This is a genomic window from Streptomyces sp. R-07, assembly GCF_049913175.1.
In the GTDB taxonomy this organism is placed as follows: Bacteria; Actinomycetota; Actinomycetes; order Streptomycetales; family Streptomycetaceae; genus Streptomyces.
The window spans coordinates 7,232,358-7,289,030 of record NZ_CP183978.1 but is presented as its reverse complement, the minus strand read 5'-3'; the positions used below and the strand labels follow the sequence as shown (position 1 = coordinate 7,289,030).

Genomic DNA, 56,673 nt, shown 5'->3' with positions numbered 1-56,673 from the left:
CGACGTCCCGGCCCTCCAGGGAGAGCAGCAGGCCGTAGCAGGTGGCGGAGGGCAGGAGGTAGCCGGTCGGCCGGAGCGGCAGTTCGCCGGGGGCCTCTCCGGTGGCGAGGCCGTCGAGCGCGTCGGGGGCGAACCGGCCTGCGGAGACGCCGAGATGGGGGAAGTTGCGGAAGAAGTCGAGGCGCGCGAGGCCCTCCACGGAGAGCAGCGGCGGGCCCACCACCTCGGGGGCGGAGAGCTGTGCGGCCAGACCGGTGAGCAGTTCGTCCAGGCCGTGGAGCAGCGCGGTGCGGACCGGGTCCAGCGTGATCAGGCCCGCGCCGGGGCTCTTCAGGCCGCCGTCCGGCAGGGCCGTGGTGATGGGTGTGCTCATGGAAACCGCTCCCTCTGGGCGTGGGCGAACAGTCAGGGCGTGGGGTCCTCGTCGACCACGGCACGGCGAAGAAGCCGCCTGATGCTCCATCAGGGACCGGACTGCGCATGGGGACCCTAAGCCAGCTCGTCGACGGTTGTCTAGACCAAAGCCGCCAGGCGGGCCGCGCGTCGCCGCACGAGCAGTCACGTCTCACCGGATTCGCAACTCCGGATATCGAGATGCCACTTGACAAGCATCCTGGTCTAAACCAATTCTTCTTCAGCGGCGTGGCCGTCCGACCACCGGCCACCGCCTCCGTCCATCCGTGCCGTCCGCCACCGGCCCTCCGCCGAGGGTCGCCGCGTGCTGCCCACCGGCCCCCGCCTCTGGAGCGACCACATGACGACACCCGCCCCGCACCGCCCCGCCCGCCGGCCGTATCTGCACCGGGCGGCGTCGGACCTGCCGTACTTCAGCGCGGACGGCGAGTCCTACCTCGCCCAGACCACCCTGCGGGAGCTGAAGAAGTCACGGCCGCTGCGGGTGCTGTCCGAGGAGGACTTCGCCCACTGGCAGACGTACGGCTACGTCATCGTCCGCGAGGCGATCCCGGCGGAGGCCGCACGGCGCCTGCTCGACTTCACCTGGGACTTCCAGGGCCTCGACCCCGAACGGCCGGACAGCTGGTACGAGGACCGGCCGTTCCGCTCCGAGCTGGACCAGCAGCTCCACGTGTACGGCTTCGTGGAGGCGTACCACCACCAGCTGCTCTGGGACAGCCGCCAGGCCCAGCGGGTCTACGACGCCTTCGTGGACGTGTGGGACTGCGAGGAGCTGTGGGTCACCCAGGACCGGCTCAACCTCAACCCGCCCAACGTGCGGAACCGCGACCGCGCCCTCATCGAACCCACCGACCGGGGCTTCGACATCGAGCTGCACTGGGACATCGACACCACCCTCGGCGTGCCCCCGCAGCGGGTGCAGGGGATCATCGCGCTCAACGACACACGGCCGGAGTCCGGCGGCTTCCAGTGCTGCCCCGAGCTCTTCCGGCGGTTCGAGGAGTGGAAGCTCGGCCGGCCCGAAGACCGGGACCCCGTCCGCCCCTCCGTGGACCGGGCGGAGTTCCCCGTCGTCCGCCCCGATCTGCACCCCGGCGACCTGCTGATCTGGAACGGTCTCCTCGCCCACGGCGTGGCCCGCAACACCTCGGCGGACCAGGTGCGGGCGGTCCAGTACCTGTCGATGATGCCGGCCCTGGAGGAGCACGCGAAGCTCCGGAAGTCCCGCGTCGAGTCCTGGCGGCACCTGCGCACCCCGCGCTGGAACCGCACCCTGGTCGGCGACCCCGTCCTGCACGAGTCGAAGCGGTACCCCACGGCCGCCCTGAACGAGCTCGGCAGCCGCCTCCTCGGCCTCACCTCCTGGAAGGACAGGGACGGCGCCGCGCCCGCAGACTCGGACGGCGCCACGAGCGAGGAGTCGGCGTGCGCCGCATCTGCCTGACCCTGCCCACCCACCGCGCCTGCGCCGGGACGATCCGGGCGGTCGCCGAGGAAGCCGCCTACGGCGCACGGCACTTCGACGCCGAGGTGCACCTGCTGATCCTGGACTCGTCCGGGGCCCCGGACCTCGCCGAGCACCGCCGCACGGTGGCCGCGCTGCCCCGCGTACCCGGCGTGGTCGTCCACCACCTCGACGAGACCGGGCAGCGGAACTTCCTGCGCGAGGTGATCGCCCGCTCCGGCGCCGCCGAGCCGGACCGGCTGCTGGGCCTGATGCTGCCCTCCCGCGTGTCCTACGGCGCCTGCACCAACCGCGCCTTCCTCTTCGCGTCGGCCCTCGGCTGCGCGTCGGTGCACCGCAGGGACTCCGACAGCCGCTACCAACACCTGGGCGAGGAGCCCGTCTTCCCCCTCCACCACGAGCTCACGGCCCTGGGCCGGCGGGCCGCCGACGTGGCGGGGCTCGTGTCCCGGAGCAGGCTCGACCCCGCGTACGCGCACCGGCCGGTGGCCCTGGTCGGCGGCTCCTTCGTCGGAGAGATGTCCGTGGACGTCGAGGAGATCCGCCGGCTGGACCCCCTCGTGTACGAGGACGTCATCGGCCTGTCGGTCCCGGACGGCATTCCGGAGCTCTGGCGCAGGAACCTGATCGCCGAGTCGTTCCGGGGCGCCGGGACCGCCGCGTTCACCCGCGACCTGACCACGCTCACCACCGTCAGTCCCACCCGCGTCGACATGTGCAACATCGCTCTCGCGCGCGAGGTGTACGAGCGGGTGCCGCTGCCGCCCGCGACCGACACCATCGGCAGCGACTACTTCCTCCTCCATCTGGTCCACGACGCCCGGCTGCCCGGCGTGCTGCACAACCGGCACATCGTCAACTTCCATACGGGTGAACGTCGTTCCGACAGCGGATTCCTCGCCTACCAGCTGCGGTTCGCGAAGTTCCTGGTCTCGGCCCCGCACTTCCACTCCGTGTACGCCGGGACGGCGGCGGCCGGCGAGTCCCTGCTCGGCACCGGGGGCGAGCTCCGCGCCTCCGCCGTCGCCGGTCTCGTCCGGGAGAGCATCCGGCTCGACCGGGTGGAGAACACCGAGCGCCTCGACGTCGTCGACCGCTCCTACCGCAAGCTCGGCGGCCGCTACGCCGAGGCGGCGGACTTCCTCGCCACCCGCCGCGACCGGATCGTCGACGAAGTCCGCGACGAGATGGCGGAGTTCGCCCTCCTCATCGACGCCTGGGGATCCCTCGTGCGCGCGGGCGGGAACCACGAGCTGTCCTCGAAGGGCGCCGCATGACCAAGACGTACACGGTCACCGTCCGCTACGCGGGCGGTGAGGAGCGCCGGGGTCCCGTCACGATGGGCCAGGCCAACATGATCCGCTGCATGCTGAGGGACGAGCCCGAGCACATCAACATCCACGACGTGTGGCCGGTGCCCGAAGGAACCCCGACGGAGTCGGCGATCGACGCGCTGCGCGCCCTGGTGGAGCGGCACGAGGCGCTGCGCACGACGTTCCCCCACGCGCCCGGCGAGGCGCCCCGCGAGCAGGTCGTGGCGTCCGGGGGCGAGTTCACGGTCACGGTCCTCGATCACGAGGAGCCGCTCCAGGAGGCCGCCCGGTACGCGGAGTCCGTGGCCCGCCGGGACCGCGTCGGCCGCTTCCACCTGGACCGGGACTTCGGACTCCGGGTCTCCCTCGTCGCCGTGGACGGCGCACCGCTGTTCGTCGCCCTGGCCGCGAGCCACGCCGTGACGGACATCAGCGCCCTCTCCGTCCTGGAGGAGGACTGGCTCGCCCTCGTCGCCGGCCGGACGCTGCCCGCCGTCACGGCGTTCACCCCGCTCGGCCTCGCCGCCGAGGAGGCGACCCCGGGCGGGCTGCGGAAGGCCGAGGCGTCCCTGCGGCACTGGGAGCGGATCATCCGCACCGGCCCCCAGGCGATGTTCGCGGAGCCGGGTGCGCAGGGCACCGAGGTGGCGGCGGAGCAGCTGACGCTCCGCTCGCTGCGGGGCGCCCGGGCGCTCGCCCTCGTGGCGGAACGCACCGGAGGCCTGCCGTCCACGGTGCTCCTGACGGCCTGGTGCGCGCTCGTGGCCCACCGTACGGGCCAGTCCTCCTGCGTCGCCGCCGTCCCGACCTCCAACCGGTTCCTGCCCCGGCTCGCCCGCTCGGTGAACACCGTGTCCCAGGACGCGCTGCTCTCCCTCGACGTGCGGGTGCCGTCCTTCGACGCGCTCCTGCGCAAGGCGTGGGGAGCGGCGCTCAACGCCTATCGGCACAGCCAGTTCGACGCGGTCCGCCTCTGGGACATGATCGACGCCGTCACCCACGAGCGCGGCAGCCGCTTCGCCCGCGACGTCGTCTTCAACGACGTCAGCACCCTCCCGGCCGACCGGCCCGCGGGGGACGCCGACGGGCCCGCGCTCGAGGTGGTCCGGGGGCCGGTCCAGGTGCTGCCGACCCGCGTCCTGACCTTCGTCCACGAGACGGCGCCCCTGCTGCGGCTCGGCATGTGGGTCGACCCCGCGCTGTTCACGCCGGAGGAGGCGGAGGGCTTCCTCACGGGTCTCGTACGGCTCCTGGAGGCGGCCGCGACGCAGGACGTGCCGCTGTCTGCGCTCACCGAGGTGACGGGTGTCCGTCCGGTCGAGCGCGGTGCCGGGTGGCGCCGGGTGGACGGCTCGTGGGTGTCACCGGCGGAGGTGGCGGACGTCCTGAGCGGGGCGCTGGGAGGCGTACCCGTACACGTCGCCGACCCGACCTCGGACGAGGACGGGACCCCGGACGAGGAGGGGGAGGAGGAAGGCCTCACGGCGTTCCTCGCCTCGGGCGGTTCCCCGCTCACCCCGGCGGAGGCGCACGCGGCGCTGATGGACGCCCTTCCGGGCCGTCCGGGAGTGCTGGCCCCGCGCCGGTACGTGATCGTGCGGGACGCGCCGGCGGAGACCGACCGGACCAGTGCCTGGCTCGGGCAGCGGATTCTCATGGAAGGGGCCGGCCGGGACCGGCGCATGTGACATGACGACGAATGACGTGACCGTACAAGGGGAGCTGGACTCCCCTCCCAGCCCGTGGCGTTCGAGCCGCTTCCGGCTGTTCTTCGCCGCCCGCAGCACCTCGCTCCTCGCCGACGGCATGCTCATGGTCTCGCTCACGACCGCCGTGCTCGGCGCCGGGTACGGGGCGGCGGGGGTGGGCTACGCGCTGGCCGCGTGGATGGTGCCGATCGTCCTGCTGGTGCTGTTCGGCGGCGTGCTCGCCGACCGGTTCACCCCGCAGGTGATGATGGTCGGCGCCGACGTGGTGCGCATGGTGGCCATGCTGGCGCTCGCGTGGCTCCTCGCCGTCGGCGACATGCGGCTGTGGCACATGATGGCGCTGCTCGCGCTCAGCGGCGCGGCGACCGCCATGTTCCAGCCCGGTCTGGCGAGCCTGGTGCCCCGGGTCGCCGAGGACATCCAGCGGGCCAACGCGCTGCTCCGCATCTCCGAATCGATCTGCACCCTGCTCGGCCCCGGCCTCTCCGGCCTGCTCGTGGCGTACTGGGACGTCGCCGGATCCTTCGTGGTCATCGCGGCGTTCTACGCGTGCAGCGCGCTCGGCCTGGCGCCGCTGCGGAAGCTCGGCACGGCCCGGGACGAGAGCGACGACCCGATCTGGCAGCGCCTCGCCACCGGATGGCACGAGTTCCGGTCCCGTTCCTGGCTGTGGGGGGTCATCGCCGTGTGGGCCGTCTACGGCCTGTTCGTCTTCGGCCCGGCCCTCCCGCTCGGCGCGGCGCTGCTGACCGAGCAGCACGGCGCGAGCGGGTACGGGTGGATCGCCTCCGCCGACGGCGCCGGCACGATCGTCGGCGGACTGCTCGGCATGCGGGTCCGGCCGAGCCGCCCGCTCGTCGCGGGCGCGTGCGCCATGTTCTTCTTCTCGCTCAACCCCCTGGCGCCCGCGCTCGGATGGTCGTTCACGGTCACGGCGCTCACCGGAGTCGTGGCCGGTTGCGGGTTCGCCTTCTGGGGCGTCATGTGGGCGACGAGCGTGCAGTCGCACATTCCCCTCGCCGTCCTGAGCCGCGTCTCCGCCTACGACGTCGCCGGTTCGATCATGGTCATCCCGCTGGGCCGCGCGCTGTCCGGCCCGGCCGCAGACGCCGTGGGCGCCGACCGGGTCCTGCTCTTCTCCTCGGTCATGGGGCTCGTGCTGATCGCCGTCATGCTGTCGGTACCGGCGGTGCGCGCCCTGCGCCGGGCGCAGGGCGGGACGGACGACGGCCTCAGGGAGTCGTGAGCGCCATCGCGAGGGCCACCACGGCGAGCAGCCCGAGGTACGCGCACGCGTGGACGCGGTCCGGGATCCGGGGCGGGCGGCGGCGGAGGAGGGCGATGACCGGCAGGGCTCCGAGGAGCAGCGCCCCCGCCGCGTACGGGTCGACCAGGCCCACCAGGCCGGTGCCGGCCACCGTGCCGGCCACCGTGGCGGCCGGGGGCGGGGACCCGGCGAGGGAGACCGCGACGGCCGGGAGCGCGACGGCCAGGGTGAGCGGATTGGCCAGGGCCGTCGCCACCCGCATGGGGTGACCGGCCCGGCGCATCGCGGGGACGGTCATCACGCTGCCGCCGACCCCCAGGAAGGCGGCGACCGCACCGATCGGAGCACCGGCCGTGGCCGGCAGCGGCCGGGGCTCCCGCACCGGCCCCGCACCCGACCCGGTCGCGGTGCGGAGGAAGCCGGGGCGGAGCAGCAGGTCGAGGGCGGTCAGGGCGATGTAGACGACGAACGCCCAGCGGGCCAGGGCCGGCGGGGCGAAGCGTGACACGTACGCCCCGGCGGCGGCGCCCGCCGCGAGGAGGGTCAGCAGCGCGCCGCTGCCGCGCAGGGCGAGGAGCACATGCCGTGGGGTGACGGCCGTGGCGAAGGCGGCGGACACGAGCATCACCAGGGCCGAGGTGGCGGTGGCCACGGGGACGGCCGACGCGCCGAGGGCGGCGTCCGCCCACACCACGACCGGGACGGCCACGAACCCTCCGCCGAACCCGAACAAGACCGTCGTCGCTCCGGTGAGGAGCCCGATCGCCATCAGCATCACCACGTCCATGGGTCAAGATCACCAGGTCGGCGGTGGTTCCCGCATGCGAAGGTCGGCGCGATTCCTTCGCGTCTCGGCCAGTACGGTGGTGCGGTGAAGAACATCCCGCTGGACGACGTCGACCACCTCGACCGGGCCGTCCTGCCGATCGGCACCGACTACGCGGCCGGGCAGGTCCTCGACTGGCACGAGCACCGGCGGGCGCAGTTCCTCTACGGGGCGACCGGCGTCATGGTCGTCGACACCGCCGACGGCACGTGGACGGTCCCGCCCGAGCGGGCCGTCCTGATCCCGGCCGCCACCCCGCACCGGGTCCGGATGCTGGGCGTGAGCACGCGCAGCCTGTACGTGGAGCCGGGCGCCGTTCCGTGGTGGCCGGCCCGCTGCACGGTCGTCGACGTACCCCCGCTGCTGCGCGAACTGCTGCTCGTGTCCGTCGAGTTCGCGGCCGACTACAGTCTGTCGGGGCGGGAGGGCGCCATCGCGACCCTGCTGCTGCACGAGATCGCCGCGCGCTCCCCGCTCCCCTTCCACGTCGACATCCCCGCCTCCGCCGATCTCGCGGCGCTGTGCCGGGAGTACCTGGCCGCGCCGGACGCCGGTGTCACCAACACCGACTGGGCGGCCAGGACCGCCCAGAGCGAGCGGGCCTTCACCCGGCGCTTCCGCGCGGAGACGGGCGAGAGCCCCGCGGTCTGGCGGGCCCGGGCCCGGCTCCTCGCGGCCGTACCCCTGCTGCGTACCGCGACGGTCAGCGAGGTCTCCGGCCGGCTCGGGTACGCCTCCCCCGCCGCGTTCACGGCCGCCTTCACCCGGGCCTTCGGCCGGCCGCCGTCCCGCTTCGCGGCGGGGCGGGGCTGACGCACCTCCTGGGCTTCACCCGGTCAACGGGTCACCGTCCACTTCTGGTTGGCGCCGCCGGAGCAGGTCCAGATCTGCAGCCGGGTGCCGTTGGCGGAGCTGTTGCCGGTGGCGTCCAGGCACTTGCCGGACCGTGGGTTGACGATGTCCCGGGCGGTGTTGGCGGTCCAGCGCTGGGCCTCCGTACCGTTGCAGTCGTAGAGCTGGACCGGGGTGCCGTCGGCCGTGCCGGCGGCGGTGACGTCGAGGCACTTGCCGAGCGCGCGGACGGTTCCGTCCGCCGCCAGGGTCCACTGCTGGGCGGCGGTCCCGTTGCAGTCGTAGAGCTGGACGGGGGTGCCGTTCGCGGTGTTCGCGCCGGCCACGTCGACGCACTTGCCGCCGATCCCCGTGATCGGTCCGGAGGTGACGGGGCCGTCGGCGGTGGTGACGCGGACGTGGTCGACGACGAGCTGCTGCGGGAAGGCGGTCGAGCCGTCCGGGTCGCCGGGCCAGTAGCCGCCGACGGCGAGGTTGAGGATCAGGAAGAAGGGCTTGTCGAAGACCCAGGTCCGGCCGCCGAGGTCGGCGGGCGTACGGGTCTGGTAGACCGTGCCGTCCACGGACCAGCTGATCACGTCGGGCGACCAGTCCACGGCGAAGGTGTGGAAGGCGTCGGCGAAAACCTGTCCGCCGGGCAGGGTGTACGGGGCGCCGATGCCGCCGGAGCCGGAGTAGCCGGGGCCGTGCAGGGTGCCGTGCACGGTGGACGGTTCGAAGCCGACGTTCTCCATGACGTCGATCTCGCCCGAGTTCGGCCAGCCGACCTGGCCGATGTCGTCGCCGAGCATCCAGAACGCGGGCCACATGCCCTGGCCGCGCGGCACCTTCATGCGGGCTTCGACGTGCCCGTACCGCGTGGTGAACTTCCCGGCGGTGTTGAGCCGGGCCGAGGTGTACTCGCACCGGCCGTACCAGCACGCGTAGTTGCCCGGGTTCTCCTTGCGGGCGGTGATGACCAGGTGGCCCTGTCCGTCGAGTGCGGCGTTGCGGTTGCCGGCCGTGTAGTACTGCCGCTCGTGGTTGCTGACGTTGTCGCCGGTCTCGGTCTGCCACCGCGTGCCGTCCGCGGCGGAGCCTGCGGGGCCGTCGAAGTCGTCGGAGAAGGTGACGGCGGCCGATGCCGCCACGGGCCGGGGTGCTTCGGGGTGCCCGGCGGCCGGGCCGAGGGCCGCGACGGCCGCCGCGAGGGCGAGGGCCGTGAGGGCGGAGGACAGGGGTCGCAGGCGTGGGCGCAGGCCTGGGCGCAGTCGTGAGCGGGAGGAGGTCATGGGGGTCTCTTCCGTCGGCTGTGGGGGTGCGGCGGGACGGTCCACTTCGCCGCCCTCATGATTTAAGGAGTGAAGGAAGGGGGCGTCAAGATGTCTGCCGCCCCCTTCCGACTCCGTTGGTCTCAGCGGGGGTTGCCCGCGTGGGTGAGGGTCTCCCAGGCGACGAAGAGGTTGTTCGTGCCCGCCGGCCGGCCGGTCTCGGTGAGCTTCTGCGTGTTCGTCATCGCGTACCCCATGCGGCCGTGCAGCGCGTTGAAGCCCACCTCGGTGACGGGCCCGAGGTGGTCCTTGAGGGTGCCGCCGCAGAGCCAGGACGGGACGGGCTCACCGAGCTCGTACTTCGCCTGGAGCCCGAGCGCGTGGCGCAGCCGGTCGGCGACCTCGGGGTAGAGGTCCTGGCCCTGGATGCGGCTGGTCTCGGCGATGTGCGAGATCGCGGAGAGGCCGTAACCGGTGTGGGTGAGGTCGCGGCAGGTCTCCTGGGTGAGCCCGTCGACGAAGGTGGTCTGCCCCTGCCAGTACCGGACGAGCTCGTCGCGGGTGTCGAGCCCGCTGCCCGGCGCGGCCTTCGGCAGGGCCCCGTCACTCGTGAGGTAGATGTACGCGGGGACGCGGCCGCGGAACTTGGCGACGGCCTTGTCGTAGGCGGCGCGGTCCTCCAGGAAGACGGCGATGCCGATGGCGGCCTCGGTCATGCTGAGCTCCCAGTTGCCGTTGGACTGGGAGCCGTTGGCGACCTCGGGGAGGTAGACGGTGCGGAGCATGGTCGCGAAGCGGTCGACGCGGGCCTGCGGCCAGCCGGTGTAGGTGTACCGGATGATCTCGGCGGCACGCGGCCAGGAGGAGCCGGCCCAGCCCGTCTGGAGGGGAGCGTTGGAGTTGGTGTGGTCGGTGATCACGCCGGACCAGGCGTCCATGATCTCGATCGCCTTCTCGGCGTACCGGCTGTCGCGCGTGACGTACCAGGCGAGGGAGAGCGTGTACGCGGCGAGGGCGTCCTCGCGTTCGTCGGTGCAGCCGTAGTTCGGGTTCGAGTACGAGCCGCACTCGACGACCGAACGGGGCTTCGGGACCCGGGCGAGCGAGGCGTACCTGCTCGCCAGCATCTGGTCGAAGGCGCCCTTCCAGGGCTGCGCCCCGGCGGCGACCTGCTCCCGGGTGAAGTCGAGCTGGCCCCGGGAGACGAGGACGCCGGGGTGGACGAACGTGGTGGGGGCGGCCTCGGCGCGGCCGCCTCCGGGGGCGGCGACCAATGCGGCCAGGAGACCGGCGAGGAGCAGGGGGGCGGTGAACCATCGAGTCACGGAGTTACCCCTTCTTCACATACATGAACGAGTGAGGGCTGTCGAGGGTGGAACCTAAAGGTCTGCACCAGGGGCGTCAAGAAGGTTCGTTCGCGTGATACCCCGCCCCATGGATCGTCCGCGGCATCCACACACGGCGATCTTGCGTTCATGTTCGTGAATCGCCAGAGGAGGGGCAGGGTGGCCCGTGTCGTCGGGGCGGGTCTGCCTTCCGTACGATTCCCCACGTTGCCACTCATACGTCTGAAGGAGATCCCCATGGCCCAGGTCACGCTGAAGGGCAGCCCCGTGCAGGTCAACGGCGCTCTGCCGCTCCCCGGCAGCCAGGCCCCCGACTTCACGCTCGTCGCCGAGGGGCTGGCGGACAAGTCGCTCAAGGACTTCGCCGGTCAGCGCAAGGTCCTCAACATCTTTCCGAGCGTCGACACCCCGACGTGCGCCTCCTCCGTCCGCGCGTTCAACGAGAAGGCCGCGCAGCTGGACAACACGGTCGTGCTCTGCATCTCCGCCGACCTGCCCTTCGCCCAGGCCCGCTTCTGCGGCGCCGAGGGCCTCGAGAACGTCAAGAACCTCTCGACCCTCCGCGGCCGTGAGTTCCACACCAACTACGGCGTGGAGATCGCGGACGGCCCGCTGGCCGGCCTGACCGCCCGCGCGGTCGTCGTCCTCGACGAGAACGACACCGTGCTGCACGCGCAGCTCGTGGGCGAGATCGCCGAGGAGCCGAGCTACGACGCGGCGCTCGCCGCCCTGAAGTAGTCCCCGCGGAAGCAGGACACACGGAGGAGCCCTCCACCGAAGACGGTGGAGGGCTCCTCTCGTACGCGGTGACGGCCGGCCCGCCCGTACGCCGCGGCCAGGCCCAGCCCGCCCCGGACGCCATGGTCAGACGCAGCCCGTCCCGTACGCCGCGGCCAGGCCCAGCCCGTCCCGCACCCATCGGTCAGGCGCAGCCCGTCCCGTACGCCGCGGCCAGGCCCAGCCCGTCCCGCACCCCTCGGTCAGGCTCCCAGCCCGTCCCGTACGCCGCGGTCAGGCGCAGCCCGGGCAGAGGCCCCGGTACGTCACGTCCGCCTTCGACACCGTGAAGCCGAACCGCTCCGCGGGCGGCAGCACGGCGAGCGGGTCGCCCGCCGGGTGGACGTCGCGGATGATCCCGCAGTTCGAGCAGACCAGGTGCTGGTGCGGGTGGTGCGCGTTCGGGTCGTAGCGCTTGGCCCGCCCGTCCGTGGAGAGCTCCACGACCTCCCCCAGGGCGACCAGTTCACCGAGGGTGTTGTAGACCGTCGCCCGCGCGATCTCCGGCAGCCGCGCCACCGCACGCGCGTGGACCTCGTCCGCCGTGAGGTGAACGTGGTCCCCGGCCAGGACCTCCGCGACGACCCGTCGCTGGGAGGTCATCCGCCAGCCACGCGCGCGCAGTCGCTCCAGCAGGTCACTCATGTCTCACCTCATCGGCATAGGCAAACTTGGCGTGGTTCTTGACTTGGACAACGTCCATCGTAGGATCGGTTTCGTAAATGGCCAAGGGACAGGAAGATTCCAGCACGGCGGGAGCGGCAGACGTGAGACCCACGCCAGGCCCGTCCGCCGACCGCACTTCCTGAGCACTCCGATCCGCCAGGTCCGGAAGGATTCGCATGTCTGAGAACCACGACGCAATCGTCACCGACGCGAAGGCGGAGGGCGGAGGCGGTTGTCCGGTCGCGCACGGGCGCGCCGCCCATCCCACGCAGGGCGGCGGCAACAGCCAGTGGTGGCCGAACCGGCTGAACCTGAAGATCCTCGCGAAGAACCCCGCCGTGGCGAACCCGCTCGGTGAGGACTTCGACTACGCGCAGGCCTTCGAGGGCCTCGACCTGGCGGCCGTGAAGCAGGACATCGCCGAGGTCCTCACCACCTCGCAGGACTGGTGGCCCGCCGACTTCGGCCACTACGGCCCGTTCATGGTCCGGATGGCCTGGCACAGCGCCGGCACCTACCGCATCAGCGACGGCCGGGGTGGCGCCGGCGCCGGCCAGCAGCGCTTCGCGCCGCTGAACAGCTGGCCGGACAACGGCAACCTGGACAAGGCGCGCCGTCTGCTGTGGCCGGTGAAGAAGAAGTACGGCCAGAACATCTCCTGGGCCGACCTCATGATCCTCGCGGGCAACGTCGCCCTGGAGTCGATGGGCTTCGAGACCTTCGGCTTCGCCGGCGGTCGCGCGGACGTCTGGGAGCCCGACGAGGACGTCTACTGGGGCCCGGAGACCACCTGGCTCGGCGACGAGCGCTACACCGGCGACCGCGAGCTGGAGAACCCGCTCGGCGCGGTGCAGATGGGCCTCATCTACGTCAACCCCGAGGGCCCCAACGCCAACCCGGACCCGATCGCCGCGGCCCGCGACATCCGTGAGACCTTCCGCCGCATGGCGATGAACGACGAGGAGACCGTCGCCCTCATCGCGGGCGGCCACACCTTCGGCAAGACCCACGGCGCCGGCCCGGCGGACAACGTGGGCGCGGACCCGGAGGCCGCCTCCCTGGAGGAGCAGGGCCTCGGCTGGAAGAGCACCTTCCGCAGCGGCAAGGGCCCCGACGCCATCACCAGTGGCCTTGAGGTCACCTGGACCACCACGCCGACCCAGTGGGGCAACGGCTTCTTCAAGAACCTCTTCGAGTACGAGTACGAGCTGACCAAGAGCCCGGCGGGCGCCCACCAGTGGGTCGCCAAGAACGCCGAGGCGATCATCCCGGACGCGTACGACCCGGCGAAGAAGCACCTCCCGACGATGCTCACCACCGACCTGTCGCTGCGCTTCGACCCGGTCTACGAGCAGATCTCGCGCCGCTTCTACGAGAACCCGGCGGAGTTCGCGGACGCCTTCGCCCGCGCCTGGTACAAGCTCACCCACCGTGACATGGGCCCGGTCGTGCGCTACCTCGGCTCCGAGGTCCCGGCCGAGGAGCTCCTCTGGCAGGACCCGCTGCCGGCCCGCTCGGGCGAGCTCGTCGACGCCGCGGACATCGCCTCCCTCAAGGAGAAGATCCTCGGCTCGGACCTCACGGTCACCCAGCTGGTCTCGGCCGCCTGGGCCGCCGCCTCCTCCTTCCGCGGCAGCGACAAGCGCGGTGGCGCCAACGGCGGCCGCATCCGCCTGGAGCCGCAGCGCACCTGGGAGGCCAACAACCCGGACGAGCTGGCACAGGTGCTGCGCGTCCTGGAGGGCGTCCAGGAGTCCTTCAACTCCGCCCAGAGCGGCGGCAAGCAGGTCTCCCTCGCCGACCTCGTCGTCCTCGCGGGCGTCGCGGCGGTCGAGAAGGCGGCCGGGGACGCCGGCCACGCCGTCGAGGTGCCGTTCACCCCGGGCCGCGTGGACGCCGCCCAGGAGCAGACGGACGTCGAGTCCTTCGCCGCCCTGGAGCCGGCCGCGGACGGCTTCCGCAACTACCTGGGCAAGGGCAACCGCCTCCCGGCCGAGTACCTGCTCATCGACAAGGCCAACCTGCTCACCCTGAGCGCGCCCGAGCTCACGGTCCTCGTCGGCGGCCTGCGCGCGCTGGGCGTCACCCAGCCGCAGTCCTCGCTGGGTGTCCTCACCGAGACGCCCGGCCGGCTGACGAACGACTTCTTCGCCAACCTGCTGGACCTGGGCACGGAGTGGAAGTCCACCTCCGCGGACCAGACCACGTTCGAGGGCCGTGACACGGCCACCGGCGCGGTCAAGTGGACGGGCTCCCGCGCCGACCTGGTCTTCGGCTCCAACAGCGAGCTGCGCGCGCTGGCCGAGGTCTACGCGAGCGACGACGCGAAGGCGAAGTTCGTGAAGGACTTCGTGTCGGCGTGGGACAAGGTGATGAACCTGGACCGGTTCGACATCGCCTGATCCTCACCAGGACGCCGGGGCCGGCCCGGGTGGCTTCCACGCCACCCGGGCCGGTCCCTTTCGCGCCAAGGGACATCCCGAATCGGCTTCTTGACGCCGTATGAGACAACCGACGCGTCTCCGCCACCGTCCTCACGACACGAGAGGGGCACCGGGAAGGCCGGGAATCCGGCCGCCGCCCGGGTGCCCCGACAAGACCGATCGTGAGGAAGACCGTTTTGATACGTGTCACACGCGGCGCGACCACCGCCGTGGCGTTACTGGCGCTGACGGCGGCGTCGCCCTGGCCGGCGTCCGCGCAGCCGGCACCCGGATCACCCCCGGCCGGATCGCCGTCGGCGGCGTCCCCGGAAAACCGGTCCGGTGAGCTCACCCTCCCGGAAGGCTGGCAGATCACCGCGGGCGGTACGGGCAGGCAGCTGGTCTGGACCTCGCCCGAGCCCGTACCCGCGGGCGACGCCCGGGTCGAGTTCCACGCCGGCGACCGGCTCCTCGGCCGTCCGCTGTCCCGGCCCGATGGGCGCTCCTTCGCCCTCCCGCTCGGCGACGTACGGCTCGAAGAGGGCACCCCCCTGCGGGTGACGGCCGGCGGGCGGCGGCTCGACGTGCCCGGACGCGCCGACTCCGCGCGCGAGCGCCCCCTCGCCCCCGCCGCCGTGCCCGAGGCCCCGCTGCCCGCGAACCCGGTCGACCCGGGAGTGCCAGGCCGCTACCGGACCGTCAGCGGCGAGTACGCCCTGAAGTCCGTGCGGCTGCCCGGCCTCCCGCAGCCCGTCGAGATGCGCGCCACGGTCGTCGGCCCGGCCGACGCCCCGGGCAGGCGGCCGGTGGCCCTCTTCCTGCACGGCCGCCACGCCACCTGCTACACCCCCGGCACCGAGGAGCTGCGGATGGTGTGGCCGTGCCCGGCGGGCACGCAGCCGATACCCAGCGAGCAGGGCTATCTGCGCGCCCAGCGGCTCCTCGCCTCGCAGGGGTACGTGACGCTGTCCATCGCCGCGAACGGCGTCAACGGACAGGACGAGAACGCCGAGGACGGCGGCGCCCAGGCCCGCTCCTCCCTGGTCCGGCAGCACCTGGCCCGCTGGGCGGACTGGACCGCGAACCGGGCCTCCGCCCCGGCGGCCGTACGCCGGACCGCAGCCGCCGACCTGTCGCGGGTGCTGCTCGTCGGGCACTCCCGGGGCGGCGAGGGCGTCAACCGGGCCGCGCTCGACAGCCTGAACCCGCCGCCCGCCGCCCAGGACGGCTACCGGGGCCCCGTGCGGTGGAAGATCCGCGGCAACGTCCTGATCGGGCCCACGGTGTTCGGCCAGAACCCGGCCCCCGACGTGCCCTCCACGACCATCCTGCCGGGCTGCGACGGCGACGTGTCCGACCTCCAGGGCCAGATCTACGTCGACGGCACCCGCGGCGTCAGCCGGGGCACCGCCCTGCACAGCGCGGCGTACGTGATCGGCGCCAACCACAACTTCTTCAACAGCGAGTGGACCCCGGGGCAGGCGAAGGCGCCCGCCATGGACGACTTCTCCTCCGAGGACGGGACCGACCCGGTCTGCTCCCCGGGCACGGCGACCCGTCTGACGGCCACGCAGCAGCAGGCCGCCGGCGCCACCTACATCGCGGCGTCCGCCCGGCTGTTCGTCGGGGGCGACGACGCGGTCCGGCCGCTGCTCGACGGCACCGGCCGCCGCGCGCCCTCGGCCGGCCTGGCGCGGGTCCTCACCCACGCCGTCGGCGCGCACCGCGCACCGGCGTTCCTGCCGGGCTCCTCGGTCACCGTCTCCGGCGGCGGCCGGCTGTGCGCCCAGGTCGACCCCGACGCCGGCCGCGCCTGTCTGTCGCCCGAACAGGGCTTGTCCCCGCACTTCGCGTTCTGGGAGACGTCTCCCGAGCCGGGCCGCGACGCCGTCGCGATGAAGTGGACGGGCCCGGGAAGCCGGGTCACGGTCCGATCGGCGCGGCCGGTCTCCCTCGCGGGCGCACAGTCCCTGGCCCTGCGCGTGATCGTTCCGCCCAACAGCAGCGGCACCGAACTGGACGTCGCCGTCACGGACACCTCGGGCCGCCGCGCGGACCTGGGCCGCACCCGCGTCGACGGACTGCCGGGCAGCCCGCGGACCGCCTCCCACTGGAGCCGCGAGGTCCGCGTACCCCTGTCCGCGGCGGCACGCGCGGGCGTGGACCTGAAGCGGATCGGTGCGCTCGAACTGAAGCCGCGCGGCGGCGCGGGCAGCGCCTGGCTCATGGACGCGTGGGGCTGGCGCCCCGGCACGCCGGCGGCGAGCCCCGCGGCGCTGGCGCGGGTCGACCTCGGCCGTCTGACGGTCGCGGAGGGCGACTCCGGGGTCCGGACGTACCGGGTGCCGGTGACGGTCTCCGGGAAGGGCAGCGGACAGGTCCGTCTGTTCGTGCCCGTGCCGGGCACCGACCGGGTCACCTCCCGCACGGTGACGGTGCGTCCGGGACGCCATGACATCGACATCCCGGTCGAGGTACGGGGCAACACGCGCTACGGCTACGACGAGACGCACGACGCGTTCGTCAAGGCGGTGCACGGCACCGTGGTCGGGGCGCACCGCGGCGGCGTGACCGCGAAGAACGACGACGCCATGCCCACGGTCCGCGTGACGCCCGTCGCGGACGACGTGACCGAGGGCTCGGCCCTGACCTGGCGGGTGACGCTCTCCGAGCCCGCCGACACCGAGATCGCGGGCGGGGTCCTCTTCCGGCCGGTGACCGACGGCCCTGAACTGTCCACGACGGACGTCGACCCGGCCTGGCTGGAGGCGCAGTTCGGCGTGGCGCCGGAACCGGCGCGGCCGCTGTCCGGGGCGGTGGACGGGGGCACGGGCCTCTGGTTCTCCGTCCCCGCCGGGCAGACGAGCACGGAGGTGAGCGTTCCCACCGTCAAGGACGGGACCGCCGAGCCGGCGGAGTCCCTCCGGGCCGCGCTGTCCACGTACGACGACTCCTGGGAACCGGTCCCGGGCCCGGAGTTCACGGGCAGGGTGCGGGACGCGGCATGAGCTGACGTGACCTGACCGACGAAGTCGGGGGCGGCCGGTGAGACCTTCGGGGACGCCGGTCGCCCCTTGTCGTGGCATCACGTGACACCACGTGGCGCCACTTGGCACCACTTGGCGCCATCTGGCACCACCCGGCGCCATTCCGTGCCACCAGAAGCGGCCACGTACGCATGACACCACGACCAGCCAAGCAGACGCCATCATATCTTCGCAGGTCAGAGGAGGTTTCGGCAGGAAGCATCAAAGTGGCCCCACTGCCCTGCTTGCACATGGCGCCAGAGTGGTGCCATGATGGCGTCATGGACCTCACCCCGTATGTCGACACCCTCCGCCGCGAACTCGCGGTGGCCGCCGAGGCCGGCGGCGACGAGGCGCGCGAGCTGGCCGATCGGCTCACCGCTCCCCTGGAGTCGGCAGCCCGGCTGACCATGCTCAACGTGCTCTCCGCCGCGACGGACGAGATCACCCGCGAACTCGCACCCGGCTCGGTCGACGTACGGCTCCGGGGGCTCGACCCCGACTTCGTGGTCACGCTGCCGCCCACCGGCGACAGCGCCCCCGCGGAGCCGGCCACGACCACCGAACCGCTCCCGGCGCCGGCTCCCGGCGAGGGCGACGAGGGCGGCACCGCCCGCGTCAACCTGCGCCTGCCGGCCCACCTCAAGACCCGCGCCGAGGAGGCCGCGGCCCGCGAGGGCCTGTCGGTCAACGCCTGGCTGGTGCGGGCCGTTTCGGCCGCGGTCGGCGGCGGCACCCGGCCGGTCACGCCGGAGAAGCCGCGGACCGTCGGACAGAGCATCACGGGCTGGGTGCGCTAGCCGGCACCCCGCCCGCACCACTTCACCCACACCACGCCCCACCAGCGGGGACGCTCCGAAGACCCAAGAGGACGGGACAGCCATGCCTTCTTTCGACACTCCGGAACCGATCACGGTCACCGCCTACGTGTACGCCGGCTCCATCCAGTTCACCGCGAGCGACCGCCCCGACACCGTCGTCGAGGTGCGGCCCCGCACCCCGAAGAAGGACCTGGACGTGCGCACGGCCGACCAGACCGAGGTCGCCTACGCGAGCGGCGTCCTGACCGTCACCACGCCCAAGGCCAATCTGCTCGGGCGCGGTGGCACCGTCGACGTGACGGTGGAACTGCCCAGGGGCTCACGCATCGACGTCACCGGCGCCGGAACCAACGTGCTCGGCGAGGGGACGCTCGGCGAGGTCCGCGCGAAGACCTCGGCCGGCGACGTCCGACTCGACACCACCGGCCCGCTGCACCTGACCGCGTCGCACGGCTCGGTCATCGTGGACCGGGTCGAGGGCGCCGCCGAGATCACCAGCAGCAGCGGCAACGTGCGCGTCGGCACCATCGACGGCCCCGCCGTCCTGAAGAACTCGCACGGCGCCACGATCGTCGGCACCGTGACCGGCGAGCTGCGGGTGAACGGCGCCAACGGCGGCATCGACATCGCCCGGGCCGAGGCGTCGGTCACCGGCACCACGACCAACGGCCACCTCCGCGTCGCCGAAGTCGCCCGCGGGGAGATCCAGCTGGAGACCTCCAACGGCTCCGTCGAGGTGGGCATCCGCCAGGGCACCGCCGCCTGGCTCGACGTCAACTCCCACCGCGGGCAGGTGCGCAACGCGCTGAACGCGTCGGAGGCCCCGGAGCAAACCGAGGACACCGTCAAGGTCCGCGTACGGACGAACTGGGGGAACATCCACATCCTCCGCGCCAAGGCCTGAGCACCGCCTCGTCACGCAGCGCCCACCCCGCACCCATCACCCCTTCACCTCACCCTTCACCCTTGACCCTTCACCCTTCGAACGGAGGGCACCATGCCTTCTTCTGTCATGCCCATGATCAGTCAGGCGGACCGTCACGCGACGCCGGTCGCCGTCTCCGCGATCGGCCTGCGCAAGTCCTACGGCGACAAGACCGTCCTCGACAGCATCGATCTCCGCATCCCGGCCGGGTCGGTGTTCGCCCTGCTGGGTCCGAACGGCGCGGGCAAGACGACCGCCGTGAAGATCCTGTCCACGCTGATCACCGCCGACGGCGGCCAGGCCCGGGTCGCGGGCCACGACCTGGCCGCCGCCCCCCAGGCGGTGCGCGCCGCGATCGGTGTGACGGGCCAGTTCTCGGCCGTCGACGGCCTGATCACGGGCGAGGAGAACATGCTCCTGATGGCGGACCTGAACCACCTGTCGAAGAGGGAGGGGCGGCGGGTCACGGCCGAACTCCTGGAGCGTTTCGACCTCACGGAGGCGGCGAAGAAGCCGGCGTCCACCTACTCCGGCGGCATGAAGCGCCGCCTGGACATCGCGATGACGCTGGTCGGCAGCCCGCGGATCATCTTCCTCGACGAGCCGACCACCGGCCTGGACCCCCGCTCCCGTCACAACATGTGGCAGATCATCCGCGAACTCGTCACCGGCGGCGCCACCGTCTTCCTCACCACCCAGTACCTGGAGGAGGCCGACCAGCTCGCCGACCGCATCGCCGTCCTCCACGACGGCGAGATCGCCGCGGAGGGAACGGCGGAGGAACTCAAGCGCCTCGTCCCCGGCGGCCACATCCGCCTCCGCTTCACCGACCCCGACGCCTACCGCACCGCCGCCACCACGCTCCACGACGCCGGACGCGACGACGAGGCGCTGGCCCTGCAACTGCCCAGCGACGGAAGCCAGCGCGAACTGCGTTCCATCCTCGACTGGCTGGACTCCGCCGGCATCGAGGCCGACGAACTGACCGTCCACACCCCCGACCTCGACGACGTCTTCTTCGCCCTCACCGGCGCCGACCAGCCGAAGGAGTCTCTCCGATGAGCACCCTGTCCCTCGCCGTCCGTGACACGTCGACGATGCTGCGGCGCAACCTCCTGCACGCCCGCCGCTACCCCTCGCTGACCCTGAACCTGCTGCTCACGCCGATCATGCTGCTCCTGCTGTTCGTCTACATCTTCGGCGACACCATGAGCGCGGGCATCGGCGGCGGCGACCGCTCCGACTACATCGCCTACCTCGTCCCCGGCCTGCTCCTGATGACGATCGGCTCCACCACCATCGGCACCGCGGTCTCCGTCTCCAACGACATGACCGAGGGCATCATCGCCCGCTTCCGCACCATGGCCATCCACCGCGGCTCCGTCATCACCGGCCACGTCATCGGCAGCGTCCTGCAGTCCGTGATCAGCGTCGTCCTCGTCGGCGCGGTCGGCGTCGCCATCGGCTTCCGCTCCACCGACGCCACCGCGATCGAATGGCTCGCCGCCTTCGGTCTCCTCGTCCTCTTCGCCCTCGCCCTGACCTGGATCGCCGTCGGGATGGGCATGGTCAGCCCCAACGCCGAGGCCGCCAGCAACAACGCGATGCCGCTGATCTTCCTCCCCCTCATCTCCAGCACCTTCGTCCCCGTCGACCAGATGCCCGGCTGGTTCCAGCCCATCGCCCAGTACCAGCCCTTCACCCCCGCCATCGAAACCCTCCGCGGCCTCCTCCTGGGCACCGAGATCGGCTACAACGGCTGGCTCGCCCTCGCCTGGTGCCTCGCCCTCACCACCCTCGGCTACCTCTGGTCGAAGGCGGTGTTCAACCGGGACGCCAAGTAGCCGAGCGACCGGCCCCTCAGTGCCCCCTTCCCCGCGGCTTCGACGGCGCCGCGGGGAGTTCGGGTGTCCTGAGCGGGTCACCGTCGTACCCGGAGCTGACCGGCCACGGAGCCGCAGGACCGGCAGCGGTGAGCGGTGCTGGCCGAAACTCGTTTGCGGGGTCGTTGCCCGACAGGCGGTTCGTCCCCTCCTGGGCCCTCCTGAACCCTTGCGCCGGGTGGCCGAAAGCCTCTATAAGGTTCCGTGTAGGCATCGGTTGGGATGGCCGGAACGGCATCCATGCCACCGACCAGGGGGACCCTCCACTTCCCGCCGGAAGCACCGTGCGCGCACGCGTACCGACGGAGAACGTGAGGCCATGACCGACAACGACGCCTTTCGCGATGCCATGACCCGTCTGGCGGTCGATCCCGCGTTCGCGGAACAACTCGACGGCAGCCCCGACGAGGTGGCACGAAGACTCGGTCTCACGCGCGAGCAGGTCACCGAGCTGCAGCGGCTCCGCGTGGAGTCCGGTACGGCCGAGGGGCCGGCCACCCTCGACGCGCGGCTGTCCAAGTCGTCGCTGTTCTTCGGCAACGCGGCCCACGCCCTGGTCTCCCACGACGTGCCGGTCGACACCCCGCAGGACACGGCGGAGACCTTGGGCGACTCCAGCGACCTGGCCGGCCGGCTCAACGGGACGGCGTCCGACGTCGCCGGCCTGACCGGCGACGCCTTCACCGACACGCCCGTCGTCGACGGCGCCTCCCTCCTCGGCGACCTCGGAGGCCTGGGCGATTCCGGCGACTTCGGCGGTAGTGGGGACTTCGGCTCCTTCGGTGACGGCGATACGGGCTTCGGCGAGGACGGACTCGGAGGCCACAACGGCGGCTTCGGTGACGGGTTCGAGGGCGGCCACGGCGGCGGGCTCGGTGACGGCTTCGGCGGAGGCCACGACGGCGGGCTCGGTGACGGCTTCGGCGGAGGCTTCGGCGACGGCACCGGCGGAGGATTCGGCGGCCACGACGGCGGCTTCGACGGTGGCGGTGCCGAGGGCTTCGGACACGGCGGCATCTACGAGCGCGACGGCGACGGCGGAGGCTCCGGGGGCGGCGAAGGCGGGGGAGGCGACTCCGGCGGAGGCGACGGAGGCGGGGGCGGCGAAGGCAGTAGCAGCGAAAACGGACGCCGACCCAGCGGCGGGGGCTCCGGCGGAGGCGAAGGCGGGGGAGGCGAAGGCGGAGGCGACGGAGGCGGAGGCGGAGGCGGCGAGGGCGGCAGCAGCGAAAACGGACGCCGACCCAGCGGCGGGGGCTCCGGGGGCGGCGAAGGCGGAGGCGACGGAGGCGGCGAGGGCGGCAGCAGCGAAAACGGGCGCCGACCCAGCGGCGGAGGCCCCGGCGGGGGTGACGGAGGCGGCGAAGGAGGCGGAGGCGGCGAAGGCAGCAGCAGCGAAAACGGACGCCGACCCAGCGGCGGAGGCCCCGGCGGGGGTGACGGAGGCGGCGAAGGAGGCGGAGGCGGCGAAGGCAGCAGCAGCGAAAACGGACGCCGACCCAGCGGCGGGGGCTCTGGCGGAGGCGAAGGCGGCGGAGGCGACTCCGGCGGCGACGGCCAGGACCAGGGTGGCCGCGGCGGCGGGCGCCACATGACCACCGCTCCCGACTCCGACAGCGCCGGCGGCGGCCTGATCCGTCCCGGCCTCGACCGGCTCGGCGACAGCCACCTGCACACCGCCGGGCCTGGCCACGACGCGCTCGGCGGCCCGTCGGGCGCTTCCTTCGCCACCGGTTCCTGAGGCGGCGGGCCCACCGGAATGCTCTGCCATGCCTGTCGCGTGCACGTACGGCGCGACTTCCCGTACTGCCTGCGCTGCGGCACCCTGCGCCGCGGCGCGGCACCGGCGTCGTTCGCCGCGCCCCGGCTGCGCGGCCTCGACGACCCCGACCTGCTCGTACCGCTGACCGGCGAGGTCACGACGCTGGGCCGCGGCGCGGAAAGCGACGTCGTCCTGGCGGACGGCAGTGTGTCGCGCCGTCATGCCCGGATCGTCCGGGACCCCTCGGGCTTCCGGGTCGAGGACCTGGACTCGTTCAACGGCACGGCGGTCGCCGGGGCGACGCTGCACGGCGGTTCGGCGCGCCTGGACGACGGTGCCGAGCTGTCCGTCGGTGACGTGCGGATGGTGTTCGAACAGCCGCGGGACGTGCGGATCGGCTCCCGGACCGTCATGGTCGGCACCCAGCTCACCGAGCTGCCGCCCGGCACCGGCCCCGAGCCGGACGCGCCGGAGGCGCACGGCCCGCTCACCGCTCGGCCGCGCCGCCGCGGCGGGTGGGCGCTCAAGCAGGTGCCCACGAGCGGCCGCGCGGAGCCGCACTGGGTGCTGAGCAACACGCGGACCGGCGGGTATCTCCGGCTCGACGAGCGCGAGGTGTTCCTGTGGAACGCCCTCGACGGCGACGCCACCGTGCGGGACCTGCTCTTCGCGTACGCGGACCGCTTCGGCGAGCTGGCGCTGCCGCGGATCGAGGCCGCGCTCGCGGCGTTCGCGGGCGCCGGGCTCCTGCGCGGTCTGCCGGGGCAGCGGGAGGAGCGGGCGGTCTCCGGGCCGCGCCGGGTGTGGCGGGCGGTGTACCGGGCCCTGCTCCGGCTGGAGGTGTCCGTGCCGGGCCTCGACGGGGCCGTGACGCGGTTGTACGCCGGCGGCGGCTGGCGGTTCTTCACCCGTACCGGAGTGGCGCTGACCTGGTTGTCGCTGCTGGGCGGTCTCGTGGTGTTCTTCGCGGTGGCGCAGGGCCGGCAGCATCTCCTCGACTTCGGCGGGTCCGGCGTCTGGGGCCCGGTGGCACTGACCGCCGGCTACGTCTCGGCGCTCGTGGTGCACGAACTCGCGCACGCCCTGGCGGTGAAGTCGTACGGCCGCAGGGTCCGGCGGGGCGGCTTCCTGCTGATGATGGGGATGCCGTTCGCGTTCGTGGACACGAGCGACATGTGGTTCGGCACCCGCTGGTCGCGGGTGGTGGTGGCGCTGTCCGGGCCGGTGTCGACGGCCGCCCTGGCGGGCTGGTGCGCCGTGGGCGCGGCGTACCTGCCGGTGGGGCCGGTCTCGGCGGTGCTGTTCCACCTGGCCTTCGGGCTGTACCTGAACACCCTGTACAACTTCAATCCGCTGATGCCGCTGGACGGTTACCAGGCGCTCACCGACGCGCTGCGCGTGCCGAGGCTGCGCGAGGAGGCGAGCGCGTACTTCCGTACGGGGCTGTGGCGGGACCTGCGGGCGGGCCGCCGGCCGGGGCCGCGGCAGACGGGCATGGCCGCGTACAGCCTGGCGGTGGTCGTCGGGACGTACGGCTTCCTGGTCCTCGCCCTGCTGGCCTGGCGGTCCCGGCTCGGCGAGTGGCTGGAGGGGCGGGTGCCCGCGCCGTGGGACACGGTGATCGTGGCCGCGGTCGTGGCCCTGGTGGCGTTCCCGGTGTGGGCGGCGCCGGTGCGGTGGCTGGTTCGGGTGGTGAAGCGGCGTCGCGCGGCGGCGGGCGCGGACCGGGCTCGCCCGGCGGACGGGGCGGCCGTGGACGGCACGGCTGTGGAGGGGACGGCATGAGCGGCGTACGGAACAACGTACGGATGACGGACGGCGGTTGGGAGGTTCCCGGTTACGAGGCCGTGCGGACGCTCGGCCGGGGCGCCGGCGGTCGGGTCGTCCTGGCACGCCACGAGGCGACGGGCGTGCCCGTGGCCGTCAAGTACCTGAGCGAACGGCTGCACGGCGACCGGGACTTCCTCGCCCGGTTCCGTGCCGAGGCGCGGCTGCTCGGCGAACTGCGGCACCCGTGCGTGGTGCGGCTGTACGAGTACGTGGAGGCCCGGCGGGGCGCGGCGATCGTCATGGAGGCGGTCGACGGAGTGACCCTGCGCGAGCTGCTGCGCGCGCACGGGGTCACCGGCCCGGAGGCGGCGCTCGTCCTGCTCAAAGGCTCGCTGCTCGGGCTCGGGGCGGCCCATGCGGCGGGGGTGGTGCACCGCGACTACAAGCCGGAGAACGTGCTGGTCCGCGCCGACGGTTCGAGCGCCCTCGCCGACTTCGGTATCGCCGTGCGCGCGGGCCGCGACGCGGAGGCCGCGGGCACGCCCGCGTACATGGCGCCCGAGCAGTGGGACGGCGAGCCCGCGGGCCCGGCGGGCGACGTGTACGCGGCGGCGGCCGTGTTCTACGAGTGCCTCACCGGCCGGCAGCCGTTCGTCGCCGACGACCTGATCGCGCTGCGGCTCCAGCACCTCCGGGCACCGGTCGAGGTGGCCGACGTCCCCGAGCCGGTGCGCGAGCTGGTGCGTACGGGCCTGTCGAAGGACCCGGCGGACCGGCCCGGCATCGACGCTTTCCTCGCCGGCCTCGAAGACGCTGCCACGCATGGCTACGGCGCGGACTGGGAGGAGCGCGGACGCCGCGGGCTCGGACGGCTCGCCGTCCTGCTCGCCCTGCTGTTCCCGTTCGCGGCGACGGGGGCGGTGTACGAGGCGACGCCGGCGCTGACGGTCCTGGGCCGCCTGAAGGGCCTCCTCGGAAAGACGCTGGTCGGGGCGGCCGTGCTGGCCGTGGTCGCGGCCGGTGCGGCGACGGTGGCGACGGCCGGGACGGGCGACGACACGACGACGACCGCGGCGAGCTCCGTCCCGTCGGGAACTCCGGCATCCGGTGCCCCGGCCCCGTCGCCGTCGTCCGTCGCGCCCTCGGCGTCTCCGACGCCGAGCGGGTCGCCGTCCGACAGCCCCTCCTCGACCGGACCGACGCCGAGCGGCACGCCGACGGCACCGGCCACGGACGGCACGCCGACCACGGCCGCACCCGGACCGGGCCCCACGACCTCAACCCCGGCCGCCACCACCCCGGCCCCGACCACGCCGGCTCCGACCGCCACGACCCCGGAGGCGCCGACGCCGGGCACGGTCACGATCGTCATCGGCTCCCTGCGCCGCGGGGCGGGCAGCACGCTGATCGCCGACGTGACCGTCGACACCACCGGCACCGGTCCGCTGACGCTCACAGCGGACTTCTACGCCAACACGCCCTCCGAGCCCTACGGTTCGCAGTCCCGTCGGCTGTCGGGCAGCACGCGGTACTCCCTGACCTTCGAGGGCGACTTCGCGAACCACCCGTGCCGGGGCACGTGGAACGTCGCCGTCAGCAGCAGCCCGCAGTCCCCGGACGGAACGCGGACGGCCTCCGTCGACGCACCGCCGTGCTGAGCCACCACCGAGGAGAACGAGGCACGATGAGGACACCGCCGACGCCGCCGACGCCCCCGGCACCCGCCACGGTCGCCGGGCGCGCCCTGTCGGAATGGTCGCGGGACGGCCGGCTCGGTACCTGGTACGCGCTGGGGCCCGCCGGCGCGGACGAGCCGCCGCTCGGCGTCCTGCGGATCCACCGCGCCCTGCTCGCGCCGAGCGGAGCGGGAGAGCGGCTCACGGCCGCGGTGCGCTCCGTGGCGAAGCTGCGGTTGCCGGGCGTGCCGGCCACCGTCGACCTGCTGCGGGAGGCGGGGGACGTGTGGCTGGTCGTCGCGCGCCCGCCGGCCCGTACCGTCTCCGACCTCCTCGCCACGCGCGCGCCCGGGCTCGACGAGGGCAGCGCGGCGAGCGTGCTCAACGAGACCGCGCAGACGCTGCTCGCCCTCCACGCGGCCGGCCTCGCCCACGGTTCGCTCACCCCCGGCCACGTGGTCCTCGCCCCGGACGGCACCGCGCTGCTCATCGAAGCGTCACTGGGCACCGCGCTGGCCGAGGACGACGCCTCCGCGACCTCCCCCCAGGAAGCCGACATCGCGGCGTGGGCGGCGCTCGCCCGTACCCTCGGCACCGCCTGGGCGGCACCCGGCACACCGGCGGCCGAGTTGTTCGCCCGCTGCGCCACGACGGCCGGGGCAGACGGCCTCGCCGCCGCACGAACGACGCTCACCTCGGCGCGCGCGGCGCTGCCCCGGGACTTCCTGCGCAGGACGGCCCTGCGGACGGCGGCGGCCGCCGCCCTGGCGGAGCTGACCGAGCCGGCCACGGAGTCTCCGGAGCCCTCCGAGGCGACGGCATCGGCGGAGGACACCGCGGCGCACGCCCCTGCCGGTGTCGCTCCGGACGAGCGGGACACCATGCTCGGCAAGCGCCACCGGAGCATCCCCGCCACGCCTCTCACGCCCGTGCCCGGCGGAGGCGAGGACGACGGCGAGATCGTGCTTCGTTTCGGCCCCGGGGTCCCGCGCTCCGAGGAGGAGGCCCTGCGTGCTCTGTGGGCCGCCCCCGCACCCGCGCCCACCCCTCCGCGCCGTCGGCGGTGGCGCCGGGCCGGCCTGCTCGGCGCCACCGCCGCGCTGGCGGCGGTGGCGGTCGTGCTGTGGCTGCTGCTGCGACCGACGACGGGCCCGGTGGTGACGGCGGTGCGGGTCACGGCCCCGGCGCAGGAGTTGGCGTGCGGCGGGACCGCCGACGTGACCGGTGTGGTGACGACGGACGGCCACGCCGGGCCGTTCAGGTACCGCTGGCTGCGCAGCGACGGGCAGCGGTCCGAGGTCCTGACCCGTACGGCCCGTGGCGGCGAGCACGAGGTGGCGTTGCACCTTCGCTGGACCGTCCGCGGCCCGGGCCGGTTCCACGGCACCGCCCACCTCCAGGTCCTGCGCCCGGACACGCCCCCGCTCGAAGCCGAGGCCGCCTTCACCTACGCGTGCGCCGGGTGACGGGCGCGCTGCCGGACGGGGGGCGGAGGGGGTCGGTTCATCGGCGTCCGCGCCGTCAGCGGGTCGACCGTACCGACTGCTACGGGCGGGCCAGGACATCGCTCAGTCGGTGGGCGTAGATCACCCGGCCGCACGGGGAACCCGCATCGGTGCGACCCGCCGTGTCGTCCGTGCGGTGTTCGGTCAGCGACCAGAGGTACGGGGTACCGTCGGGCACGCTCTGGCCGTGCTCCACGTACAGGTCCTCGGGACCCACGGCGTTGGTGACGTCGTTTCCGCAGTCCGTCGGACGGCCGTCGGTGACGGTGGCCCGGCGCAGGCTTCCGCTGTGGTCGAGGTGGCTGCGGTTGAAGTAGTAATGCCGTCGTATCGAGCGGCGCCCCGGGTGAGGTCGCGGGGCATCCTCTACGGCGCCGCGGGCGACCTGGGCGCGGGCACCACCAAGGTCACGCACTTCGAGCAGGACGCGGGCACCGGAGCGATCGCCGCCTCGACCGCCGAGGCGGGCGACGGGATCCCCGGCACGCCGGGTGCCAACCAGGAGCTCGGCAAGAACATGCACTTCACCGCGACCAAGCTGTACGTGGGGATGCCGTTCGGGCCCGATGCCGCCGGTGCGCTCTACGCGCTGCCGATGCCCAGGCCGACGCCGTGGGCAAGATCCTCTCCGGCGACGAGGGCGGCCCGTTCGGCCGGCTCGCCCAGTTCATCGGAGAATTCCTCGGTACCGAGCGCGGCGAGGTCGAGGTCGAGGTCGCCCAGGGTGAGAACCCCGGCGTCTCGGTCGCCGGGCACTCGACGATCTCGTACGAGCCGCTGCGCGGCGCGGACGGCACGCCGACCACCGTGAAGAACGCGATGTTCGGGTTCGCCACCGAGTACGAGATCGGTCGTACGACCGGCTCGTCGTCGGCGTTCGGGCTCAGCTTCGAGCCGGCTTACGGCGAGCAGGCGAACTTCGTGTTCAGCAGCGAGCAGGAGGCAGGAGCACCCGCGGGACGGATGTGACCCGGACAGGCGGCGGGACGGCCCGCCGCGACCACTGACGGCGCGCCTCGTCCGCGCGCCGTCACATCGGTGTCATCGAGCCCTGCAGCCCCGGCAGCAGCCAGTCCTGGAAGAGAGCCAGCACGGCCAGCACCAGGAAGGCGACTCCGGCGACCCGGGCCAGCTGCACCCCCCGGTACGAGAGCTTCTCCAGGAAGATCAGCGCCGCCACTCCCGCCATCGCCGCGATGTTCATGACGCCCAGCGGGATCAGTACGACCATCAGCGCCCAGCAGCAGCCGACGCAGTACGCACCGTGATGCAGCCCCACGCGCAGGTCGCGCAGCCGCGGCCGATAGGAGGCGTACCGCATCAGCTGGGCCATGGGGCTCCGGCAGTGCCGCAGGCAGATGTCCTTGAGCGGGCCCAGCTGGTACAGCCCGGCCAGCGCGAAGGCGGCCGCCCCGATCCACCTCCCGGCATCCGGGTTCCTGTCGACCAGGGCGCCCGTGAGCGCGAGCCCGCCGTACGCGAGCACGCCGAAGGCCGTCCACGCGAGCAGATAGCCGAGGAGGAACTCGGTGGTGCGCAGGATCCGGGTGGCGCCGCCGGACTGGCGGGCGATCCCCTTCGCCCAGGTCACGGCGACGGGGGCGACCGAGGGCAGCATCATCGCCGCCATCATCGCCACCCACAGCAGGAGGAACAGGGGCAGCGCCATCCCCATCGTGCCGGGCTCGATCCCCATGTCCCGGGCCTGGCCCACGGTGAGCACCCAGGCGAGGGCCGCGATCAGGACGAGCAGCGACCAGGCGACGGCGAGGTCCCGGACCGGCAGCAGCACGCCCCGCCGCAGCGGATGGTCCTTGGTGCTCGGCCGCTGAATCGTACGCATGACGCACTCCCGTCGGACCCTTCCAGCACAGCACGGATCCCGGTGACCGCAAACCCGTCTCGCCGGTGGCTGTCCGACTGAACGGCCTGGACATGGTGATGCTCGGCTCCTTCGTCGGCAGTCTCCGGGCGGACCACTCGGACTCGTACGAGGCGTCCCTCTTCGACGAGCGGGCCGACGACGGGCAGCGCCCTCTTCGGCTTCACCTGGAACCGCACCGGCCGGTCCAGCAAGACGATCACCTCCGACTGGTCCGGCCCCGACTGCACGCGCCGGCCGGCAACCGCGTCGTCCTGGTCGTCCAGGACGGCCGGATCGTCGAGGACCGCCGTCGACGACCGACCGGGCCGCCGGTCCCAGGACCAGCGGCCGGGTCCTTTCGCGGCGGCTTCATGCCCACGGGGCTTCCGATCTCCCGGTTCCCCCGGTTCCCCCGGCTCCCCCGGATTCGTACAACCATCCGCACGCTCAAGAGTCATGTAAGGCGAGTACGCCGTAGGCGTGTTCGTTTCGTTTCCAGGGGGGACCCACATGACTCACCACATATCCCTGCGTGCCCGCGTGCTTCCGGCCGTGGCCGCCGCCGGGATGCTCGTGCCCGTCGTCGCGGGCGCGGCGCCCGCTTCCGCCGCCACCGCGCCGCAGGTCAGCTGCACGTCCGGCAAGGCCGGGCTGGCCACCAAGCTCCAGAGGGACATCACCGCCGCCCTCGCCACGCGCACCGGTACCGTCGCCGTCGGCCTGCGCGACCGCACCACCAACACCACCTGCACCCTGCGCGCCACGGTCTCGTACGACTCGGCCAGCGTCGTGAAGGTGACCGTCCTCGCCACGCTCCTCTGGGACGCCAAGAAGACCAACCGGTACCTGACCTCACGCGAGTCCAGCCTCGCCACCGCCATGATCACCAAGTCCGACAACGCGGCCACCACCTCCCTGTGGAACCAGCTCGGCGTCGCCAAGGTGAAGGGTTTCCTGGCGGCCGCCGGGATGACGCGTACGGTGCCGGGGTCCGGCGGCTACTGGGGGCTCACCCGGATCAACGTCACCGACGAGCAGCGGCTGCTCTCGCTGATCACCGCCAAGAACAACGTCCTGAGCGACAACTCCCGCGCCTACATCCTCAAGCTCATGGGGAACGTCATCACCTCGCAGAGGTGGGGGACCCCCGCCGGCGCGCCCTCCTCCGTGTCCGTGCACGTCAAGAACGGCTGGCTGCAGCGCGCCACGCGCGGCTGGCGCGTGCACAGCGTCGGCACGTTCCAGGGCGGCGGCCACGACTACACGATCACCGTGCTCACCGACGGCAACAGCACGATGAGCTACGGGGTGAACACGATCCAGGCCGTGGCCAAGGTGATCCACCGGGATCTGTTCCCGACCGCGACCGCCGCGTCCCTTTACACGCCGACCCTCACTCCCAAGGAGGCGTTCGTCGCGGTGCCGCAGGGCTGACGCCCTGATCGCGCGCGAAGAGGGCGAACGGGACCCCGTCGGCCGGACTCTCGGCAGCGTCTTCCACCCCCTCCTGGGAGAGGCGAGAGGCCGGTCGGTCAGCTCGTCGCCCGTACGGCCGCTCTGATCAGGTCGGCGACCCGTCCGGGCGCGGACAGGACGACGGCGTGGGAGGCGTCCGGGAGTTCGACGACGACGGCTCCGGCTCGTTCGGCGCCGAAGCGCTGGACCTCGGGGCCGATCGTGCGGTCCGCCCCGGCCACCAGAGCCCAGGACGGTTTCGTCCGCCACGCCGCGGTGGACGCGCTTTCGGTGAACGCGGTCGTGGCGAGCGGGCGTTGGGTCGCCGCCAGGACGCCGGCGACCTCCTCGGGGACGTCCGCAGCGAAGACGGAGGGGAAGGCCTTCTCCTCGATGGTGACCTCGACCCCGGAGTCGCCGTCGAGGAGCGGGTACGTCCACTCCTTCAGGCTGCCCGCCAGCGGGGACCCCTGCTACGGGATCGCCACCACAGGCGCGTGGAGCTGTTTCCAGCCCTACGGTGAGCACCTCTACCTCTGCGACACCGCGGCCGACGGCCACCACCCCGGCAGCTGGTACCGGGTCAACGGCGGCTCGTGGCACAACGTGCAGTACAACGTCGGCAACGGGAACTGCGGCGACCTCAACCTCGCCATCGGCGAGAGCGGCTACATCGACATCCAGGCGTGCAACTACGAGGGCAGCACCGAGCTGAACTGCAGCGGCATCCGGAGAGTCAGCGCCAACGGGTGACGGCGTGCCCGGGACCACCACCCGGGCAGACGCCGACCCATGGCGCGTGCGGCCCCTCCCCACCGGGCGGGGCCGCACGGCCTTTCCCATACGACCGGCGGCCCGTGGCCGAACCGAAGCCCAGCCAGGTGTGCCGGCTTCCCCACCGACACCAGCCGCCGCGACCCGATGGACACGAAGCAGCGATTGCGCTCCAGGGCGGTCGGCTGCTGGAGCATCCAGTGGATCCCCTCGGCGAGCCTGGGCGGGCTGCGCCCCTCCCGCACGACGGCCGGCAGAGCCTCCTCGGGGCACCCGGTGGTAGCGGCCCGCGACGAGGATGGCGGCGTTGCGGACGAACACTTCGCGCCCCTGGTCGTCGGTCCAGGTGAAGCCGCCGGCGGCGAAGCGCGTCCTGCCGACTTCCACCAGCGTGATCCCGGCGGCACTGGCCAGGTCGAGTCGCGGAACGGTGCGAGCTCCGGCTCGGCGCCGCGGCCGGGGCCCGGCTCATGCTCCCTGTCGTCGGGGCCGCCTGGGTCACGGGAGAGGCGGAGCCGAGGGCTTTGCCGTGCGAAGCGCTCCCGGGAGTGCGGGAGCGACCGGGTTCGGCGTTCCAGTGCGTGAACGCCGAGGCGCCGAGCGATCCGAGCAGGGCGCGAGCCGCCACCACGAACAGCAGCCTGCGCCGCACGGTCGGACGCGGCGCCTGCCCTGACAACCGCTGTTCCACCGCGGGCATTTCAGACCCCTGGGCTTCCGCGCCCGGAACCTCCGGGCCAGGCGCCTGTGCATCCGGGTCGGGTGCACCCTTCTCGGGGTATCGCACGGGCAGGAGTCGTTGATCGAGCATTCGGAGTTCTGTGGCGCGCAGCCCTTGATGGCCGCATGGTGTCACGGCGTGTGACCGCGTCCGTCCCGTGGGGCGAAGGCTTCGAGAGCGTCTGCGTCGGTAGCCCGCACGTTGAGGAAGTAGTCGGCCCACTCGGCGATGTCGGGATAAGAGCAGTCTTGGGTGATCTGGTTGGTAGCGGCCTCGATGTCGAAGTCCGTGGAGCGGAGTTCGATGCCTGGTCCCAGGAGTGCCCAGTGGGCCCCGGGCCGTCCGTAGGGCATGCCGACGCTGCCGGGGTTGATCACGAGTCGGCCGTGGGCGAGACGGACGAACGGCATGTGTGTGTGGCCGCAGACCACTGTGCGGATGTCGGTGTCGAGTTCGCTGAAAACCTCCCGCCAGCGGTCGAGGCACGAGTCGACCAGGACGACCTCTTCGTCGTCCCGGGGCGTGGCGTGGCAGAACAGCACCTTGCCGAGGCCGTGCACGGGCAAAGAGAGCGACCGGGGCAGTCGGCCGAGAAGGTCGAGGTGGTCCTCGCGCAGCTGGCCGGCGGCCCAGGGGGAAATGGGATCGGGGATCGAGTCGCGTTGGCCGCGGCGGTATTCGAGGAGTTCGCGATCGGCGTTGCCGCTGATCCACACGATGCGGTCGCCGAGGCTGACCAACAGGTCGAGGACCTGGACCGGTTGCGGGCCGGCGGCGATGTCACCGGTGAGCACGATGCGGTCGGCGGCACGCACTTCCGGTTCGGCGAGCACAGCTTCCAGGGCGGGCAGGACTGCGTGGATGTCGGACAGGACGGCTACTCGGTTCAACATGGTCACCACTGTGGGTGGGGGTGGGGGTGACGGGAGGACCGTTCGCCTGACGCGTAGTAGATGGAAGTGACGGTTTCCACGCGTGTGGCCGCCGGAGGCGTACTTCTTCCAGGTGCCTCCGGCATGGGCGGCGACGCCTCGGCGTGGACGGCGTGGCAGCCGAGCATCCCTGCGACTGCCGACGGCGGCGCCTGAAGGACGAGTTGCCGCAGTGCGTGGCGGTCCGGCCTCAACGGCCGGACCGCGGGGTGTGGCGATCTATCCGCAGGTCAGGCCGCGCGGACTCCGCGGTTCCATCAGGCTTGATCGTCCGCTCCGGGTGTCCTTCCGACGGAATGGTGGTTGCGGACCGGGTGCGGTGGTCGGTTGGTCCGTGGAGTTGGCGATGACCGGCTCGCGGTGGTGCTCGGCCAGGACGTCGAGCATGGCGCGGTCCTTCGGTGGTCTGGGCTGTCGACGCCCCGCTCGATCAGGTGCAGGCCCATCTTCCGTGTTCGCGGGTCTACTCCCGGGGGTCACAGCTGGGTGGCCGTGCGGATCAGCTGGGCGAGGGCGCGGGAGCGGCTGTGTGGGGGCCAGGCTATGTGGGTGATGACGGGGGGCGCGTCGATGAGGGGGACGGCGGCGTGGTCGGCCCATAGCCAGGCGTGGGAGGAGTCGGGGCAGATGGCCGCGGTGCGTCCGAGGGCGATCAGCTGGGCCAGTTGGGTCTGGTCGCGGATCTCGGGGCCGGGGCCGGGAGGGTAGGCGCCGTTGCGGGGCCAGCGGGCGAGCGGAAGATCGGGGACGTCGGTGACATCGGCCAGGGACAAGGTCTTGTGCGTGGCGAGAGGGTGCCCGGCGGGCAGGACGGCGATCCGTCCCTCGGTCAGTAGTTCCTCGCTGTCGAACCCGGCGAGGGAGTTGAACGGCGTCTGCATGAGTGCCACGTCGGCGCGGCCGTCGCGCAGCAGTACTTCCTGTTCGCCGATACCGCATGGCAGCACTTCGATCTCGGCGGCATCGGGCTGGGCCGCGTAGGCGTCGAGAAGCTTCCGCAGCAGTTCTTGAGACGCGGCGGCCTTGACCGCCAGTACCAGGCGATCGCGGGCGCCACCTGGATGATCGGCGCCACCGGCGCGACGGGTGCGGCGTGCGGCGGCGGCGGTCGCGTGCAGGGCGGCGCGACCCTCGTGCAGCAGGACCTCTCCGGCGCCGGTCAGCGAGACGCCGCGGCGGTTGCGGTCCAGTAGCGAGACGCCGAGGCGCCGTTCGAGCTGCTGGATCGCCCGGGACAGCGGTGGCTGGGCGATGCCGAGCCGCTCCGCGGCCCGGCCGAAATGCAGTTCCTCGGCGACGGCCACGAAGTACCTGAGCTCGCGGGTCTCCAGGGTGTCCATGCCCGGAGCGTACTCCGCGGTGATACCCCACGAGTATCACTGGATGCTCTATCGGTGTTGGTCGCCTCGCCGTCGGTGAGTGAGCATCAAAGCCGTGAGCGAAACGAAGATTGCGCTGGTGACCGGCGCGAACAAGGGAATCGGGTACGAGATCGCGTCCGGTCTGGGTGCCCTCGGATACCGCGTGGGCGTGGGAGCCCGGGACGAGGCCCGGCTCGAGACCGCCGTGGAGAAGCTGCGCGCCGCCGCGGTGGACGCGTTCGGGGTGCCGCTGGAGGTGACCAGCGACCACAGTGTCACCGATGCCGCGGAACTGATCGAACGGCAGGCCGGGCACCTGGACGTCCTGGTCAACAACGCCGGGATCTCGGGAGAGTCCGGCCCGGGGTGGGTGCAGGACCCGACCGCGCTCGACCTCGACGTGGTCCGCACGGTCGTGGAGACCAACGTCCTCGGCGTCATCCGCGTGACCAACGCGATGCTGCCGCTGCTGCGGCGCTCCACATCGCCGCGCATCGTCAACGTCTCCAGCAGCGTCGCCTCCCTGACCCGGCAGGCGGACCCGAACATCGAGATCGGCCCCATCATGGCGGCCTACGCGCCGTCGAAGTCGTTCCTCAACGCCATCACCGTGCAGTACGCCAGGCAGTTCGCCGGTACGAACATCCTGATCAACGCCGCCTGCCCGGGCCTGGTCGCGACCGACTTCACCGGCTTCCACGGACCCCGCACCCCCGAGCAGGGCGCAGCCACCGCGATCCGGCTCGCCACGCTGCCCGACGACGGCCCGACCGGTTCGTTCTTCGAAGACGACGGCGCCATCCCCTGGTGACCCGCGGGCGCCGACGCCCGGCCACCGGGTACAACGAACGGCCCAACGTGTCGGGTGCGCCCACATCCCCTCCTGATCTCCCAGCCGGGGCCGCGCTGTTCAGGCGGCCTGGCTGAGACCGGCTGTGGTGAGGTCCTGCTCGCGCAGCGGGGTGAAGTCGACGTCGAGCTTCTGGCCGTAGGGGCCGGGCCGGATGGCGAGCTCGTGGGTGGAGTACTCGCCGAACCGGTTGATGTGCTCGGTCAGATACGGAGAGATGTGGGCCGAGTCCTCCGGCTCGATCGTCCAGCCCTCCTCCAGCAGCTGCCGCACGATCTCGGCGATGTCCAGGGCACTGTGGAAAATGACCGCATTCGTGAGCAGAGCATTGAACTTCATCGCTTTTTCCTGCTCCACCGGGTCGTTGTCGGCGATGCCGCGGTTGTAGCTGTAGCTGCTGTTCTTGCCGGTGGGGTGCGTGAAGTCGGTGACCACACCGGAGCGGGTGAGGGCTTCACTGGACCTCTTCCACCATCCCGGCACAGGATGAAAAAGGTCCAGTGAGCTCTTTCAGGGTGTCAGATGGGTGAAAGACCACGTTCGTAACCCTCGACCTCGTATTGCTCGAGCATTGTTGACACGCAATCCCGGCTGTTCCCTTTCAGGAACGGGATCGCAGCCGGCAGATATCGGCGGGACTCGAGAAGGCACTCCAGCACCGTGAAGTACACGGCATTTCGGGGATGCATACCCGGGATGTTATAAATGCGACGAGCCCTGGCTGCGGTGCCGCTGCCGCGGGCCGCGGACGGCCGGCTGGTCCTGGCCGTCGACGTCACCTGCTGGCTGCGGCGGGACGCCCACACCTCACCGCAGCGGATCCTGTGTCACACCTACGGCCGGGGCAAGGACCAGCACATCCCGGTCCCCGGCTGGCCAGAAGTCGACCACCCCACGACCCCGCCGCACAAGTTAAAGATCAAGCTAAGGGTTGCCCCGTAAAGATCTTCGACGTTTCAGGGATCGTCTCGCCGAGGCGGGCAATGGTGCGGGGCCAGGGGGAGGCAGGCGAACGCGGCCGGCTGGCCTGCGGCCACCGGCCGGTGCAGGGCGTCGTCGTCGGCGGCTGCTGCCTCTAGCGGTCCCGCTCGCCACGTCCGCGAGCAGGCATGCGGCCTCGTCACGCGGCCCGCGTTGCTCCTCGATGCCGGGCCCCGCCCTCTCCACCAGCTCGGGGTGAACTGGTGGGTGTGGTCTTCGGGTCGGCGAGGGACTGCGGCGGAGTGTCGCGTTCAAGCCACCCGAGTGGGGCCCGGCGTGGCCGTACCGCCCGTCGTATGCGCGCCGGAGTCGAGGTCCCCCGTCGTACCCGGAGCATGCACGTCACGTCCCGTCAGTATCTGGAGGACCAGAGCGCCCACGCAGAGCAGCGCGCTCAGCCCCCAGATCGTCAGATACGCGGAGAGCGCCGGGACCTCCGTACCCCCGACGACGAGCGAGCCGAGGACGACCGCCGAGCCCGCGCCCGCGACACTGCCGCCCAGGGTCTTCAGGTTGTTGTAGACGGCGGTAGCACTCGCCGTACGGTCCGTGGCGCTGCGTTCCACGATCAGAGTGGGCAGGCCGCCCAAGGCCAGGCCCATGCCGAAGCCGGCGACGGCGGACGCCAGGGCGAACAGTGGCAGAGAGGTGTGCGCGGCGATCAGCCCCCCGTTCCCCGCCGCCATCAACGCGAAGGAGAGCAGCAGCACCCGGCGGTAGCCGGTGCGGGCCGCCACCCGGGCGACGAGGCTCGCCCCGGTGAACGCCAGCACATGCGGCACCGCACCCCATGCGCTGATCTCCCAGGTCGTGAGCCCGAACCCGTACCCCTCGTCGGCCGTGGACGCGGCCAGATACGAGATGCCGACCGCCTGCCCGCCCAGCATCACCGCGCCGAAGAGGAAGCCTGAGACGTAGTACGGCGCGGACTGGCGGCGGGCCACCGCCCGGACGTCGACCAGGGCGTGCGGCCGGTCCCGTTCGAGCCGGACCCACCAGGCGAGCAGGGCCAGGGAGAGCAGGAGACCGCCCAGGGTGAGCGGAGAGGTCCAGCCCCAGGTCGCGCCGCGCGCCGTCGTGCCGAGGAACAGCAACAGCGAGAGCCCGAGCAGCAGCGCCCCCGTCCAGTCCATCCGGCCCGGCGCACGCGTCCGGGACTCCGGGATCGCGCAGTACGACAGGGCCAGGCAGGCGCACGCGAGCGCGGCGAGGACCGAGAGCGTGGGCCGGACGCCACCGGTGAGTGCGAGCAGGGGGCCCGCCAGAGCGTGCCCGAGGAGCGAGCCGAGGGTGAGCGCGCCGACAAGCAGCCCTACCGCCTGTCGCCCGCCCTCCAGGTCGAGCCGGTCCCGTACGAGGCCGATCTCCAGCGGCAGCAGCGCTGCCAGCGGGCCCATCAGGGCACGGCCCACCAGCAGCACCGTCAGATTCGGTGCGAGGGCCACCAGGACGGTGCCCGCCGCGACGCAGACCAGCGCGATCCGGGTGAGCCGACGGTGCCCGTACAGGTCTCCGAGCCGCCCGAAAACGGGCACCGCGACCGCGGCCGCGAGGAACTGCACCGCCATGTACCACTGCGCCTGGGACGCGCTGATGGACTGCCAGTCCTGGACGGCCGGCACCAGCGCCGGCGCCGAGCCCTGGAGGAAGCCGCTGACCAGCTCGAAGACGACGAGCAGGCCCACCACGGCGGTCACCCGGGGCGCCGCCACCTCGCCCGTCCCGCGCGGGGCCGTCATGCCGACGCCCCCGCGGCGAGCCGCTGCTCCGCGAGCTCGCTGAGCAGCGCCGCCTGGCGATGGAGCACCCGGTCGTCGAAGACCGCCCGCGGGGAGTGGTTCTGGGGCGCCTTCTCCACGTCCACGCCTTCGGGCGCCGCGCCGACCAGCAGCATCGCGCCGGGCACCTTGTTCAGTACGAGGGAGAAGTCCTCCGAACCGCTGGCCGGCTGCGGCGCCTCCCACACCTCTCCCGGGCCGAACAGCTCGCGCGCCGTGTCCAGCGCGAACGCCGTCGCGGCCGGCTCGTTGACGGTGACCGGATAGAGCATCTCGTACTCCACCTCCACGTCCAGGCCGTGCGCGGCCGCGATCCCGCGAACCAGGCGCGGCAGCCCCGCGGCCAGCCGCTCGTGGTTGGCCTCCGAGTAACTGCGTACGGTCGCCTCGAACTCGGCCGTGTCCGGGATGACGTTCTGCTGCGTACCGGCGTGCAGCCGCCCGACGGTCACCACCACCGGGTCGAAGATGTCGAAGGTGCGCGTCACCCAGTTCTGCAGCGCGGTCACCATCTCGCAGACGGCCGGCACCGGGTCCTTGGCGTGGTGCGGAGCCGAACCGTGCCCGCCCTCGCCGCGAACCGTCACCCGCAGGACGTCGGAGGCCGTCATGACCGTGCCTGGCCGGGACGCGACCCAGCCGCCGGGCAGCCGATTGGCCGAGACGTGCAGGGCGAAGGCCGCGTCGAGCGGCTTGCCCGCCGCGCCCAGGACACCCTCGTCGATCATCGCGCCCGCGCCGTTGTGCCCCTCCTCGCCCGGCTGGAACATGAACACCACGTCGCCCTGGAGGCTCTCCCGACGGTCCGCGAGCATCGTCGCCGCGCCGACGAGTCCGGCGGTGTGCAGATCGTGCCCGCAGCCGTGCATCCGGCCCGGCAGCTCGGAGGCGTACTCCACCCCCGTCAGCTCGTCCACCGGCAGTGCGTCCATGTCACCCCGCAACAGCACCGCCCCGCCGGGACGGCCGCCGCGCAGAACGGCCGTGACCGAGGTCAGCTCCCGGCCCAGCGTGATCTCGAGAGGGAGACCGTCGAGCGCGGCGAGGACCTTCTCCTGCGTACGCGGCAGCCGGAGGCCGAGCTCCGGCTCCCGGTGCAGCGAGCGGCGGAGCCGCACGAGATCGGGCTGGAGTTCCCTGGCGCGTTCCAGTACGGACATGCTGCGTCAACCTCCTGATACGGTTCCGGCCATCGGTGCGGCAAGACTGAAGTCCTGGCCCGCCCAACCGACCCGAATCGCAGGAAACGCGCAAGGGGCATCGAATGACGCAGCATTCCGGCCACGGACCGGTACGGAATTCCGCGCACGGGGCGGTACGGGAACTCGACGACGTCGACCAGGCCCTGGTGCACGCGCTGCAGATCGCCCCCCGCGCCGGCTGGAACGAGATCGGCGCGGTACTCGGACTCGACGCCGTCACCGTGGCCCGCCGCTGGCACCGGCTCACCGAAGCCGGCGCCGCCTGGATCAGCTGCTCCCCATCCCCCTCCCTCGCCGCGAGCGGACAGGGACTGCTCGCCGTCGTCGAGGTGGACTGCGCCAGCGGCAGCCTGCTGACCGTCGCCCGGGCCCTGGCCGAGCTGCCCCACGTCACCACCGTCGAACACGTCAGCGGAGACCGGGACCTCCTGCTCACGGTGATGGCCACAGACCTCGCCGCGCTCACCCACTGGGTGACTCGCGGCATCGGCGCGATGCAGGGCATCGTCGCCACCCGGACCCACCTCGCGAGCACCGTCTACACCGAGGGCAGCCGCTGGCGGCTGCGCGCCCTCGACCGCGCCCAGATCGCCCGCCTCGCCGACACCGGCACTCCCCGCACCGACGCCCCCGTCTTCCCCCTCACCGACCTGGACCACGCCCTCGTCGGAGCCCTGTCCATGAACGGCCGCGCCACCTACCGCGCCCTCGCCGACGCCTGCGGAACGAGCCCGGACACCGTCCGTCGCCGACTCGGCCGGCTCTTCGCCGCCGGCATGCTCCAGCCCCGTTGCGAAGTCGCCCGCCCCTTGTCGGAGTGGCCGGTCACGGTGATCCTCTGGGGGAGGGTGGCCGCGGCGGAGTTGGAGAGCGTCTCCCGTGCCGTCACCGGCGCCCGCGAGGTACGGCTCTGCGCCGGTCTCACCGGCCGGAACAACGTCCTCGTCGTGGCCTGGGTGAAGTCCCTCGCCGACGCCCAGCGCTTCGAGGTGCGACTCGCCCAGCGCGCCCCCGGCCTGGACATCACCGACCGAGCGGTGGCCCTCTGGCCGCTGAAGCTCAGCGGCCATCTGCTAGACGAACGCGGCTACCGCATCGGCGGCGTCCCACTGGACGTCCGCACGGCCGGCGCCAGCCGGCGAGATCCGGAACGCACTCCCTAAGGCTTGCCCCGTATGCGGGCGTGAGCTGGACGGTTGCCTCACGGTACGGTCATCGGTGCAGCCGAAAAGGTTGAGCGAGTGCCCGTTGCACGGGGTTGGTGTACGTCCTGAGTACCGGGTCGCGCGGCGTCTTGAGCACGTGGTGATCAGCAGGCCGGCACCGGCGGGAAGCATGTGAGGATCCGGCCGTGGCTGCTGTGATCACGGCGTCGCAGCCGTCCTGGATACCCCCGTTCACCGGGCTGAGCCCCCGCGGCTTCGGGACGTTGTTGAGACAGCTGCGGCGTGAAGGGGCGGACGCAGTCCGCAGAGGTCGGCCGTGGAGCCTGCCGCTGGAGGACCGAGTGCTGCTGGTCACAGCGTACTGGCGCACCAACCTGACGTTGCGGCAGCTGGCACCGCTGTTCGGCGTTTCGAAGTCCGCGGCTGACCGCATCATCCGCCACCTCTGTCCCCTGCTCGCGCTCAGGCCCCGACGACGGTTCCGCAAGGACACCGTGCTCATCGTCGATGGAACCCTGGTCCCCACCCGCGATCACACGATGGCCGAGCAGTCGAAGAACTACCGCTACTCCACCAACCATCAGGTCGTCATCGATGCTGATACCCGGCTCGTCGTTGTGGTCGGTCGGCCTCTGCCCGGGAACCGCAACGACTGCAAGGCGTGGGCATTGTCCGGAGCCAAGGACGCCGTCGGCCGCACCACCGTGATCGCCGACGGCAGCTACCGGGGCACCGGCCTGGTCATCCCGCACCGCCGCGAGCGCGGGCAGAGCGAACTGACCGCCTGGAAAGAAGAGCACAACACTTCCCATCGCCAGGGCCGTGCCCGCGTCGAGCACGCCTTCGCCCGCATGAAGAGCTGGAAGATCCTCCGCGACTGCCGCTTGAAGGGCGACGGCGTCCATCACGCGATGAGTGGAGTCGCCTGCCTGCACAACCTCGCCCTCGCTGGATAGGCGAGCAGATCGGACAGCAGGCGGTCACGGACTCACCCACTCGAAGATCTTTACGGGACAAACCTTAGTCAACTGAACCTCTTTCATCCCCGCGCTGGAGGGTGAAATAGCTGGCCAGCGGGTGCGACAGGGCAGGGCCCCTCGTCGTTGGCGTGGTCTTTCGGGTGCCCCGGCGCCGGGTGCGCCGTGCGCGACAGCTGGGTGCGGACGGTGCCGCCCCGTCAGATCTTCTCGTCGACGGGGAGGTAGCGTTCGATGCCGCGATCGGTCATCTCGTCGAGTACGCGCTGCCATTCCTTGGCGTACTTCTCTCACTGTTCACGTCGCATGACCAGGTCGAAGCAATACCGCAGCGTACTGGCGTCGTACCTGCGCTGCGCCTCTCTCCTCTGTGCGGCGACACCGTCGCGGTCGATTCCCACCGCCTTCTCCTGCACGTTCTGTCGGATCCTCAATTCAAATTGACGGTCTCGTCGGACCGACGCGTCCACCGCGGCAGCGCATCGGCACGGTATGCGACGCGGGAGAACCAGAACAACATCGAATCGAGTCGCCGTCCAGCAGGTTTGCGACGTGAACCGTCACTCGACGACCTTCCTGGGCGGACGGTTTCTCGACTTGGCTAAGTCGTCGCGGATCAAGCAGGGCCTTCCGTGCGCCGCGTCGGCGCGGCCAGTCCCCTCCGACCTCTGGAGCAGCCCTATGAACTGCGGAAACACTGGAACAGGTGGGTGACTCCGCGTGCGCACCCCGGCCACTCTCGGCATCTCATGCGGCCGGTTGTTGGTGTCGGGAATCTGCCAGAAGATGATGCCCGTTGCTGCTGGACTAGAGGTCACACTCTCCATGTGATGCCCAACTCAGGACGGGATTCATGTCCACAGCAACCACCCCTTCTGTCCAATCTCCCGCATCGCCGGACCGCACGCCTTTCAAATCCTGGCTGGCCGTCATTTCGGTAATGCTGGGGATCTTCTCCATCGTCACGACCGAAATCCTTCCGATCGGCCTTCTCACGTCGATCGGATCGAGTTTCACCATTTCGGACGGAATGGCTGGTCTCATGATGACCACGCCAGGATTCCTCGCCGCGGTCTCGGCCCCTGTGGTCACGGTGGCCACAGGACGTATCGACCGGCGGGTCATGCTGGGCGTGTTCATCCTTCTGCTGTCGCTGGCCAACTTCCTGGCCGCCGTCGCGTCGGGCTACTGGCTGGTCCTGATCTCCCGCGTCATGGTGGGCGTCACCATCGGCGGCTTCTGGTCCATCGGGGCCGGACTCGCCGGTCAGCTGGTTCCCGCGAAGTCCGTGGGCCGCGCAACCTCGCTGATCTTCTCCGCCGTACCGCTCGGCTCCGTACTCGGAGTACCGCTGGGCACGTTCATCGGCGACATCGCGGGCTGGCGTACGGCGTTCCTCGTCATGGGCGGCTTCACGCTGGCCGTCCTCGTGTTGCTCCTCGTAGTCGTCCCACCCCTCCCTTCCGGCCAGGCGACGCGCCTCGATGTCCTCGGCGGCATGCTCCGAGGCGTCAACACCCGCTTCGCCCTGATCACGACCTTCCTCGTCGTGCTCGCCCACTTCGGCACGTACACGTACGTCACCCCCTTCCTGGAGCAGGTGACCCACGTCGGTTCGGGTCTCGTCACGATCTACCTGCTTGTCTACGGTGCGGCCGGCATCGCCGGCAACTTCCTCGGCGGATCCACGGTGGGCCGCTATCCACGGTCCACCTTCGCCGCGGCGGCGGCCCTGATCGCCGCCGCGACCCTGCTCCTGCCCGTCCTGGGACAGTCGGACGCCGGCGCGGTGGCGCTGCTGGTCGTCTGGGGCGTCGCCTACGGTGCCGTCCCGGTCTGCTCCCAGACGTGGTTCTCCAAGACCGCCCCCGACTCCCCCGAGGCGTCCTCTGTCCTCTTCACCTCCTCCTTCCAGGCCACCATCTCCATCGGGGCCCTGGTGGGAGGGGCCGTCCTCGACCGTTCCTCGCCCTCCATGGTGATGGTGCTGGGCGGGATGGCGGCCGTCCTGATGGTCCTCGTGGCCTGGGCCCACTGGGCGGGGAGGTACACATGGCCGAAGTCCTCCTAGCCACACCGTGCCCGGGGCGGCCGTCCGCCTCGGTCACGCCGCTTTCCCTCCTCGCCCGGTCGCGCCCGCACCAGCGGGCCGGCCCGGCGCGAGGTGCCTCCACTTCCCTTTCTCGGACCACCTCGATGAGCCGGGTGTTCACGATCGCCTACCTAAGGAGGTCCGTCAGTCGGTCACCGAACCTGACCGCCAGGCGAGTTGGTGGTGCTCATCTCCTTCCTGTCGGTGCCCAGCTTCTTCAGGACGTTGGCGACGTGTCTCTCGACCGTCCGCGGGGACAGGAAGAGCGTCTGGGCGATGTCGTGGTCGGTGGAGCTGCGGGCGAGGAGTTCGGCGACCTGCTGTTCGCGGGGCGAGAGTTCGGTGCCGTATCCGCGAGGGGGTCGCGCCGCGGGCTCGGACCACATCACGGACAGTGAGATCAGCAGAGGATGAGGCAGGGGCTCCGCGCATACGAGACGGTTGCACCAGCTCACCGGCAGCGGCACCTCCCTTCGCCTCGGCCAACGGCGCCGCCGCAGGCTGGACGGTCCGACACGGAGGGCGACGGGCAGGCCTGGGGTTCGACAACCCCGGGAGGCGCAGCAACCTCTCAGGAAGCGCGGGCTCGTTCGCGAGCGTGGACAGCGAGTCGCCAAAACGCTCCCCACCCGCCCGAACACGCCCTTCCGCAACGCGCATCAGGGGTGGGGCCCGGTGCCGAGCCCCAAGCGTCGTGCGTCCCGCTCCGGGCGGACGGCCGCCAGCGCGAAAGCGCCGGCCGCTAGCATGACCGCGCCGGCGGCGAGGAAGGCGGTGGTGTAGCCGGCGGCCGGGGTATCGGCCGTGTCGATGAGGTGGCCGGTGAGGAACGGTGCCACGAGGCCCGGCAGGGTGCCGAGACCGGCGACGATGCCGAAGACGGCGCCGCGCTGGGCAGGAGGGACGACCTGCGCGGTCGTCATGTAATGGAGGGGGATGGCGATCGCGGTGCCGCCGAAGGCCAGCGCGATCAGTATGAGCCGCGGACCGGACGCGTCGACGAAGGGGAACGCCGCCATCGCGCACCCCGCCGCGCACACGGCGATGCTCTGTGCCGCCCCGCTGGACCAACGGCTGCTCACGCCGCGGGATTTCAGTGCGTCGACGAACGGGGAGACCGCAAGCAGCAGCACCAGTCCGAAGCCGGAGATGACGCTGATGGCGGTCGCGGAGGCCGCCGCCGACATGTCCAGTTGCGTCCTGAGGTAGGCGGGCAGCCAGGCATGGCTGAGGGACAGTGCCCATGCCGCTCCGAAGGCGCTGGCGATGCTGCCGAGCACGGTGCCGGTGAGCAGGATCTTGCGGTACGGCAGCCGAAGCCCGCTGGATCCGGTGGCCGTGTGCTTGTGGTCGTACGGTCCGTCGTGGCCCACGCGCCACCACACCAGCGCCCAGCAGGCGCTGACGACCGCCAGGACGGCGTAGGCCGAGCGCCAGCCGAAGCCGTCGATCAGCCAGGTGACCACGGGCGCCGCGATGAGCGTGCCCAGGGCCGCCCCGCCGATCTGGAGGGCCGAGGGCAGGGCGCGGCGCTCCGGCGGGAACCACTTGTAGAGAGCGTGCATGGACATGGACGCGGCCGGTCCCTCGGCGGCGCCGAGCAGGATGCGGCCGGCCATCAGGGTCGGGACCGTGGCCACCACGAGGACCGGGAGCTGGGCCACGGCCCACAACACGGTCATGACGAGCAAGAGCACCCTGCTGGAGATCCGGGTGGAGACAAATCCCACGAGGAGTCCGGAGATGCTGAAGAGGAAGAAGAAGGAGCTGGAGATCAGGCCGTAGGTGCTGTTGCTGAGCTCGAGTTCCTCCATGATCGGGACGGCGGCGAGGCCGAGGACCGATTTGTCGGCGTAGTTGATGACCATGAAGGCCACGATCATCGCCGTGATCAGCCAGGCTCTGCGGCGGTCGGGTGCCGGGGCGACGATGTGCTGGGACTGCGCGGCGGCGGTACGGGGTGCCATGGGGCGACTCCTGCGGATGCGGGTGGAGCAGGGGGTCGTACAGGTGGGCGGTTGTCCCCGTGGCCGCGGACCCGCTCGCCGAAGCGGGGGCCCACGGCACCGCCCTGGGCACCAAGGGGTCGGTCAGATCAGGCCCTTGGCGATAGCGTTCTTGTGGATCTCGGTGGTTCCGGTGACGATCCGGAACATCCGCAGGCTGCGGAAGATCTGCTCGACCTCGTTCCCCCTGGTCAGGCCGGCCTTGCCATGGATCTGGACCGCCTGGTCGGCGACGCGGAACGACGCCTCGGAGGTGAAGAGCTTGCACATGTTGGCCTCGACGGAGACGTTGTCTCCCCGGTCGGCCTTCGCGGCGGTGGCCATCACCATCGCGCGGGCGGCGTAGATCTCGGTGGCCATCTCGGCGATCTTGTGGTGGATCGCCTGGTGGGCGAGGAGCGGCTGGCCGAAGACGACGCGGTTCATGGCGTACTCGACCGACAGGTCCCAGGCGCGGCGGGCGGCGCCGATGAGGGACGGGCAGTGCAGCAGGCGGTTGAGGGTGATGCGGCCGATGCCGATGCGCAGGCCCTGTCCGACCTCACCGAGGAGGTTGCCGGCGGGGATCCGGCAGTTCTCGAAGACGAGGTCGCCTTCCATCTGCTGTCCGGACATGGGGACTTCGCCGTCGAGAACCGTGCAGCCGGGGGTGTCCAGGTCGACGAGGAACGCGCTGTACGCCTCCTCGGTGCCGGCCATGCGGGCGACGACGATCGCGAAGTCCGCGAAGGGGGCGGCCGAGCTGAACACCTTCTTGCCGTTGAGGACGTAGGTGTCCCCGTCCGGGGTGGCGGTGGTCGTCATGCGGCGCACGTCGGAGCCCGCGTCCTCTTCTGTGATGGAGAAGCAGCACGCCCGCTCGCCCCGGACGACGGGCATCAGGTAGCGCTCCCGCTGTTCCTCGGTGGCGTACTTCACGATCGCGCCGACCCGCAGCGGACCGCCCATGTCGCCGAGCACCGAGTGGGAGAGAGCGGCACCGGAGGCGGTCAGCTCCTCCTTGAGGGCACACAGTTCGTAGAAGCTCAGGCCCTGGCCACCGAGCTCGGGGGGCAGGCTGATGCCGTAGAAGCCGAGTTCCGCGCTGCGCTTCCAGACGTGTTCCAGCGTGGTGCGGTCGAGCTTCGTCTCCGCGGTGATGCCGTGCTCGCGCTCGTACGGGATGAGCTCGTCGGCCAGGTAGGCGCGCAGGCGTACGACGAGGTCCTGGAGGCGCGGGTTGTCGTCGTAGGAGGGTTCGAGGGTGAAGGGCATGCCAGGGGTCCTGTTCAGTTGACGCGGCGCTCGGCGCCCGCCCAGTAGCGGTCGCGGATGGCGCGGCGGTCGATCTTGCCGTTGGGGTTGTGGGGCAGGGCCGCGACGAAGTCGACCGAGCGGGGCTTCTTCATGCGGGCCAGGTGCTCGGCACAGAAGTCGATGAGGTCGGCCTCCGTGAGGGTGGCGCCGTCGCGCGTCACGACGACCGCCTTGACGGTCTCGCCCCACTGCTCGTCGGGGACGCCGACGACGGCGGCCTCATGGACGTCGGGGTGCTGGTGCAGGACCGCTTCGACCTCGACGGCGTAGATGTTGAACCCGCCGGAGACGATCATGTCCTTCTTGCGGTCGACGATGAAGACGTAGCCGTCGGACCGGCGGCGGGCGAGGTCACCGGTGAGGAACCAGCCGTCCCGGAAGGTCTGCGCGGTGAGGTCCGGCTCGTTGTGGTAGCCGGGAACGACGTCGGGGCCGCGGACGGCGATCTCTCCGATCTCTCCGTCGGCGACGTGCTGTCCGCTGTCGTCGACGATGGCGACCTCGGCCTCGGCGAGCGGCCGGCCGCAGGACAGCAGCAGCTCCTCGTCCTCGCCCTCGATCGCCCGCCGGTGGTCCTCCGTGGAGAGGAACAGCACGCCGGAGGTCGTCTCGCCGCACCCGTATCCCTGGGAGAGAACGGGGCCGAAGAGGTCCCAGGCGGCCCTGATCCGGGCCGGTGACATCGGCGCGGCGCCGTAGATCAGCTGGCGCAGGGTGGAGAGGTCGTAGGCGCGGGCGTCCGGCAGCGCGAGGACGGTGTTGACCATCGTCGGGACGACGAAGGCGTGGGTGGCGCGCTCGCGCTGGATGGTGGCGAGGAACTCCTCGGCGTCCCATCGGGACAGCACTATCGCGCAGCCGCCGGCGAAGAAGATGCCCATCAGCGGCATGCCGGAGGCGTGGGTGACGGGTCCGGCCAGGATCTGCCGGTCTCCGGGGCCGACCCGGGTGCCGGCGCTCATCACGGACTTGCGCATCAGGGCGAGCCGGTTGCCGTAGGTCTGGACCGCCGCCTTGAGTTTGCCGGTGGAGCCCGAGGTGAAGTGCAGTACGGCGATGTCGCCCTCGTCGCACTCCGTCTCGACGGGTTCCGGCTCGGTGCCCGCGAGGGTCTCGGCGTAGCCCGGACCGAGATCGCTCGGGCCGTCGTAGCCGAGGACGGTCTTCACCCCCGTACCGGAGACCGCGGCGCGGGCGATGTCCAGATGGGCCGCGTCCGTCAACAGCACCCGTGCGTCCGACTCCGCGAGCAGGTGGGCCACCTCGGCGGTGCCGAGTCTGGCGTTGATCGGCGCCCGGGCCAAGCCGGCCTTGTAGAGAGCGACTTCCGTGACGACCAGTTCCGCGCGGTTGCCTGCGAGGGTCGCAACCCGGTCGCCCCGGCTCAGGCCGAGGGCACGCAGCGCCGTCGCGAGCCGGTCGCTGTGGTCGTCGAGTTCCGCGTACGTCAGCCGCGCGGTTCCGCAGACCACCGCCTCGGCGTCGGGTTGGTGGCCGGCAGTCCGGCGTACGTACCGCCCGAAGTTCATCGCACCTCCAGAGTTTCCGAACAGTCTGTTCAGTAGCAAGCTTGGTGTGCGGCAACGTAAAGGCAGCGTTAGGGTCAGGTCAACGGTTCGGACGAGAAGGAAACGAAGTGGACATGAAGCCCGCGGAAGACCGCCGCGTCCGCAGGACGCGGGCCGCGCTGCGCCAGGCCCTGGTCGAACTGGTCCTGGAGAGGGGGTTCCACGCGATCACGGTCGAGGAGATCACCGAGCGCGCCGACGTCGGCCGGGCCACCTTCTACGCTCACTACCGCGACAAGGAGGACCTCCTGGTCGGCATCGTCCGCGACCTCGCCGAGGACCGGGACCGCCTCCTGCCGGCGGTCCGGCAGGCGCACGCGGAGGGGTTCACCGGGCTGCCGGTGAAGTACATCTTCGAGCACGCCGAGCAGGAGAAGCCCGTCTACCGGGTCGTCCTGCGGGGCGAGGGCGACGGGCGGGCCCTACGAGAATTCACGGACCTCATCTGCACCCACGCCGAAGCCGCCTTCCGCACGCGGACCGAGCAGCTCGGGGTGACACCACGGATCCCCCTCGACGTCGTCGCCCGCGCCTGGACCGGCGAGCTCATCGGCCTGCTCACCTGGTGGGTGGAGAACGACACCGGCTACAGCGCCGCCGAGATCACCGCACATCTGCGCGACCTGTCGGTCTACGGCCGCGTGTGGGCCACCGGACTCGCCCCGTCCGACGCCCCGGGAGCCCTCGACCTCACCCCCTGAACCGCGCCTGCACCACGCGGCCGCATTGCTCTTCGCCTGACGCGCATGGTCGAGTTACCAGACACGGTGTACGGTATCGAGCCCAGTAGGCGCACGACCGAAAGAGCGGAGCGGACGCATGACTGGCATTCCCCCATTGGCCGATCTTGTGTGGGCACGGGGATACACCGATCCGTCCTGGGCTCGACGGCACACGACCTCCAGTCGGGAACTCGTTCCGAGTCGCCGTGTCTGGCGCGGCTCCGGCGGCGCGTCCGCGTTGCCGACCGCGTCGGCCGGCGCCCTCGACGGCCTCGCGTTCACCGGACCGCATGGTGGTTCCCTCACGCTCACGGAGCTGCTCGCCCGGGCCGAGACCGACGCCCTGCTGGTCATGCACCGCGGCCTGCTCGTGCACGAGGAGTACCTCCACGGGTACGAGCCTCATGTCCCGCACTTCAACGCCTCAGCCGCCAAGTCCTACCTCGGCCTCGTCGCCGCGGTCCTCGCCCACGAAGGGCAGCTCGACCGCGGCGTCCAGGTCGCCAAAATCGTCCCCGAGCTCGGCGGCACCGCCTTCGGAGACGCCCAGGTCGACCACCTCCTCCACATGGGCACGCAGATGAGCTACGCGGGCCGCCCGTACGACAAGGCACTCGAAGCGCAGCGCTACTTCGCCGTCCTCGCCCCCCAACTGCGCCCCTACGGCTACACCGGGCCGGCCACGATCCGCGAGCACCTCGCCACCGCCCGGGCGACCGCCGAGCCGGGTAGTGGATTCCGGTACGAGAACGGCAACGTCGAGGCCCTCGCCGAGGTCCTGCGCCGCGTCACCGGCACCACCACCTCGTCCCTGCTGTCCGAGATGATCTGGTCCCGCATCGGCGCCGAGGAAGACGCGTACTACCTCCTCGACTCGGAAGGCTCCGAGGCCGCCTGCGGCGGATTCAGCGCCACCGCCCGCGACCTGGCCCGGCTGGGCGAGATGGTCCGCTGCGGCGGTGCGATCGGCGGCCGCCAGATCGTCCCGGAAACCGTCGCCTCCACCATCGTCTCCGGCGTCCCCGACGGCTACCCCCACCGCGTACGCTTCCCCGCCGCACCTCCCGAGGCGCCCGCCACGCTCTCGTACCACGACCTCTGGTGGATCCTCAACGACCCCTACGGCTCCTTCATGGCCAGCGGCATCCACGGCCAGCGCCTCTTCATCTCCCCCGCCCTCGACCTGGTGATCGTCCACTACGCCTCCCAGATCGTTTCCCCGGCCGTCCCCCAGATCCCCCTGGTCCAGGCGTTCCTGAAGATCGGCACGCACCTCTGCGGCTAACACGAACAGCTCGCGGCCCTCGCTGGCACCTCTCGCGAGACCTACACCAAGGTGCTGCGCGAGTATGCCGACCACGGGCTGCTCCACCTGGCCCGCGGACGCATCACCGTCCTCGACCCCGAACGGCTCCAAGACGCCGCCGGCTGAACCCGCCCGAGCCGCCGCAGTGCCGCTCGCCACTCGCCACTCGCCACTCGCCACTCGCCACTCGAAAGGATGGAAGGACGCGCGCCGGCTAACCACGTCACGGACACCTCCGCTACCTAGAGACGCAGGTCAGCGTCACGGCGAACGCTCCCGCGGCTGGAAATCTTCAGGGGGCAACTCCCTTGAACTCCTCGGGCGCCGCCGGCTCCATCGGGCGGTTGCCAGGCCGGCATGGCCCGGGGCTTTCTCGCCGAGGCCAACACATCGGGCTGGACTTCCCCGAGCTGGACTGGACGAAGCTCCCCGTGCACCTGCTCAACGGACACCTGCGATCACCCAGGCAGGCAGAAGCCTCCGACCGGGAGGCGGTGCAGCTCCTCACCCGCGCCGGCTTCATGGACACCAGCATCCGCTTCGGGCAGGAGACTGGGCGACGGCCGCGCGCATGGGACCGCTCGACAACGGATCTGCAGCCTTCCTGTCGAACAGGCCGAAGCCATTGGGTTCGAAGGCGTCGGCGGGAGCGGTGCCGCGGTAGCCGTCCTCGGCCGTGTTCTTCGCCGGGAACTGCCCCCGCCAGATGTTGCAGTGGAAGGCGCCGTCCGGGTCGAGCTCGCCGCCCCACAGATAACGCTTCTGCTCCAGGCCGCCGCGTGCGGCGTACTCCCACTCCGCCTCGGTCGGCAGCCGCTTTCCCGCCCAACTCGCGTACGCTGCCGCGTCGTTCCGGGACACATTGCACTACCGGATGCGTCTCTCGGCCGTCCCGTGTGCTGCCCGGCCCTTCAGAACTGTCCCAGGCCGCGCCCTCGACGCCGCACCACCACGGGGTGCGCTCCGGGCGCGGGGCGTCGCGCCGCAGGGCGGCGGGCAGGAACCCGGCGAACACATACGACCAGCCCAGCCGCTCGGCGTCGGTGCGGTGCCCGGTGGCGCCGACGAAGGCCCCGAACTGCTCGTTGGTCACCGCGCAGGCGTCGATCCGGAACGGCGCGAGCCGCACGCGCCGCACCGGGCCCTCCCCGTCGTTCGCGAACCCTTCCGCGTCTTCGGCACCCATGAGGAACTCGCCGCCGGGCAGCAGCACCATGCCCTCCCGGCCCGGATCCGACCGCCTTGCCGGGGCCAGGGCGACACGTCGGACAGCACCCGTGCCACCGCTGGTCGGCATGCAACAGCGAGGCGGAGTAGCGGCATCGCGCATGGAGCCTGCTCCTTTGGCGGACAGTGAAGCGCACCGCACTGACAATGCGGCTCATCAGGCCCTTGAATGCTTCCTGCCAGCGGGCAGGGTCTACGCCGTGACCTGCGACCTCCACCTGATCTTCTGTCTTCACGCACCGACGATCAATGGTGGCCGTACGCGTTCCCGCAGCGACGCCGCCAGCAGGATCACGATCTACAGCTGGAGTACTGGGCGGCGGCAGTCGCGCCTCCTATCCATCGGACCTGACCAATACGAGGGTGTCCGAACCCCGGTCGGCTGTGATCATCACGACGGGCAACCCGTCCGGGCTCTCCATCCGCTCATGATGCACAGGCACCGACTCTGACGTCATGGCGGTCCGATGATCGACACGGTCCCGGGGTTGCAGGCCAGGCATGCCAGATCGCCTGTACGACCATCGGGCGAGGAAGTCACCGACCCCCGCGCGACACACCTGATGGATCGTCAGCAAAGCCAGCAAAAGATCGGCATTCAGCTGACCGGACCTACTCACGCACGAGCACACCCGAGAAAGACGCCTCACCGGCTGCGCCGCCAAGAGGGGTTGCGAAACCGCCCCTCCCGGCGGCACATCGAAAGCCATAGGCATGGCCAAGCGAATCCCCTTCGGACATCGACCACGAGGAGAAAAGACCAGGTCAGCGCACCCTCCCCCGCGCCTTCAGGTGGGCCGCCGGGACCTCCGGGGCGTCCAGGCTGTCGCCGTCGTAGCCCTTCACCTCGCCGAATCGGGAGCCGGACATCCAGTCCTCCCTCGCCTGGCGGATCTCCTCGTCCGTGCGGCCCACGAAGTTCCACCACATAGCATGGATTTGCCGTTTCTTCCCAGCTCAGGGGCTTGATCGACCATCCGGGGTCAGCAAAAGGTCAGCAAGACGTCCGGGAGTCGACAAACATGGCCACCATCAACCTCGTCCGCGGCATGGGGAGCCTCTTCAAGGAGTGCGAGCACCCCGAGAGTCGATGGCCGAGGTGTCCGCATGAATACAAGATTCGCTACCGCAACGCGGCCGGACGACAGGCCGAGGAATCCGGGTTCTCCACCCAGGAGAAGGCGAAGGCCCGCCTCGCCGAGGTGTACCAGACCCGGAAGAACAACCCGCAGAACCAGCACAAGGCCGAGCGCATCCAGAAATACAGCCCGATGCAGTTCGAGCAGTACGTCACCGAGTGGAAGGCCGGCCAGCGCGACCTCAGCCCCAGCTCCCTGCGACACCTCGACTCACTGCTCGTCCACCACCTCTACCCCGCTTTCCAGAGCCGCCGGATGGGCACCTTCGACCACAAGGTCGTCGAGTCCTTCATCCAGACCATGGAACGCAACGGCGTCGGCCTGGCCACCCAGTCCAACGTCTTCGACAAACTCAAGTCGATCCTGCTGGACGCCCACCGGCTCGGCCTCTACGACGACAACCCGCTCGACGGCGTCAAGCCCCCGCAGTACGACCCCAAGCGCGCCGTCATCCCCTCTCCCTCCCAGCTCCATGGCATACGCACCGCCGGCGACGACGTGTTCCGTCTCATCGTCGACCTGATGAGCGGCTGCGGTATGCGCAACGGGGAAGCGCTGGCCGTAAACATCAACAACATCGTGGCCGACGACGTTTACCGGATCACCGAGCAGGTCAACCAGACCACGAAGGTCTACGCGCCCCTCAAGCATCGCAAGGCCAGCGACTACCGCGACGTACCGCTCCCGGCCCGGGTCAAGCAGTCAATCGAGTGGTACGCGGACACGTACGGCACCGTCGACGGCTACCTGCTCCGAAGCCCGCGAGACATGGCCACCCCGTTGTCCAACCACTACATCGGAAATCAGTGGAAGCGCATCAAGAAAGACGGCCTCGTCGAGATCCCCGAAGGCATGGTCGTCTACGGCTTCCGCCACTTCTTCGCCTCCAACTGCCTCACCCACAACATCCCCATCACCGACGTCGCGGAATGGATGGGCCACCGCAGCCTCGACATCACCTTCAAGATCTACCGCCACCTCATGCCCGGCTCGATCGGCCGCGCCGCCCAGGTCCTGGACCTCGGCCTCGCCGCCTGAACGCGTAAGGCCCTCTCCCTGAACCAGGAGAGGGCCTACACACCCGATCAAGCGATCTCAGCAACCTGAGAGTCGCTGCTGCTTCACCCACGCCTGAACCTCGGTCACCTTGAACTGAAGCTTGGCGTTCCGCCCGTACCCGAACCTATACGGAACGAGCCCCGCTCGAGCGGCTTCGCGATACACCCACGGGACCGACATGTTCAGATACTCCGCGGTTTCTTTGGCGCTCATGAATTGCTGAGTCACTGAATTCCCCTCTCCGGAAGTCGACATCTGCCGGAGAGAGTCACACGTGGAGACTCGTTTGACTGAACCGTAAGCCTCTGCTAATTGGCCGTCTTCTTCCTGTCTCTGTGGGATGAGATCCACCGCTCACTCTGCGGGAAGCTGGAGTACTACCAGCAGGCCCTACTTGCGCTGGCGCACCTGCGCATGAACGTGACACTGCCCGCCCTGGCGGCCGGCTTCGTCATCTCCACGGCCACCGTTCAGCGGTACGTCGACAAGACGCTCGAGGTTCTCGCCGCCAGGGCGTCGGACCTGCGCCAGGCCCTCGAAGAAGTCACGGCGACCGATTCGACCTTCACGACTGCCTCCATCTCGATCACCCAACGGGACACATTCGCCCAGTGCGCACGACCGACCGCATCGGGCCTACCGCCAGCTTCGGCGCACGCCGCCGACCTCAACGTCCCTGCCGCACGCCCCGCACCGGACATACCCGCCTACTACAGGAACACGCCGTACACCGCATGACTTCAGCCATCATCGGCACTCGATCCGGATCACCAGCGTGCCCCGCTACGATGAGCGACACGGTCTTCTGGCATGTGACAAAGACAGGACTGCTGACGAGCCCTGCCATGGGCTGTGCGGAATGGTGGAACCGTACGGATGTGCGCAGGAAAGATCGACAGACTTTCCGGACCGCTGTGTGGGGCTGGAGACAGTAGGCGCTCGGCCTTGGGGCACGGGCGAGAATGCTTGGGGTGGGATGTGCGGACCGACTTCGGTGACCTTGTCCTGGAACGGGCCATCGTCCATGTGGTACCTCAGCGCCCCCGAGGGCAGGAACCCCAACCGCTCCAGTTGAGCGAGACGGCTTGCAAGCTCGACGAAGGGGGGCGCACGGCTCTACAGGGAAAACTCCGTGACGTCCTCGGGCGTCTGGCGCGCGAGGTCGTGGAGGATCCGGAACTCAAGTCCGGCCTACCCGACGCCGTCCGGGCGTTCCTGAGCGGCGAGCAGGATCTGGTGGAGGTCTCCGGAGAGCTGGCCCACGCGCTGCGTGACAGCCAGAACGGGTCCAGTTCGGCGGGTCTCCTCCTGGTTGCCGCCGCCCGTCTCGACAACCAGCCGGCACTGCTGATGGTCAAGCTCGAACATGAGACCGGCATGCAGGCGAACGCGATCTTCACCGACGGCCTGCGCACCTTCGACATGCAGTATCTCGCCAACCTGCTGTTCACCGAGAAGTCCAAGGTGTACAAGGTGGCCCTCTTCTCCGAAGAGGGGATGGCTGGCCAGAGACTTCAGGGTTGGGCCGCCGACCCCCAGAAATCAGGCAAGGACGTGGCCCAGTTCTTCCTTGAGCGGTTCCTGGGTTGCCGGCATCAGAAGGACCCCCGGGAGCTCACCCGACGCTTCCACGACGCAGCCATGGAGTGGGTCAATACCCGCTTCGCGCATGCCGATTCCGACGTGCGCGTGGACTACGTGATGGCCATCATGGTCGAGCTTCAGAGTTCCGCTGACACTCTGGACCCCGCAACATTCATCGAAACCCATCTCCAAGAAGCGCATCGGGACGACTTCGCCGAGTTCATGCAGACGTACGACGTTCCCGTCCGCGCCTTCGACAAGAACACCGACCTCATCGGCAACCGGCTGCAGAAGGTGCGTTTCGATCTGGCCAGCGGAGCCTTCCTCGTCGCCCCACTGGAAGCCGTCCAGGATGGCACCGTGGCCGTGAAGGGCCTCGGGGACGGCCGGACCACGGTCACTGTCACGGACACCCTCGCCAAGACCAGTAGCGGCGCTGCGGCGGGCCGTCCTCCCAAACTGACCGACCAACCCGTGGAACTGCCATCCCAGGCGGAACCGATCCCTGGCCTCGAAAGCGTCCTCGCCACCCCGACTCGAACCGGCAGCACCGCGCGCACGCTCCCGATGGCGCAGACGTGATGCCCGGCAACAGCGGCCTCCCCTCCGACCTCCCGGTGCGTCCCACATGCCCCTGACCGCTGACGAGGCCTTCCAGCGGTACCAGCGCGAGCTGCCGCGTATCAGAGAAGCGGCCGAGGCCACGGAGACCCATCTCCGCAGCCGCATCGACCGCGAAGGGATCTCCTGCAGCGTGACCTCTCGCGCCAAGGAGGTCGGCAGCTTCAGGACCAAGATCTACCGCAAGCTGTACACCGATCCCTGGAAGCAGATCACCGACAAAGCCGGTCTGCGCGTCGTCGTGCCCCACAGAGGCCTACTCACCCCGGCTCTGAGCATCATCAAGGAGTCCCTCGACATCGTCGAGGTGCAG

Annotated in this window: 47 protein-coding genes and 5 pseudogenes (2 of these 52 running past the window's edge); 30 read left to right on the top strand and 22 right to left on the bottom strand. The window is 71.2% G+C overall.

Going from position 1 to position 56,673, the window contains the following annotated elements; genetic code table 11:
- Nucleotides 1-373 carry the beginning of a hypothetical protein gene (locus ACN9M0_RS33265; RefSeq protein WP_366042126.1) on the bottom strand. Its footprint begins 500 nt before the window's first position, so 373 of the gene's 873 nt are visible here — the first part of the coding sequence; its start codon is at nucleotides 371-373; the stop codon falls past the left edge of the window.
- Nucleotides 374-754: 381 nt separating this feature from the next.
- Here ACN9M0_RS33265 and ACN9M0_RS33260 point away from each other — a divergent pair, with 381 nt between their 5' ends.
- From ACN9M0_RS33260 to ACN9M0_RS33245, 4 genes are read left to right on the top strand one after another with little or no spacing between them, the layout of a single operon-like run.
- Complete coding sequence (locus ACN9M0_RS33260; protein WP_426404734.1) at nucleotides 755-1,861, top strand: phytanoyl-CoA dioxygenase family protein; 1,107 nt, start codon at nucleotides 755-757, stop codon at nucleotides 1,859-1,861.
- Complete coding sequence (locus tag ACN9M0_RS33255; protein ID WP_426404733.1) at nucleotides 1,843-3,159, top strand: DUF6271 family protein; 1,317 nt, start codon at nucleotides 1,843-1,845, stop codon at nucleotides 3,157-3,159. The genes ACN9M0_RS33260 and ACN9M0_RS33255 overlap by 19 nt, the downstream gene beginning before the upstream one ends.
- The gene (locus ACN9M0_RS33250; protein ID WP_426404732.1) at nucleotides 3,156-4,883 is read left to right on the top strand and encodes a condensation domain-containing protein; all 1,728 of its coding nucleotides are present in this window, start codon (nucleotides 3,156-3,158) and stop codon (nucleotides 4,881-4,883) included. Before ACN9M0_RS33255 ends, ACN9M0_RS33250 begins: the two co-directional genes overlap by 4 nt.
- Before the next feature lies 1 nt (nucleotide 4,884).
- Nucleotides 4,885-6,150, top strand: coding sequence for an MFS transporter (locus ACN9M0_RS33245; protein ID WP_366042130.1), 1,266 nt, complete (start codon nucleotides 4,885-4,887; stop codon nucleotides 6,148-6,150).
- On the opposite strand, the gene ACN9M0_RS33240 is transcribed toward ACN9M0_RS33245, so the two are convergent.
- Nucleotides 6,137-6,958, bottom strand: a complete 822-nt coding sequence (locus tag ACN9M0_RS33240) for a sulfite exporter TauE/SafE family protein (protein ID WP_426404731.1) — start codon at nucleotides 6,956-6,958, stop codon at nucleotides 6,137-6,139. The genes ACN9M0_RS33245 and ACN9M0_RS33240 overlap by 14 nt on opposite strands.
- A gap of 84 nt (nucleotides 6,959-7,042) precedes the next feature.
- Here ACN9M0_RS33240 and ACN9M0_RS33235 point away from each other — a divergent pair, with 84 nt between their 5' ends.
- Nucleotides 7,043-7,810: an AraC family transcriptional regulator gene (locus ACN9M0_RS33235; protein ID WP_426404730.1), complete on the top strand. Its 768-nt coding sequence runs from the start codon at nucleotides 7,043-7,045 to the stop codon at nucleotides 7,808-7,810.
- A 23-nt stretch (nucleotides 7,811-7,833) separates the two neighbouring features.
- Here the strand turns inward: ACN9M0_RS33235 and ACN9M0_RS33230 are convergent, their stop codons facing one another.
- A complete protein-coding gene (locus ACN9M0_RS33230; protein ID WP_426404729.1) occupies nucleotides 7,834-9,120 on the bottom strand; it encodes a ricin-type beta-trefoil lectin domain protein in 1,287 nt (428 codons plus the stop codon).
- A 122-nt stretch (nucleotides 9,121-9,242) separates the two neighbouring features.
- Entirely contained in the window at nucleotides 9,243-10,400 is a 1,158-nt protein-coding gene (locus ACN9M0_RS33225; RefSeq protein ID WP_426405360.1) for an alginate lyase family protein, read from the bottom strand.
- Nucleotides 10,401-10,682: 282 nt separating this feature from the next.
- On the opposite strand from ACN9M0_RS33225, the gene tpx reads away from it, so the two are divergent.
- The gene (tpx, locus tag ACN9M0_RS33220) at nucleotides 10,683-11,183 is read left to right on the top strand and encodes a thiol peroxidase (protein WP_366042134.1); all 501 of its coding nucleotides are present in this window, start codon (nucleotides 10,683-10,685) and stop codon (nucleotides 11,181-11,183) included.
- A gap of 273 nt (nucleotides 11,184-11,456) precedes the next feature.
- On the opposite strand, the gene ACN9M0_RS33215 is transcribed toward tpx, so the two are convergent.
- Entirely contained in the window at nucleotides 11,457-11,867 is a 411-nt protein-coding gene (locus ACN9M0_RS33215; protein WP_366042135.1) for a Fur family transcriptional regulator, read from the bottom strand.
- A gap of 197 nt (nucleotides 11,868-12,064) precedes the next feature.
- Here ACN9M0_RS33215 and katG point away from each other — a divergent pair, with 197 nt between their 5' ends.
- The 10 genes from katG to ACN9M0_RS33165 all read left to right on the top strand — a co-directional run bounded on the left by katG (nucleotide 12,065) and on the right by ACN9M0_RS33165 (nucleotide 27,640).
- Complete coding sequence (gene katG / locus ACN9M0_RS33210) at nucleotides 12,065-14,290, top strand: catalase/peroxidase HPI (protein WP_366042136.1); 2,226 nt, start codon at nucleotides 12,065-12,067, stop codon at nucleotides 14,288-14,290.
- A 218-nt stretch (nucleotides 14,291-14,508) separates the two neighbouring features.
- Nucleotides 14,509-17,319 (top strand): hypothetical protein, encoded by a 2,811-nt coding sequence (locus ACN9M0_RS33205; protein ID WP_426404728.1) that lies wholly within the window; start codon nucleotides 14,509-14,511, stop codon nucleotides 17,317-17,319.
- A 299-nt stretch (nucleotides 17,320-17,618) separates the two neighbouring features.
- The gene (locus ACN9M0_RS33200; protein WP_426404727.1) at nucleotides 17,619-18,137 is read left to right on the top strand and encodes a hypothetical protein; all 519 of its coding nucleotides are present in this window, start codon (nucleotides 17,619-17,621) and stop codon (nucleotides 18,135-18,137) included.
- Between the two features lie 82 nt (nucleotides 18,138-18,219).
- Nucleotides 18,220-19,062: a DUF4097 family beta strand repeat-containing protein gene (locus ACN9M0_RS33195; protein WP_366042890.1), complete on the top strand. Its 843-nt coding sequence runs from the start codon at nucleotides 18,220-18,222 to the stop codon at nucleotides 19,060-19,062.
- 93 nt (nucleotides 19,063-19,155) lie between these two features.
- The gene (locus ACN9M0_RS33190; RefSeq protein ID WP_426404726.1) at nucleotides 19,156-20,145 is read left to right on the top strand and encodes an ATP-binding cassette domain-containing protein; all 990 of its coding nucleotides are present in this window, start codon (nucleotides 19,156-19,158) and stop codon (nucleotides 20,143-20,145) included.
- Nucleotides 20,142-20,927 (top strand): ABC transporter permease, encoded by a 786-nt coding sequence (locus ACN9M0_RS33185; protein ID WP_426404001.1) that lies wholly within the window; start codon nucleotides 20,142-20,144, stop codon nucleotides 20,925-20,927. Before ACN9M0_RS33190 ends, ACN9M0_RS33185 begins: the two co-directional genes overlap by 4 nt.
- Nucleotides 20,928-21,285: 358 nt before the next feature.
- Nucleotides 21,286-22,707: a hypothetical protein gene (locus tag ACN9M0_RS33180; protein ID WP_426404725.1), complete on the top strand. Its 1,422-nt coding sequence runs from the start codon at nucleotides 21,286-21,288 to the stop codon at nucleotides 22,705-22,707.
- Nucleotides 22,708-22,746: 39 nt separating this feature from the next.
- Complete coding sequence (locus ACN9M0_RS33175) at nucleotides 22,747-24,513, top strand: FHA domain-containing protein (protein WP_426404724.1); 1,767 nt, start codon at nucleotides 22,747-22,749, stop codon at nucleotides 24,511-24,513.
- Nucleotides 24,510-26,156 carry a serine/threonine-protein kinase gene (locus ACN9M0_RS33170; protein WP_426404723.1) on the top strand — a complete coding sequence of 549 codons (1,647 nt, stop codon included), beginning with the start codon at nucleotides 24,510-24,512 and terminating at the stop codon, nucleotides 26,154-26,156. Before ACN9M0_RS33175 ends, ACN9M0_RS33170 begins: the two co-directional genes overlap by 4 nt.
- A gap of 26 nt (nucleotides 26,157-26,182) precedes the next feature.
- Nucleotides 26,183-27,640: a hypothetical protein gene (locus ACN9M0_RS33165; protein WP_426404722.1), complete on the top strand. Its 1,458-nt coding sequence runs from the start codon at nucleotides 26,183-26,185 to the stop codon at nucleotides 27,638-27,640.
- A gap of 79 nt (nucleotides 27,641-27,719) precedes the next feature.
- On the opposite strand, the gene ACN9M0_RS33160 is transcribed toward ACN9M0_RS33165, so the two are convergent.
- Entirely contained in the window at nucleotides 27,720-28,094 is a 375-nt protein-coding gene (locus ACN9M0_RS33160; protein WP_426404721.1) for a hypothetical protein, read from the bottom strand.
- Nucleotides 28,095-28,291: 197 nt separating this feature from the next.
- Between ACN9M0_RS33160 and ACN9M0_RS33155 the strand changes: the two genes are divergently transcribed.
- The gene (locus ACN9M0_RS33155) at nucleotides 28,292-28,648 is read left to right on the top strand and encodes a DUF1326 domain-containing protein (protein WP_426404720.1); all 357 of its coding nucleotides are present in this window, start codon (nucleotides 28,292-28,294) and stop codon (nucleotides 28,646-28,648) included.
- Between the two features lie 61 nt (nucleotides 28,649-28,709).
- Here ACN9M0_RS33155 and ACN9M0_RS33150 read toward each other — a convergent pair whose 3' ends face one another.
- Nucleotides 28,710-29,522, bottom strand: coding sequence for a DUF2182 domain-containing protein (locus ACN9M0_RS33150; protein WP_366042868.1), 813 nt, complete (start codon nucleotides 29,520-29,522; stop codon nucleotides 28,710-28,712).
- Between the two features lie 531 nt (nucleotides 29,523-30,053).
- On the opposite strand from ACN9M0_RS33150, the gene ACN9M0_RS33145 reads away from it, so the two are divergent.
- A complete protein-coding gene (locus ACN9M0_RS33145) occupies nucleotides 30,054-30,977 on the top strand; it encodes a serine hydrolase (protein WP_399701886.1) in 924 nt (307 codons plus the stop codon).
- Nucleotides 30,978-31,075: 98 nt separating this feature from the next.
- Here the strand turns inward: ACN9M0_RS33145 and ACN9M0_RS33140 are convergent.
- The 4 genes and pseudogenes from ACN9M0_RS33140 to ACN9M0_RS33125 all read right to left on the bottom strand — a co-directional run.
- Nucleotides 31,076-31,465 (bottom strand): annotated as a pseudogene (locus ACN9M0_RS33140) (alpha/beta fold hydrolase); the annotation flags it as partial.
- Nucleotides 31,466-31,845: 380 nt separating this feature from the next.
- A pseudogene (locus ACN9M0_RS33135) lies at nucleotides 31,846-32,041 on the bottom strand (DUF5701 family protein); the annotation flags it as partial.
- 583 nt (nucleotides 32,042-32,624) lie between these two features.
- Nucleotides 32,625-33,386, bottom strand: a complete 762-nt coding sequence (locus tag ACN9M0_RS33130; RefSeq protein WP_426404719.1) for a metallophosphoesterase family protein — start codon at nucleotides 33,384-33,386, stop codon at nucleotides 32,625-32,627.
- A gap of 515 nt (nucleotides 33,387-33,901) precedes the next feature.
- A complete protein-coding gene (locus tag ACN9M0_RS33125; RefSeq protein WP_426404718.1) occupies nucleotides 33,902-34,765 on the bottom strand; it encodes a LysR family transcriptional regulator in 864 nt (287 codons plus the stop codon).
- Nucleotides 34,766-34,859: 94 nt separating this feature from the next.
- On the opposite strand from ACN9M0_RS33125, the gene ACN9M0_RS33120 reads away from it, so the two are divergent.
- Nucleotides 34,860-35,597 carry an SDR family oxidoreductase gene (locus ACN9M0_RS33120; protein WP_426404717.1) on the top strand — a complete coding sequence of 246 codons (738 nt, stop codon included), beginning with the start codon at nucleotides 34,860-34,862 and terminating at the stop codon, nucleotides 35,595-35,597.
- A 99-nt stretch (nucleotides 35,598-35,696) separates the two neighbouring features.
- Here the strand turns inward: ACN9M0_RS33120 and ACN9M0_RS33115 are convergent, their stop codons facing one another.
- Nucleotides 35,697-36,071: a Tn3 family transposase gene (locus ACN9M0_RS33115; protein ID WP_366041258.1), complete on the bottom strand. Its 375-nt coding sequence runs from the start codon at nucleotides 36,069-36,071 to the stop codon at nucleotides 35,697-35,699.
- A 270-nt stretch (nucleotides 36,072-36,341) separates the two neighbouring features.
- Between ACN9M0_RS33115 and ACN9M0_RS33110 the strand changes: the two are divergent.
- A pseudogene (locus ACN9M0_RS33110) lies at nucleotides 36,342-36,578 on the top strand (transposase); the annotation flags it as partial.
- Nucleotides 36,579-36,868: 290 nt separating this feature from the next.
- Here the strand turns inward: ACN9M0_RS33110 and ACN9M0_RS33105 are convergent.
- Complete coding sequence (locus tag ACN9M0_RS33105; protein WP_366041257.1) at nucleotides 36,869-38,356, bottom strand: MFS transporter; 1,488 nt, start codon at nucleotides 38,354-38,356, stop codon at nucleotides 36,869-36,871.
- On the bottom strand, nucleotides 38,353-39,555 hold the full coding sequence (locus ACN9M0_RS33100) for a M20 metallopeptidase family protein (protein ID WP_366041256.1): 1,203 nt from the start codon (nucleotides 39,553-39,555) through the stop codon (nucleotides 38,353-38,355). The genes ACN9M0_RS33105 and ACN9M0_RS33100 overlap by 4 nt, the downstream gene beginning before the upstream one ends.
- Nucleotides 39,556-39,659: 104 nt before the next feature.
- Between ACN9M0_RS33100 and ACN9M0_RS33095 the strand changes: the two genes are divergently transcribed.
- Nucleotides 39,660-40,760: an Lrp/AsnC family transcriptional regulator gene (locus ACN9M0_RS33095; RefSeq protein WP_366041255.1), complete on the top strand. Its 1,101-nt coding sequence runs from the start codon at nucleotides 39,660-39,662 to the stop codon at nucleotides 40,758-40,760.
- Nucleotides 40,761-40,948: 188 nt separating this feature from the next.
- Nucleotides 40,949-41,719 (top strand): transposase, encoded by a 771-nt coding sequence (locus ACN9M0_RS33090; protein WP_366041254.1) that lies wholly within the window; start codon nucleotides 40,949-40,951, stop codon nucleotides 41,717-41,719.
- A gap of 828 nt (nucleotides 41,720-42,547) precedes the next feature.
- Here the strand turns inward: ACN9M0_RS33090 and ACN9M0_RS33085 are convergent.
- On the bottom strand, nucleotides 42,548-42,793 hold the full coding sequence (locus ACN9M0_RS33085; RefSeq protein ID WP_366041262.1) for a hypothetical protein: 246 nt from the start codon (nucleotides 42,791-42,793) through the stop codon (nucleotides 42,548-42,550).
- Here ACN9M0_RS33085 and ACN9M0_RS33080 point away from each other — a divergent pair.
- Nucleotides 42,681-43,811, top strand: a complete 1,131-nt coding sequence (locus ACN9M0_RS33080) for an MFS transporter (protein ID WP_426404716.1) — start codon at nucleotides 42,681-42,683, stop codon at nucleotides 43,809-43,811. The genes ACN9M0_RS33085 and ACN9M0_RS33080 overlap by 113 nt on opposite strands.
- Nucleotides 43,812-43,984: 173 nt before the next feature.
- Here the strand turns inward: ACN9M0_RS33080 and ACN9M0_RS33075 are convergent, their stop codons facing one another.
- From ACN9M0_RS33075 to ACN9M0_RS33060, 4 genes are all read right to left on the bottom strand, one after another.
- Nucleotides 43,985-44,218 carry a response regulator transcription factor gene (locus ACN9M0_RS33075; protein WP_426404715.1) on the bottom strand — a complete coding sequence of 78 codons (234 nt, stop codon included), beginning with the start codon at nucleotides 44,216-44,218 and terminating at the stop codon, nucleotides 43,985-43,987.
- Nucleotides 44,219-44,491: 273 nt separating this feature from the next.
- Nucleotides 44,492-45,799: an MFS transporter gene (locus ACN9M0_RS33070; RefSeq protein WP_426404714.1), complete on the bottom strand. Its 1,308-nt coding sequence runs from the start codon at nucleotides 45,797-45,799 to the stop codon at nucleotides 44,492-44,494.
- Nucleotides 45,800-45,922: 123 nt separating this feature from the next.
- Nucleotides 45,923-47,092, bottom strand: a complete 1,170-nt coding sequence (locus ACN9M0_RS33065) for an acyl-CoA dehydrogenase family protein (protein ID WP_399701842.1) — start codon at nucleotides 47,090-47,092, stop codon at nucleotides 45,923-45,925.
- Between the two features lie 14 nt (nucleotides 47,093-47,106).
- Nucleotides 47,107-48,663 carry a long-chain fatty acid--CoA ligase gene (locus ACN9M0_RS33060; protein ID WP_399701839.1) on the bottom strand — a complete coding sequence of 519 codons (1,557 nt, stop codon included), beginning with the start codon at nucleotides 48,661-48,663 and terminating at the stop codon, nucleotides 47,107-47,109.
- Between the two features lie 113 nt (nucleotides 48,664-48,776).
- Here ACN9M0_RS33060 and ACN9M0_RS33055 point away from each other — a divergent pair, with 113 nt between their 5' ends.
- From ACN9M0_RS33055 to ACN9M0_RS33045, 3 genes are all read left to right on the top strand, one after another.
- Nucleotides 48,777-49,403, top strand: coding sequence for a TetR/AcrR family transcriptional regulator (locus ACN9M0_RS33055; protein WP_426404713.1), 627 nt, complete (start codon nucleotides 48,777-48,779; stop codon nucleotides 49,401-49,403).
- A gap of 259 nt (nucleotides 49,404-49,662) precedes the next feature.
- The gene (locus ACN9M0_RS33050; RefSeq protein WP_426404712.1) at nucleotides 49,663-50,709 is read left to right on the top strand and encodes a serine hydrolase domain-containing protein; all 1,047 of its coding nucleotides are present in this window, start codon (nucleotides 49,663-49,665) and stop codon (nucleotides 50,707-50,709) included.
- 51 nt (nucleotides 50,710-50,760) lie between these two features.
- Nucleotides 50,761-50,856, top strand: coding sequence for a hypothetical protein (locus ACN9M0_RS33045; protein WP_399701834.1), 96 nt, complete (start codon nucleotides 50,761-50,763; stop codon nucleotides 50,854-50,856).
- Nucleotides 50,857-51,336: 480 nt separating this feature from the next.
- Here the strand turns inward: ACN9M0_RS33045 and ACN9M0_RS33040 are convergent.
- Nucleotides 51,337-52,060 (bottom strand): annotated as a pseudogene (locus ACN9M0_RS33040) (SUMF1/EgtB/PvdO family nonheme iron enzyme); the annotation flags it as partial.
- A 662-nt stretch (nucleotides 52,061-52,722) separates the two neighbouring features.
- Nucleotides 52,723-52,887: pseudogene (locus ACN9M0_RS33035) on the bottom strand (pirin family protein); the annotation flags it as partial.
- Between the two features lie 92 nt (nucleotides 52,888-52,979).
- Between ACN9M0_RS33035 and ACN9M0_RS33030 the strand changes: the two are divergent.
- On the top strand, nucleotides 52,980-54,134 hold the full coding sequence (locus ACN9M0_RS33030; protein ID WP_426404711.1) for a tyrosine-type recombinase/integrase: 1,155 nt from the start codon (nucleotides 52,980-52,982) through the stop codon (nucleotides 54,132-54,134).
- Between the two features lie 57 nt (nucleotides 54,135-54,191).
- Here ACN9M0_RS33030 and ACN9M0_RS33025 read toward each other — a convergent pair whose 3' ends face one another.
- Nucleotides 54,192-54,368 carry a helix-turn-helix domain-containing protein gene (locus ACN9M0_RS33025; RefSeq protein ID WP_366041245.1) on the bottom strand — a complete coding sequence of 59 codons (177 nt, stop codon included), beginning with the start codon at nucleotides 54,366-54,368 and terminating at the stop codon, nucleotides 54,192-54,194.
- Between the two features lie 99 nt (nucleotides 54,369-54,467).
- Here ACN9M0_RS33025 and ACN9M0_RS33020 point away from each other — a divergent pair, with 99 nt between their 5' ends.
- The 3 genes from ACN9M0_RS33020 to ACN9M0_RS33010 all read left to right on the top strand — a co-directional run.
- Nucleotides 54,468-54,893, top strand: a complete 426-nt coding sequence (locus ACN9M0_RS33020; RefSeq protein WP_366041244.1) for a helix-turn-helix domain-containing protein — start codon at nucleotides 54,468-54,470, stop codon at nucleotides 54,891-54,893.
- 333 nt (nucleotides 54,894-55,226) lie between these two features.
- On the top strand, nucleotides 55,227-56,321 hold the full coding sequence (locus tag ACN9M0_RS33015) for a nucleoid-associated protein (RefSeq protein ID WP_399701830.1): 1,095 nt from the start codon (nucleotides 55,227-55,229) through the stop codon (nucleotides 56,319-56,321).
- Between the two features lie 46 nt (nucleotides 56,322-56,367).
- Nucleotides 56,368-56,673, top strand: partial view of a hypothetical protein gene (locus tag ACN9M0_RS33010; protein ID WP_366041242.1) — the 5' portion only. The gene runs 678 nt beyond the window's last position; only the first 306 of its 984 coding nucleotides appear in the window; it begins with the start codon at nucleotides 56,368-56,370; its stop codon lies off the right edge, out of view.

Coding starts and splice junctions, on each gene's coding strand:
- ACN9M0_RS33260 (WP_426404734.1), top strand. CDS start 755: ATGACGACACCCGCCCCGCACCGCCCCGCCCGCCGGCCGTATCTGCAC.
- ACN9M0_RS33250 (WP_426404732.1), top strand. CDS start 3,156: ATGACCAAGACGTACACGGTCACCGTCCGCTACGCGGGCGGTGAGGAG.
- ACN9M0_RS33245 (WP_366042130.1), top strand. CDS start 4,885: ATGACGACGAATGACGTGACCGTACAAGGGGAGCTGGACTCCCCTCCC.
- ACN9M0_RS33240 (WP_426404731.1), bottom strand. CDS start 6,958: ATGGACGTGGTGATGCTGATGGCGATCGGGCTCCTCACCGGAGCGACG.
- ACN9M0_RS33230 (WP_426404729.1), bottom strand. CDS start 9,120: ATGACCTCCTCCCGCTCACGACTGCGCCCAGGCCTGCGCCCACGCCTG.
- tpx (WP_366042134.1), top strand. CDS start 10,683: ATGGCCCAGGTCACGCTGAAGGGCAGCCCCGTGCAGGTCAACGGCGCT.
- ACN9M0_RS33215 (WP_366042135.1), bottom strand. CDS start 11,867: ATGAGTGACCTGCTGGAGCGACTGCGCGCGCGTGGCTGGCGGATGACC.
- katG (WP_366042136.1), top strand. CDS start 12,065: ATGTCTGAGAACCACGACGCAATCGTCACCGACGCGAAGGCGGAGGGC.
- ACN9M0_RS33200 (WP_426404727.1), top strand. CDS start 17,619: ATGGACCTCACCCCGTATGTCGACACCCTCCGCCGCGAACTCGCGGTG.
- ACN9M0_RS33195 (WP_366042890.1), top strand. CDS start 18,220: ATGCCTTCTTTCGACACTCCGGAACCGATCACGGTCACCGCCTACGTG.
- ACN9M0_RS33190 (WP_426404726.1), top strand. CDS start 19,156: ATGCCTTCTTCTGTCATGCCCATGATCAGTCAGGCGGACCGTCACGCG.
- ACN9M0_RS33185 (WP_426404001.1), top strand. CDS start 20,142: ATGAGCACCCTGTCCCTCGCCGTCCGTGACACGTCGACGATGCTGCGG.
- ACN9M0_RS33180 (WP_426404725.1), top strand. CDS start 21,286: ATGACCGACAACGACGCCTTTCGCGATGCCATGACCCGTCTGGCGGTC.
- ACN9M0_RS33170 (WP_426404723.1), top strand. CDS start 24,510: ATGAGCGGCGTACGGAACAACGTACGGATGACGGACGGCGGTTGGGAG.
- ACN9M0_RS33165 (WP_426404722.1), top strand. CDS start 26,183: ATGAGGACACCGCCGACGCCGCCGACGCCCCCGGCACCCGCCACGGTC.
- ACN9M0_RS33150 (WP_366042868.1), bottom strand. CDS start 29,522: ATGCGTACGATTCAGCGGCCGAGCACCAAGGACCATCCGCTGCGGCGG.
- ACN9M0_RS33145 (WP_399701886.1), top strand. CDS start 30,054: ATGACTCACCACATATCCCTGCGTGCCCGCGTGCTTCCGGCCGTGGCC.
- ACN9M0_RS33130 (WP_426404719.1), bottom strand. CDS start 33,386: ATGTTGAACCGAGTAGCCGTCCTGTCCGACATCCACGCAGTCCTGCCC.
- ACN9M0_RS33125 (WP_426404718.1), bottom strand. CDS start 34,765: ATGGACACCCTGGAGACCCGCGAGCTCAGGTACTTCGTGGCCGTCGCC.
- ACN9M0_RS33105 (WP_366041257.1), bottom strand. CDS start 38,356: ATGACGGCCCCGCGCGGGACGGGCGAGGTGGCGGCGCCCCGGGTGACC.
- ACN9M0_RS33100 (WP_366041256.1), bottom strand. CDS start 39,555: ATGTCCGTACTGGAACGCGCCAGGGAACTCCAGCCCGATCTCGTGCGG.
- ACN9M0_RS33095 (WP_366041255.1), top strand. CDS start 39,660: ATGACGCAGCATTCCGGCCACGGACCGGTACGGAATTCCGCGCACGGG.
- ACN9M0_RS33080 (WP_426404716.1), top strand. CDS start 42,681: ATGCTGGGGATCTTCTCCATCGTCACGACCGAAATCCTTCCGATCGGC.
- ACN9M0_RS33075 (WP_426404715.1), bottom strand. CDS start 44,218: ATGTGGTCCGAGCCCGCGGCGCGACCCCCTCGCGGATACGGCACCGAA.
- ACN9M0_RS33070 (WP_426404714.1), bottom strand. CDS start 45,799: ATGGCACCCCGTACCGCCGCCGCGCAGTCCCAGCACATCGTCGCCCCG.
- ACN9M0_RS33065 (WP_399701842.1), bottom strand. CDS start 47,092: ATGCCCTTCACCCTCGAACCCTCCTACGACGACAACCCGCGCCTCCAG.
- ACN9M0_RS33060 (WP_399701839.1), bottom strand. CDS start 48,663: ATGAACTTCGGGCGGTACGTACGCCGGACTGCCGGCCACCAACCCGAC.
- ACN9M0_RS33055 (WP_426404713.1), top strand. CDS start 48,777: ATGAAGCCCGCGGAAGACCGCCGCGTCCGCAGGACGCGGGCCGCGCTG.
- ACN9M0_RS33030 (WP_426404711.1), top strand. CDS start 52,980: ATGGCCACCATCAACCTCGTCCGCGGCATGGGGAGCCTCTTCAAGGAG.
- ACN9M0_RS33025 (WP_366041245.1), bottom strand. CDS start 54,368: ATGAGCGCCAAAGAAACCGCGGAGTATCTGAACATGTCGGTCCCGTGG.